Raw genomic sequence first — 56,284 nt, 5'->3', positions numbered from 1 at the left:
CGATGTGGCCGTAGACGGCAGACAGTTCCAGGAAATGCACGTGGACGGAGGCGTCATCACCCAGGTGTTTCTTTACCCTCCCAGCACGGTGATGGCGCTGAGCAAAGCCACCGGCGTGCCTTTGCGACTCGACCGGCGTTTCTATGTCATTCGAAACGGGACACTGGAGCCGCAATGGTCCGGGACCAAGCGACGTACATTGAACATCGGCGGTCGAGCCATCAGTGCCCTGATTCAGACCCAGGGCATCAGCGACCTGGAGCGTATCTACCGCATGGCGCAACAGGATCGAGCGGATTTCAATCTTGCCTACATCGGTTCCGACTTCGATTGTGCGCACGAGCGCAAATTCGATGGCGAGTACATGAGGCGTTTATTCGATTACGCCTTTCAACTCGGCGCCAAGGGCTATCCGTGGCATAAATCACCGTACCTGGAAAACACCAGGCGATAAAAGCCACGGCTGAAAGATCGAGGCAGTCGGGTGCAGTGATCGGTTGAGTCCACAGTCAATCAAATCATCATCGACAGTGATGCTCACCAACGGCCCCCTTGAACTCGAGCAATGGACATCGCTTGGATGAATGGCAGTTCCTTGGCCTGCGGGACGTTCGGAAATCAACTGTACTTAAAATTCGACATCGAGCTCCTGGAGATCGGATTATGAGAACGCACAGGACGTTTGCTTGGGTAGCCATGATTTTTCTTCTGCTGGCGAACGGGGCATCCTGGGCTGCCACCGAACGAGCTGAGACGCGTCGTGACGCGCGCGATGTCAGGCAGGAAACGCGCCAGGGTGCGCGTGAGACGAAACAGGATTGCCGAGCGGCCGATGCCCAAAGCAATCCCCGTTGTCGGCAGGACAAGCGGCAAACGAAACAGGAAGGACGTCAAAAAGCCCGGGATATCAAGTACTGAACGTGGACGCTCGAACGGCGGAAACTGTCTGTTCTCTGCCTGTCGTGAACAGCTGAAACCGACCCATAGCGACATCTAGGCCTGGCGGCGCAGACCCTCAAAACGTTGCATTGCCCACTGTGCATCGTCGAGAACTTGATCAAAAATGGCTTCCACCGACTGCACGGCATCGGCAAACACTACCGATGGGCCATAGTCGAGCATGCCAAGACTACTGTCGCCCGTCAGGTATGCCTGGGTGGTGAGTGCGCCCATTACATGTGGGCGGTAGTGTTCGAAGTCGCTGGTCCCTGTCGCATCCAAAGCTGCAACTGCTTTTGCGCTTTTGTTGCGCAGAACCCGGTGATGCTGCTGTAGGCCGGTCTTCACTACGACGCTATCAGTACCATCGCTCTGGACTAGTTGATCCTTGTATTGGCGGTGAATCCACAACTCCTCCGATACCAACATGCGGGAGCCCATCAAGACAGCGTCTGCCCCCATCATCAGGGTCGCAGCCAGCTGGCGGCCTGCTCCTATTCCTCCACCGATGACCAGTGGAATGGAAATCTCTTTTGCGGCGTGGGGCGCCTGAACCATGCTGCTGATGCCATAGGTTCCTGGATGACCTCCACAGTCATTGCCGACAACAATGACTGCATCCACGCCAAGCCGTTCAGCTGATCGAGCGTAACGGACAGCGGGGACCTTGTGCAGGACTTTGATACCCGCTTCCCGCAGCGCTGGAAGAATACTTTCGGGACTTGCACCAGACGTTTCGACGCACAGGACTTCTTCCTCGGCAAGAATTCTCACTTGCTCTTGCAGGCGCTCAGCCGCCTTGGTTTGACTCGAAATGTAGAGGTTCACGCCGAACCTCTTGCCGGAAGTCAGGTTACGGCACATCCGAAGTTGTTCACGAAACTCGTCCGGATCGGGGAAGCCGGCGGCAACGATAAACCCCATCCCGCCCGCGTTGACGACTGCCGCGACGTAGCTCGCGTCCGAGACACCCGGCCCCATTCCTCCGCAAAGGATGGGGTGACGAATGCCGAGCATTTCAGTAATGCGGGTTTTGAACAACGGGCTTCGCATGTGGCTCTCCAGTTCATTGACGGCATAAGGCGGACAAGGCGATCCGGGCGAAGGAAGTCGAATCCACACGACGGTGCCACACACAACCGGAAGGCTATCACCTTATAGCTGAACAATCGTTCAACAGTAAAGCTGTAGTAGATCGATCGAGCGCACTGGGTCTCAGGACGGCCTGCTACGGCAGTTTGTGGCATCGAGCGATTGAATCCACAGCCACTCGTGGACATTCCTGGTCCGCTCGCTCCCCCTCGTATTTGAAGCCTCGCTCTCGTATCCGCAACGTAGCCTTACCTGGATGTAATCTCCAGATCACCCGACCGACAGGACCCGCCTCCTAATATTGAATCACGCCTAATACGGAGTGATTCACATGAAGGCTTTTAAAGGTATTACAGCTTTACTGATGCTGATGGCTTCCTCGGTCGCACTGGCTGAGGGCGGATCTGACCGTTTGCACGGAAAGATGATTCAGGCGAATGAGCAAGCTATGCGCGCCTATGCAGCCGCCAATGGAAAAAATCCACCCCAGGTCACTCACTACCGCTACGGGATGCAACTCGACGTTGCGAAAGTGATCAGTGTGACCTCGAACCGGGGTACCTGTGACGCGATGCCGGCGCAAATGACCTTTGAAGACTCAACAGGAAAGTTGAACATCCTCGAGTACCGTACCGCCGGCATGGATTGCCGCGGTCAGAATTAAGCGATCAGCGCGGCCTGCCCACACGAAAGCGGCGCCTTGAAGGGCGCCGTTTTCGTTGGAAAAAAAATAGCGTTGATGGCCTGGATTTTGCCCACTTCCATTCCTGGCGAGCCCGCTGGCATCCCTGTGCACATCGACAGGGGAGGCGGCGCTGTTGCGTGAACGGGTGGCAGCGTTAGAAAGCAGCGAGGACGGCCAACCTGAGCGAGCGACTGTCAGCTTCCATGGGTGTGTTCCTTTCCATCTTTGTGTGTATGCGCCTTCACACCGGGCTTGGAGTGATGATCACTATCAGCGTCGCCCGCGTCATGGCCGCCATGATGGCCTGTGGAGGCCGCCTTGCTGTGATGATCAGGCTCATTCCCGCCGTGCTGGCCTTCATGATTGTGCATCTCGCTTTCCCCACCACCATGCTGATGACCACCACTGGTTGCTACCAGTGCTTGGTACTGCTCTGCGTTCATCTGCGGCAGTTGATCAAGGAACGCGACAATACCCCAGATGTACTGATCACCCATGCTCTTGCCCCAGGCAGGCATGCCGGTGGCCTTGATACCGTGTTTTATGGTCCAGAATGCAGCTGCGGGATCATTGCCTACACCCGTCCTGGTGAGATTGGGAGGCGCTGGATAAAGCGCTTGGCTGAGCTCGGTCTTATCCACCCCAGGGGCGAGGTGACAGCCAATACACATGGCATTGTAGTTTCCTGCGCCTGTGCGAATCAGCGCCTCATCTTTCAGGTCCGGTACGGCGATATCGCGTGCGCGAACCTCGATAGAGCGATCCCGCGCCATGGCGAGGAACGCATGGACTGCCGGAAAGTGAGGGTCATCAGCACCGACGTTCACCAGGCCGAAATACGCTCCACCTAACACGGCCGCACTCCCCACAGCGCCTGCTGCCACCAGTGTTGTTATTGTTTTTTTCATGTCAGGTTCTCAAAACCACATCCGAATGCCAGCAACAAAACGCGCTTCATCCACATCCCCATCGTCGTCGCGAATCAGGTCTGCGGTATTGCCGTAGGAGCGGCTCCAGGTCACGCCGATGTAAGGTGCGAACTGGCGAACGAGTTCATACCGCAAGCGCAGTCCGACCTCCGTATTGGCGAGGCCGGAACCCACTCCGCGCCCGGGGTCGTTTTTGCCATAGAAATTGGCTTCGGCAGTGGGCTGGAGGATTAGGCGATTGGTCAGGAGAATGTCGTATTCGCCTTCCAACCGCGCGGCAGTCTGGCCATTTTCACCAATAAACGCGGTGGCTTCAGCTTCAAATTCGTAAAGCGCCATGCCCTGGACACCAAACGCTGCCCAGGTCTGAGGTGACTCGGGTTTGAAATCCTGGCGAACGCCAGCCACCACATCCCACCAAGGACTGATGGAACGCCCATACAGAAGCTGTAGTTCCGCGTCCTCGGTAACGCCATTGGTGCGCTCGCCCTCGGAGCGGATCCACAGCCGGTTGATATCACCGCCGATCCACCCCGAGGCGTCCCAGGCCAGGGTGCTGCCTTCGTCTGCATCCTGATATTCGAGCTGATCCAGCAAGAAGAAGCTGTTGATGCCGCTGTCGTGAACCTCATGTCCAGCCAATGGGGGAAATGCGGCTTTTCGGTCTGCGTCCGTCAGCACAGGAATCGGGGTGCGACTGGTCATCGTGGGCGCATCGGCAGCGCCGTGGTCCATTTTCGAATGATCCATGGAGCCGTGATCCATCCCTTCCATGCTGCCATGGTTCATGCTGCCATGGTCCATCTTGCCATGGTCCATCGCAGCAGGCGTTGCCTTGGGTCGACCATGTCCCATCTTGCTGTGATCCATGGCGTCCATGCCTTCCTGCATGGACCCATGCCCCATCGCCGAATGGTCCATTTCTTCAGCCGCAAAGCTTGGCATTGCCCCCAGTGCGCTGAGGGCCACCGTCAATGCCAGGAGCGGTGGTCGTGTCAGCCTATTGACCATCTTTCCCTGCCTTAGCTTTGTCGCCGCCCTGCGAGTCCATCATTTTGCTGTGATCCATGCCTTGCATCGAGCCATGATCCATGCCCTTCATGGAGCCATGATCCATACCCTTCATGGAGCCATGATCCATGCCCTGCATAGCGCCATGGTCCATGCCTTCATGATTCATTCCTTGAGTTTGCTTGCCCTGGGAGCCCTTGACTGCGTCGCTGGATTTCGTCGCATCTGAAGACTTCTGCGTATGCTGCTCATGGTTTTCGCCGGACCATGAGGAAGGGGCATAAACAGCCATCAGACCTACCATGGCGGCAGAGAAGAAAAAGGCGCTGCGTTTCATTGGTTTGCTCATCTCGATTCTCCAGTTCATTCGTCCACACGGACTTCTCGGAACATGCCCATTTCCATGTGGAACAGCAGGTGGCAGTGATAGGCCCAACGACCCAAAGCATCTGCAGTGACGCGATAACTTCGTTTCGAGCCGGGTGGCATGTCGATGGTGTGTTTTCGGACCATGAAGTTACCGTCCTCATCCTCCAGGTCGCTCCACATGCCATGGAGATGGATGGGATGAGTCATCATGGTGTCATTGACCAAGGTGATGCGAAGGCGCTCACCATATTTGAGACGCAGGGGTTCGGCGTCCGAGAATTTGATACCGTCAAAGGACCAGGCGAACTTTTCCATGTGTCCAGTCAGATGAAGCTCGATGGTACGCCCCGGCGCCCGTCCGTCTGGATCAGGGAAGGTGCTTCGCAGATCTGCATAGGTAAGAACGCGACGCCCATTGTTGCGCAGCCCGATGCCCGGATCGCTCAACTTGGGCGTCGGGGTCATCGTCTGCATGTCGACCAAGGGGTTGTTGGTTTCTGAAGCAGGGTGAGTCTGCATGGCGCCGTCCGTACCGGCCATGCTGCCATGGTCCATGCCGGCCATGCTGCCATGGTCCATGCCGGCCATGCTGCCATGGACCATGCCGGCCATGCTGCCATGGTCCATGCCGGCCATGCTGCCATGGTCCATGCCAGCCATCTTGCTGTGGTCCGAACCGGCCATGCTGCCATGGTCCATCCCACTCATGCCGCCGTGATCCATGCCCATATCGCCCATCGAGATGACTGGGCGTGGATCAACTGCTGGTACCGGGGCTTGCATGCCTTCGCGCACGGCCAATGTGCCCCTGGAGTACCCGGTACGGTCCATGGATTGCGCGAAAATGGTGTAAGCCTGTGCGTCGTCCGGCTCGACGATGACATCGTAGGTTTCGGCGACGGCGATGCGCAATTCATCGACCTTCACGGGTTTGACATGCAGTCCGTCGGCTGCAACTACGGTCATTTTCAAACCAGGGATACGCACATCGAAGTACGTCATGGCCGAAGCGTTGATAAAACGCAGGCGGATTTTTTCACCCGGCTTGAAGATGCCGGTCCAGTTACCGTCCGGGGCCTGGCCATTCATGAGATAGGTGTAGGTATAGCCGCTCACGTCGGCAAGATCGGTTGGGCTCATTTTCATCTCGGCCCACATCTTCCGATCCGCCACCGCCGCCGACCATCCCATCTCGCTTACATCATTGACGAAGTCGCCAACCGTGCGCTTGTGGAAGTTGTAATAGTCCGACTGCTTCTTGAGCTTGGACAATACCCTGGCAGGATCCTCATCAGTCCAGTCGCTGAGCATGACCACGTAATCGCGATCGTAGGTGAACGGCTCGGGTTCCTTGGCATCGATGACCAATGCCCCGTACACCCCGACCTGCTCCTGCAGCCCGGAATGGCTGTGGTACCAATAGGTGCCATTCTGATGGACCTTGAACTTGTATTCATACATGCCATCGGGTGCGATGCCATGGAAGCTCAGGCCCGGTACTCCGTCCATGTTGGCCGGCAGGATGATGCCGTGCCAATGGATCGACGTGTCCTGCTTCAAGCGGTTGCGTACTCGGAGCGTGACAGTGTCACCTTCACGCCAACGAAGAATCGGTCCGGGGAGCGAGCCGTTGATTGCCATGGCCGTACGAGCCGCTCCGGTAATGTTGACCGGTAACTCACCGATGTGCAGATCGAATTCGGTGCCTGTCAGCACGTTAGGTTGGCCAGGGCTGGTCACGGCCCAGACCGGCGTGCGCCACATGCCCAGTCCACCCAGTACGCCAGTAGCGGCCAGGCCTTTGACGAAAGACCGTCTCGTGGTTTTGCTTTGCATGCCGTAGTGTCCAGTCATTCAGGTAATTCGCTGATATCCAGGGCTTTTCGATATCGCGTGCCCCGGTTTCCTTGGGATTCCCACAAGCCTTGTTGACTTCGCAAAGCACAGGCCGCGGCGGGAACGAGCAAGCTGAAACTGCCACAGAACAGATTGGGCAGTGATTACATTTCTGTAAGCCAGGCTCAGCAGCGCTCATGCTTGGGGGCACATTAGCCATGCTGCGCTTTCAGAAAGCTGAGCTCGACATTACAGTTGTGTCAGGTTTCGCGTTTGATTGACGATGCGCCTGCATGCTGCTGCGTACCCTCAGGTCCTGACAGCTGGCTGATGCCAACATTACTTTTGCGTCAGCTTCTGGTTGGCTGGCTTTTTTGCTGCAAACTGGACAGGTACACCTTTGGGGCGCAGCGCATGAAACTACTCGTAGCCGAGGATGAGCCTAAAACCGGAGCCTATTTGCAGCAGGGTCTTGCAGAGGCAGGCTTCACCGTCGATCGAGTCCTCACGGGTACCGATGCCCTTCAATATGCACTGAGCGAAAGCTACGACCTGTTGATTCTCGACGTAATGATGCCCGGGCTGGATGGCTGGGAAGTCCTGCGAATGGTTCGCGCGGCGGGCAAAGACGTCCCGGTCTTGTTTCTGACGGCGAGGGATGGCGTGGAGGATCGGGTGAAAGGCCTTGAGCTGGGAGCCGATGACTATCTGATCAAGCCCTTCGCCTTCTCGGAGCTACTGGCTCGGGTGCGAACCTTATTGCGGCGAGGCACCAGCTCACCCACTCAGACCATCCTGAAGATGGCCGACCTTGAGGTCGATCTTCTCAAGCGACGTGCTACACGAAATGGCAAACGAATCGACCTGACCGCGAAGGAATTTTCACTTCTGGAGCTTTTGATGCGCCGGCGTGGAGAGGTACTGCCCAAGTCCCTGATTGCCTCTCAGGTGTGGGACATGAATTTCGACAGCGACACCAATGTGATCGAGGTGGCGATACGACGGTTGCGGGCAAAGATTGATGACGACTTCGCTCCCAAGCTCATTCACACGGCCCGAGGCATGGGCTACATGATGGATGCACCGGAGTGATGCTCTCCAGGTCCTCACTCGTCAAGCGTCTGACCCTGATGATCATGTTCGCGGTCATCGCTGTACTGGTGGTCGCCGGCATGAGTTTCAACATGCTGAGCCAGCATCACTTTCGCATGCTTGATGAACAGGCGCTGTCCGAGAAACTGGAGTCGGCAAGACACATCCTTTCAATCCAGACGCCAGGGACAAGTCTGGAAGCGCTGCGCCTGCAACTGCGCGCATTGCTGGGCGCCCATCAGGACCTGACCGCGCAGATCCTTACCTCAAATGGCGATGTACTGTTTTCAGACCTCAAAGCCGTACCGATCCCCGATCACTACAAGCGTGCCGGCCAGGACGACATATGGGAATGGCAGGACCAATCCCATAATTTCCGCGGCGTCACCTCTCAAGTAGTGATCCAAGGCGAACAGGCCCCCGGTACCATCATGCTAATGCTGGATATCACCAGCCACGCGCATTTCTTTGAAACCCTGCAACGCTGGTTTGGCTTTGGCCTGGTTATCAGCGCATTGGTCAGTGCGGGCTTGGGATGGCTGGTCGCGAAAAGTGGGCTGCGCCCCGTCGAGCGGATCACGAAGGTTGCGACCTCAATGTCTGCCGGGTCACTCCAGGAGCGCATCCCCCTGGAGCCTGTGCCACTCGAGCTTCAAGCACTGATCTTGTCCTTCAATGGAATGCTCGCACGCTTGGAAGATGCCTTCATTCGCCTATCCAATTTCTCGGCCGATATCGCACACGAGCTACGAACCCCGGTTAGCAACCTGTTGACCCACACTGAGGTCGTGTTGACCAGAAAGCGTGATTTAGACGCGTATGAGGACAACTTGTACTCGAATCTGGAGGAACTGAAGCGAATGTCTCGAATGATCGATGACATGCTCTTCCTCGCGAATGCCGATAACGGGCTCATCATCCCTGAGCAGGTCGACATCGAACTTGACGGCCTCGTCTCCAAGCTCTTCGAGTTCTACCAATTGCTCGCTGAGGATCGGGATATACGCCTAACGCTGCAAGGGAAGGGGATTGTCTGTGGAGACAGACTCATGATCGACCGAGCTGTTTCCAACATCCTCTCAAATGCCCTGCGGTACACACCGCAGGGCAACGAAATCTCGGTGCAAATCCAGCAAACCGCAGACAATGTGACCCTCACTATCAGCAACAGCGGAGCCACCATTGACCCGCAGCACATCAACAGGATTTTCGATCGCTTCTACCGGGCCGACCCGGCGAGGCGCGAAGGAGGCCCCAGTAATGCGGGGCTCGGACTCGCCATAACCCGTTCCATCGTCCAAGCGCACCGAGGCAAGGTCTGGTGCACCTCGTCTGAACAAATGACCGCCTTCCACATTGCTTTTCCTGTTGGTAGGCAGCCGGTTAGCGATCGCTTGCACCGTTAAAGCTTTAACCTGCACTGGAAGTGAACCTCCAAGACAAGCGCGTCAGAAGGACACAGAGGCTATTGGCATGGCACCCTCCTGACAACGTGGCGCCGTACCCTCAGCGGATCGGCAAGGCCATCGGCCGCATCGGCGCGGCATCGGCGCCGCGCAACTTCAACGAGGCCCCGACAAAGGCGAATTGATAGACCCGGTCCCTGGACAAACCTTCCAGATTCACCAGTTCGATGATCGGCGTGCCCTGCATGGCCAACAGGTAGGTATGCACCGGCAGGTAGTTGCCCTCGACCTCCGAGGGGAAGGTCTCGAAGCTCAGGTTATCGGCACCGACCACCATCGCGCCGCTGTCCTTGACCAGGAATTTCGCCGCATCCAGGCTCAGGCCCGGCGGGTTGGCCATGTAGGTCTGGGCGTTTTCATAGTCACGCATGCGCCCGGTACGGATCAGCACCACGTCGCCTTTTTCCAGCACCACGCCTTGCTTGCTCAGCGCCTGCTGCAGATCGCTGCGGGTGACGCGGTAGTTGTCCGCCAATTGCTCCAGGCCCTTGGCCGCCGCGACATCGATCATGACCCCGCGGGCGATGATCGGTGGCAGTTTCTCGGCGCCGGTGACAGTCCAGCCACGATCACCCAGGTGCTCATCGGCACGAAAGCCGTTCCAGATCTTGCCGTTGAGGCCGAAGTGGTTGAGCGCGTCGATATGGGTGCCCATGTGGGCATACATGGACACCGCCGAGCCGCTGTAGCTGACGTACTGGTTCATCGGTTCGCCAACCTTCATCGGGTCGGCGATCACGTTGCCGTGGGGGGTGTGGGTCATCCACATCTGGTAGGGCGGGTCGCCCGCGGCTTGCCAGCTGGGCATGCCGACAAAGTACTCCACCGCCAGGTCATAGGCCTGGGCGCCATTGACCCGGGCCATGATCGCCGCCTGCGACTGCGGGGTCATCAGGTTCAGGCGCCCGATCTCGTCTTTCTCCCCCCAGGGGCTGATACCCACCTCGGGCTTGGCCAGCGCCCCGGCGCTGTACAGTGAGCCGAGCACCGACAACACGGCCAGCCCGGTAAAGTTTTTGATCCACGAACGCTGCTGCATGACATGACGCCTCAAAGGGGGGGAGTGGTCATGTTATTGGCTGCTGAATCATAGATAATCAGGCGTCTGGTTAATTGATATTCAACCCAGGAGAAAAAATATGGATGTGTTGCTGGCCATGCGTACCTTTCGCCGCGTGGTGGAGCGCGGCAGCTTCAGCCTGGCTGCTGTGGACCTGGGGCAATCCACGGCGGCGGTGAGCAAGCAGGTGCGCCAGCTCGAGGAACGCCTGGGCAGCCTGTTGCTGCTGCGCACCACCCGCCGCATGAGCCTGTCCGAGGCGGGCCAGGCCTACTTCAGCGAATGCTGCCACCTGCTGGATGAGCTGGACGCCCTGGAGCGTGCGACCCAAAGCGGCTCCAGCGAGCCCAGTGGCCGTCTGCGGGTCAACGCACCGTTGTCGTTCGGCCTCAAGGTGCTGTCGCCGATCCTGGTGGCGTTCATGCAGCGCTACCCGCAGCTCAAGGTCGAGCTCACCCTCGACGACCGCCTGCTGGATGTGGTCAGCGAGGGCTTCGATGTATCGCTGCGGATTCGCAGCCACTTGCCGGACTCTTCGCTGGTCGCCAGGCGCCTGGGTGAGATCGAGCAGGTCATCTGCGCTGCACCGGCCTACCTGCAGGCCCACGGCACGCCGCACAGCGTCGACGACCTGCGGGCGCACAGTTGTCTGGCCTATCGCCTGGCTGAGCATCCCGGCAGTTGGCATCTACAGGGCCCGCAAGGCAACAGTCGATTGGAGCTGCCAGTGCGCCTTGCGGTCGACAACAGCCTGATGCTGAGCGATATGCTCCTGGCCGGCCTTGGCATCGGCGCGCTGCCTTCGTTCATCGCCCAGCCCCTGCTCGACAGTGGCCAGTTGCTGCAACTGCTCCCCGGGCAGTCCATGCCTCGGCGCTCGATCTATGCCTTGTACGCGAGCCACAGGCATGTATCGCAGAAGGTCCGGGTGTTCGTGGACTTCCTCGCCAGTGCCCTGGAGACGCTACCGCCGGCAACGATGCCCACGCGCGCAACTCACGCCTGATCCATCGCCTCGGCCACGCCCCGATCCTCACCCAGGAACCCGCCACTCTGGTGGTGCCACAGCTGCGCATAGATGCCGTTTTTCGCCAGCAGTTCGTTGTGGGTACCTTGTTCGATGATGCGGCCCTCATCCATGACCACCAGCCGGTCCATGGCCGCAATCGTCGACAGCCGATGGGCGATGGCGATCACGGTCTTGCCCTTCATCATCTCGTCGAGGCTTTCCTGGATGGCCACTTCGACTTCGGAGTCCAGCGCGCTGGTGGCCTCGTCGAGCAGCAGGATCGGCGCGTTCTTGAGCATCACCCGGGCAATCGCGACGCGCTGGCGCTGGCCGCCGGAAAGCTTGATGCCGCGCTCGCCCACCAGGGTGTCGTAGCCGGTATGGCCTTGCCGGTCGCTGAGTTGGCTGATGAACTCATCGGCCTGGGCACTGGCCGCGGCGCTACGGATTTGCGCGTCGGTCGCATCGGGCCGGCCGTAGGCGATGTTGTCGCGGATGGAGCGGTGCAACAGTGAGGTATCCTGGGTAACCATGCCGATGGCGCTGCGCAGGCTGTCTTGCGTCACCTGCGAAATGTCCTGGCCGTCGATGCGAATCTGCCCGCTGTCGACATCATAGAAGCGCAGCAGCAAGTTGATCAGCGTGGACTTGCCCGCGCCGGAGCGGCCTACCAGGCCGATCTTTTCACCCGGGCGAATGCTCAGGCTCAGGCCATCGAGCACCTGGCGTTCGCCGTTGTAGTTGAAGCTCACCTTGTCGAAGGTGACTGCCCCGCCAGAGGTCACCAGGACACCCGCATCCGGCGCATCCTTGACCTTGGGACCGCGGGTGAGGGTGGCCATGCCGTCGTGCACGGTGCCGATGCTCTCGAACAGCGAGGTCATCTGCCACATGATCCAGTGCGACATGCCATTGATCCGCAGCGCCATGGCCGTGATGGCCGCCACGGCACCGGCGCCGACCTCGCCCTGGTGCCACAGCCACAGGGCATAACCCCCGGCGGCCATGATCAATGCCACCACCAGGGCCTGGTTGACGATCTCGAACTGGCTGACCAGGCGCATCTGGCGAAAGCCGGTGTGCTTGAAGTCCTCCATCGCGGCACGGGCGAAGTGCGCTTCACGATTGGAGTGGGAGAACAGCTTCACCGTCGTGATGTTGGTGTAGGCATCCGAGATCCGCCCGGTCATCATCGCCCGCGCATCGGCCTGTTCCTGGCCGACTTTCCCCAGTCGGGGCACGAAGTACAGCATGGCCAGGCCGAACAACACCACCCAGGCAATGAAAGGCAGCATCAGTTTCAGGGCGAAACCGCCGGCCAGGGCGATGATCGCAATGAAATACACCCCGATCCCGGGGACGATCTCGATCAGGGTGAACAGCAGGTCGCGCACCGCCAGCGCGGTCTGCATGACCTTGGTGGTGACCCGGCCGGAAAACTCATCGGAAAAGAACGACAGGCTTTGCCGCAGCATCAAGCGGTGGAAGTCCCAGCGCAGGCGCAAGGGCAGGTTGATCGCCAATATCTGGTGCTGCACCATGGTGCGCAATGCCACCAGCCCGATGCTGGCCAGCATGACGATACCCATGCCCCACAACACGCGACGCTCCTGCGCCGCCGCATCGCCCCCTGCCTGCCAGGTCGAGAGCAGGTCCACGACCTGGCCGAGGAAAGCAAACAGCCAGGCTTCGTAGATCGACACACCGGCACTGAGCAGCGCAAATGCAAGAATGTAGCCGCGGGCGCCCCGTGTGCAGGCCCACAGGAAGCGGAACAGGCCCTTGGGGGGTGGTGGCACCTCGTCGGGAGGGAAGGGGTCGAGCCTTCGTTCGAATGCACGAAGCATGGTGGTCTCCATAACCATCAGATTCAGGAGATTTTGCCACCGAACGGTTGCTTTGAGGGGCGACGAAGGTGCATGCAATCTTCCGGGCCTTGCCATGCCCCGAATCCACAGCCGATTTCTGCCGGCCGCGATTGCCCATGGATACCTGACTGATGGTGCGAGTCAGCTTCTATGCTGTGAATATAGCGCCCACTCCTGCCGGGCTCTTCCACGTTCGTTAGCGAGCCTCCAAACCCTTGTGCATGCGCATTGTAGTGCTGGCCCTGATCCTGACGCTGTTCAGTTGCACTACCGCGTCGGGCCCGCCAAGGGGCGAGGGGGGCGATGGGCGGTCCTTGTATGTAGTGAATCATGGCCTGCATACCGGATTGGTCATTGCGCGCCCCGATCTGCTTCAGGTGCTTCCCGCGCTGGCCGAAGCGTTCGGTGACGGCGACTTCATCGAGTTCGGCTGGGGTGACGAGGACTTTTACCGAGCCCCGCAGGCCACCTTGAGCCTCGCCCTGCGCGCCTTGTTCGGGTCGACGGCAGCTGTGCTGCATGCGGTCAGGATTGACGGCGACCCCAGGCGGCGTTTCGCCGCAAGCGAGGTCATCGAGGTGCGGGTGACGGAGGACGGCTACCGGCGACTGCTCGCATTCGTGGCCGGAACCTTCATCCACTCGGCGACGGGCTCCTTGGCGGTGCTCGGGCCTGGCTTGTATGGACAGAGCCGGTTCTACCAGGCCAAAGGTAGCTATTCGCTGTTTTATACCTGCAATACCTGGGTCGCAGAGGCGCTGGCTGCGAGCGGCTGCCCAATGTCGCCTGCAGCGGTGATTACGGCGGGGAGCGTCATGTCGTCGTTACGCCGGGCGACAGCGGTGGGTGCATCCTGCCTGGTTTCCCGCTAACCCAAGCTGACGATTGGGGGACTCAAGGGGAGGGGGCCGCCGAAAAGCGAGACGGTCTCTCCACCATCACCCGCCCTTGCATCGTCTCGAAGTCAGCCGTGGCAAGCACATAGGCACGCAGCTTCGAATCGGCAACCTGCTGCTCATCCAGCGCCGCAATCAGCGCGGGCAGGTGTTCGGAAGTCCACGCCGGATTGGTCACGCCAGGCACCTGATGCAGGTCGGGAGCAGGGCTCTGGAGCAGCTCAAGATAAACGGCATAGCGCGCATTGAGCTGTTGCATTTGCATCGTCCCGCCACTCACTAATCGCCGCACACGCGCCAGGTCGTTCTGCGCCAGCGCCTGCACAAAGCGCTCTTCCTTGTCCTTGAAAAATCGCACCAGAATCGCCGCAGCCACCGCCGGCTCTGCTGCCTTGTCGGGGCTCTCAACCAGGTCGATGTCCAACGCCTCCCCATAGCGCTGATAGTTCGCCCGCCCCGTAATCATGAGATAGCCGCGCCCGCGAAACTTCGCACCATCGCCCGGTTCGACGTTGCCGAGCGCGCTTCGTCCCTCATAACGCTCGAACCCCGAAGGCAACGGTGTACTTTCAATCAACGCCCTCTTCGTCGCCGGCGAAAACGGCACACCGGAATACTTGTTGAGCACATCCGTCGCCCAGTCACGCAAGCCGGCCGCCTGTTTGCTCGGTTCCTCGCGCAATATCTGAACCGCCAGTTCGACAAACCTGCCCTGGACTTCGCGTTCCTTCAGCGCCGTCGAGTAGCTGTTGCCCACCCAGGCGACCGCAAGCGGAATGACGACCGCGGCAATGACCGATGAGATCGCCTTGAGCTTTTCCCACGGGTCGATTCTGGCTGCGTGCGGTTCCTGTTCTGGCATGGTGCCTCCAGCGCTATTCCTCCATGGTAGGCCACGGCCGTGCGCTGCACGCGATCGCTGCGGGGCAGGGTGAATCTCATCGCTTTTTTGCTTATGCTTGAAATTCATCCCATCGGTAAAAGCGATACGCCATGCGCTATTCCCCCGAAGCTCTGCTGGCCTTTGTCGAAGCCGTTGCCCTGGGCTCGTTCTCGGCGGCCGCGCGCAAGTTGCGCAAGAGCCAGTCCACCGTCAGTGCCGCCATCGCCAACCTCGAAGCCGACCTCGGCGTTACCCTGTTCGATCGCCAGGCCCGTCACCCGGTGCTGACCGAGGCGGGGCGCAAGGTGCTCGGGCATGTGCAGGAGATCCTCGCCGCCAGCGAGCGGCTGGACGAGTTGAGCATCCGCCTGGCCGACAATGTCGAGCCGCGCCTGACCCTGGTGCTCTCGGACATGTACCAGCTCAGCCCCGACAACCAGGTGATGCGCCAGTTCGAGCAGCGTTTCCAGGACATCGAGCTCGAATGCATGATCGCCGAGGCCGGCGATGTGCTGAACCTGCTGCAAAGCGGGCGCGCGCACCTGGGGTTGCTGGCGGCGCAGGCCAAGTACCCGACCGATATCGCCGTGCGGCGTTTGCCCCATCAGGCGCAGATGGGGCTGTTCGTGGCCCGCGAGCATCCGCTGGCGAGTCAGCAGCCGCTGACCCAGGCGCACCTGGCCAGCCACCGGCAGCTGTACCTCAATACCTACACCGACAGCGAGAACAAACCCCAGGGTCGGGTCTGGTCGGCGCCGGACTATCTGTTGCTGCTGGAGATGACCGAACAGGGCTTCGGCTGGGCCGAGTTGCCCCATGGCCTGGTGCAGCAATATGGCCATGGCAGGCTGGTGGAGCTGAGCCTGGGCGGCTGGCCGCGACCGATTGCAGTGGATGCAGCCTGGTCGCGGATCAATCCGCCCGGGCCTGCGGGCTTGTGGCTGCTGGACTGGCTGGCCCGGGAGGGCTGAGCGGGGCGTACAACTGCACGCGGTTGCGGCCCTGGTCCTTGGCGGCATACAGCGCATGGTCGGCCAGCGACAGCAGGCGCGACAGGTCATGGCCGCAGGTAGCGCTGTCGACGATGCCGATGCTCACGCTCAGTTGGCCGGGCGCCAGCAATGGCAAGCCATGGAAGCCGGCGCAGATCCGCTGGGCCACCTGCTTTGCTGCTTGCGCGTCGGTACTCGATAACAGGCAGGCAAACTCTTCGCCGCCGATGCGGCCCAGCACATCCTCCTGGCGAATGTTCTGGCTGGCGACCTGGCTGAAGGCAATCAGGGCCCGGTCGCCGGTCTGGTGGCCATGGGCATCGTTGAGCCGCTTGAAGTGATCCAGGTCGCACAGCAGCAGGGCCACCGGCTCGCCGCGCCGGGCGCAGCCGGCCAGCAGGGCTTCGCCCCGGGACAGGAAGGCGCGGCGATTGCCGATGCCGGTCAGCGGGTCGGAGTAGGCGGCGGCCTTGAACTTCAGTTCGGCGCGCTCGCGGACCATGGCCAGGGTGACGTAGGCGATGCCGATGGCGTAGAGCATCGATTCGAACAGCATGAAGGCGAAGAAGCCGGTGCCGTTGCCGCTGGCGGAAATCGCCTGTTCGAAGGACACGCCATGATCGGTGAAGGTACGCACGGCATAGAAGACGGTGTGTGCCATGGTCAGGGCCAGGGCGGGCAGGTAGGCCGCTTCCAGGCGCCGGCGATTGCGCCACAGCTCGAACGTCGACAGTCCGCCGTAGCCTGCGGCCAGCAGCGAATACACGGTCACCCGCACACCCAGGTCGTCGTGGAAGCCGGGAAACAAGCTCCATACCAGCCAGAACAGGGCGCCGGCGACGATGCCCGGCAGGTGCGGCGTGCGTCCGGCGAACACGCGCATGGCGGTCCAGTTCATCGCCGCGCTGAGCAGCAGCACCATATTGCTCAGCACCAGGGCGACAAAGGCCGGTGCGATGCCGCGCACGCTGACCAGCGCGACACCGAGGGCGGCGAGCAGCAGCATGCAGGCCAAGTGGCCGAGGGTCTGTTCGCGGGTGCCGCGGCTCCAGGCATGCAGGGTCAGCAACCCCATCAGGCCAAGAATGAAAATGGCCACCAGCAACAGGGTCGGGATGCTCAACAGCACAGGTATCGTTCTCCATGTCCGGCCTTGCGGCCAACCGGGCGGGGCCGGTTTCCTGCGGGCATGCTAGCCGAGCAGCAGGCCCTTTGCCAGTAACCCTGCGGTCGGCTGGCCTGCCTGGATCAAGGCATTGCCGATACCTGTGTCGCCTCAGCAGATGTTGGCGTTCAACTGTCCGCGGCGGACCATCTGCCGCCGGGCAGGCACGGCGGCTACGGCGGCGGCCCCATTTGGGGCGTCGAGGATGATGAACGTGGCGTCATTGCCCACCTTCAGCCCGTAGTCGTGCTTGTGCATCACCGCCGCGCCCGCCGTGGTCGCCATCGCCAGGGCCACATTCAGGTCTTCGTCGCTGTAAAAGCCCGAGCGGTAGCCGATCAGCATGGCGCGCTGGAGCATGTCGGCATTGCCGTAGGGCCACCAGGCGTCGCGGATATTGTCGTTGCCGGCGAACACATTCACCCCGGCGGCGCGCAGGCGCAGCACAGGCGGGAAGGGGTGATCGCCCGGGGCATTGGTGAGGATCGAAATGCCGGCCCGGGCCAGCTCTACGGCAATGCGCTCGACCTCGTCCTCAGGCACCTGGCCCAGGGCGTAGGCATGGCTGACGCTGACGCGCCCCTGCAAGCCGGCGGCGCAGGTCCGCCCGGCGATCCGCCGCAGCTGTTCGATGCCTTGCAGGCCCGGCTCGTGCAGGTGGATGTCGACCTTCACGCCATGGCGCTCGGCAATTCCGAACACTACCTTCAACTGACCCTCGGCATCACCGTCGAGGGTGGTCGGGTCGATGCCGCCGATGACGTCGGCGCCGTCGCCGATCGCCGCTTCCAGCACATCGGCGGTACCGGGGCAGGACATCACCCCTGCCTGGGGGAAGGCCACCAGCTCGATATCGACGATGCCGCGCCATTTTTCCCGGGCTTGCATCACCGCGTGCAGGTTGGTCAGGCCGGTGGTGGCGTCGACATCGACATGGCTGCGCATGGCCACGGTACCGAAAGACACGGCCTGGCGGATCAGGGCGTCGGCGCGTTCGACGATCGGCGGCGCCAGGGCCAGTTCGCGCTTCTCCACCGCCAGGCGTTCACGCAGGCTGCCGGCAGCCTGGTGCGGGTGCCAGCGGTCACCGACAAAGCTCTTGTCCAGATGGATATGGCCGTCGACAAAGCCGGGCAGCAGCAACTGCCCGTCCAGGTCAACGCGCTCGACGCCCGTGAGCATGCCAAGGTCAGTACCCAGTGCGGCGATACGGCCTTCAGCGACGGCCAGGGACAGGGGACTGCCGTCGGCAGCGACGGCATTGACGAATACACGATCAAACATTTCACGACCTCGTTGGAGAGGTCGCCACCCTACAAAACGCGGGTAGCCATCGGCCAATTAAATATCGGGATCGATAGCAGTGGATTCGTGAATGCCGGCACCTCAGCCGCCGATCAGGTGTTTGAGCGGGTGATAGTCGGCCTTGAGGTTGTGGGTGGCCTTGAGGATCGCCTCTTCGATGCCGCTCAAGTGCGTGCACACCAGTTCGATGGCAGCGGACTGGTCACCGGCTTCGAGGGCTTCGATCAGGCGCAGGTGTTCATTGCCGCGGCAGGCCTCATGGCGCTCGTCGTCGAGGGTCGAGGCGTACAGCGAGCCGCGCTCGATCAGCTTGCGGAACCAGTCCAGCAGCACCGGGTTGTCCAGCACTTCGGCCAGGCGCAGGTGGAATTCGCCCAGCAGGTGGACGTAGCGGGCGTGGTCACCGGCATCGGCGGCGGCCTCTTCTTCGGCCACGTGCTGGCGCAGGGGCTGCAGCAGGCCCTTGTCGGCGCGCCGGCAGAGTTCGGTGACGATGCCGATTTCGATCAGGCGGCGGGTTTCGAACACCGAGCGGATGTCCTCGTCGCTGGGCAGCGAGACCCAGGCGCCCTTGTTCAGTTCGGTAGACACCAGGCCGTCGCCTTCGAGCTGCTTGAGCGCCGCGCGCACCGAGGTGCGGCTGACCTTGAACAGCTCGGCGAGCGAAGACTCGCCCAGTTTCATGCCGGGGCGCAGGGTGCGCTTCCTGATCGCCTCGTGGACCCCCAGGTAGACGCGTTCTACGGTCGATGCGGGGAGTTTTTCCGTCATTGCCAGCTCCGATGTTCCTTGACCGCACAAGCATGCCGTAAATGCGCGGTGACAAAAAGTTTCAGGGTGAAATTGATTGTGGGGTCATCGCGGGGCAAGCCCGCTCCTACACCCCCCCGGTAGGAGCGGGCTTGCCCCGCGAAGCGATTTTGTGCACATAAGTATCACTATGGTGTGTACATGTTTCTGTTATCCGTTACCCATGTTCACATTTTCGCTATCTGAGACGCTGACTGTTTGGTCAAGTAAATGACTCTCAACTCCGTCTTTCCAATTTTTTTTATCGATAAAAATCAAAAAGATAGGTGATCTCCTGGAATCCGGTCGCGATGCATTCGCTCCCCGTCTGGCACACATATTGTTCCTCGAAAATCGTAAGGCGAAAATTGCATACAATCTTTGTATGCATCGGCGCCCAGGCGCCCAATGGCGGTCCCAACTCTTCAAATCCAACAATAATGTGCTGGAGCACCACCGGTGCTGCAGCAGGAGCCCGGGGAACATGCAATTGGATACTTCCAAACAGCTCGATAGCGCGTACCTGCAGCCCGATGCTGCCGATTCAGCCCAGGGACCGGGGCACGGCGGCCTGAGCCCGCGACTGCACAATGCCGACCTCGCCCCGACCAAGGCCGCCGGCCGGCGCTGGGGCGGCTACAGCATCTTCGCCCTGTGGACCAACGATGTGCACAACATCGCCAACTACTCCTTCGCCATGGGCCTGTTCGCCCTCGGCCTGTCCGGCTGGCAGATGCTTGCCGCGCTGGCAGTGGGGGCGGCGCTGGTGTACTTCTTCATGAACCTGTCCGGCTACATGGGGCAGAAAACCGGGGTGCCGTTTCCGGTGATCAGCCGCATGAGCTTCGGCATCTATGGCGCGCAAGTGCCGGCGATCATCCGCGCGGTCATCGCCATCGCCTGGTTCGGCATCCAGACCTACCTGGCCTCGGTGGTGCTGCGGGTGCTGCTGGTGGCGATCTGGCCGAGCCTGGCCAGTTACGATCACGATGCCATCCTCGGGCTGTCGAGCCTGGGCTGGGCCAGCTTCGTCGCCATCTGGTTCGTGCAGCTGGTGATCCTGACCTTCGGCATGGAGATGGTGCGCAAGTACGAATCCTTCGCAGGCCCCGTGATCCTCTCGACGGTGCTGGTGCTGGCGGTGTGGATGTACCTGCGGGTGGACGGCAACCTGGCCTGGTCGGTGGGTGAGCCGCTGACCGGCGCCAAGGCCTGGACCCAGGTGTTCGCCGGCGGCGCACTGTGGCTGGCCATCTACGGCACGCTGATCCTCAACTTCTGCGATTTCGCCCGTTCCTCGCCATGCCGCCGGACCATCCGCGTCGGCAACTTCTGGGGCCTGCCGGTGAACATCCTGGTGTTCGCAGTGATCAGCTTCGTGCTGTCCGGGGCGCAGTTCAGCATCGATGGCACGGTGATCGACAGCCCGACCCAGATCATCGCCGCGATCCCCGACAAGACCTTCCTGGTACTGGGTTGCCTGGCCTTCTTGATCGTCACCGTGGCGGTGAACATCATGGCCAACTTCGTCGCCCCGGCCTTCGTGCTTTCCAGCCTTGCGCCCAGCCGCCTGAACTTCCGTCGCGCCGGCCTGATCAGCGCCACCCTGGCGGTGCTGATCCTGCCCTGGAACCTCTACAACAGCCCGCTGGTGATCGTCTATTTCCTGTCTGGCCTGGGCGCGCTGCTCGGCCCGCTGTACGGGATCATCATGGTCGACTACTGGCTGATCCGCAAAGCCCAGGTGCATGTGCCGGATCTCTACAGCGAGGCGGCCAGCGGCACCTATCACTACACCCGCGGGGTCAACTACAAGGCCATCGCCGCCCTGGTGCCCTCGGCCATCGCCGCCGTGGTACTGGCCCTGGTACCGGCCTTCAGCGAGCTGACGCCGTTCTCCTGGCTGTTCGGCGCGAGCATTGCCGGCGGCGTGTACTACCTGATCTCTGATCGTAAAAAACACTATGTGGACTGTTCCGGCGAGCACTTTGCCGTCGACAGCGCCCAGCACTGAGCGTCACGCACAAGGAATCGACCCATGAGAATACTGGTAGTCAACGTCAACACCACCGCATCCATCACCGAGGCGATTGCCCGCCAGGCGCGCAGCGTGGCCTCGCCGGGTACCGAGATCGTCGGCCTGACCCCGCGCTTTGGCGCCGAGTCGGTGGAAGGCAACTTCGAGAGCTACCTGGCCGCCATTGCGGTGATGGAGCGGGTGCTGAGCTACGACCAGCCCTATGATGCGGTGATCCAGGCCGGTTACGGCGAGCATGGCCGCGAAGGCCTGCAGGAACTGCTCAACGTACCGGTGGTGGACATCACCGAGGCCGCTGCCAGCGTCGCGATGTTGCTGGGCCACCGTTATTCGGTGGTCACCACCCTGGACCGCACCGTGCCGCTGATCGAAGACCGCCTGAAGCTGGCCGGCCTGGACAGCCGCTGCGCATCGGTACGGGCCAGTGGCATGGCCGTGCTGGAGCTGGAGGAAGAGCCGGAGCGGGCCATCGAGTCGGTGGTGCGCGAAGCGGAGGAAGCGGTGCGGGTCGACAAGGCCGAGGTGATCTGCCTCGGTTGCGGCGGCATGGCCGGGCTGGATGAGCGTATCCAGGCGCGTACCGGGGTGCCGGTGGTCGATGGCGTGACGGCGGCGGTGGCCCTGGCTGAATCCCTGGTGCGCCTGAAGCTGAGCACCTCGAAGGTGCGCACCTATGCGCAGCCACGGCCCAAGCAGATCCTCGGCTGGCCCCGCGCGTTGCTGGGGTGATCCATCGCCCATGAAAAAGGCCCGCTGATGCGGGCCTTTTTCATGGGTGTCAGTCGTGCTTGTGTTTGTGTTTATGCTTGTGTTTGTGCTTGTAGTCATTGCCACCGGAGTCGTGGCGATCCTTGTCGGCGATGTGGTTGCCCAGGGCACCACCGGCGGCGCCGCCCAGGCCCGCGCCGATGGTCGAGCCGGTCTTGCCGCCGATCTGGTTGCCGATCACCGAACCACCGGCCGAGCCCAGGCCACCGCCAATGGCCGCCTCGGTGCGGTTGCCCTTGCGCGCGCCGACGGCGCTGCCGGCCGCGCCGCCAACGCCGGCACCAATGGCCGCGCCGGTGCTGCCGCCGATCTGCTGGCCGACCGCGTTACCCAACGCGCCGCCCAGGCCACCGCCAACGGCAGAATTCAAATCGCTATCGGCCATGGCGGCCTGGGAAAGCAGGATACCCAACGTCAAAGCAGGAATGGTGATACGCATGGTGTGAACCTCAGGCAATACGGTAGTCGGTCAGAAGAGGGTGCGGCTGGCGATCAATCGTCATCGTCGTCGTCATCATCGTCACGGTCGCGACGATGGTCGTTGTCGTAGTAGCGATAGCGGTCGTCATCGCGGTAGCGCTTGCTGTACTTGCGGTGGTCGCGGTCATCACGGTCGTTATCCCAGTCGCGGGAATAGCGATGGTCGCGGTCGTAGCGGTAGTCGCCACGGTCGTAGTCGTGGTAGTAGCAACCGGCTGTGGACAGCACCGTGGCGAGCAGGGCAAAGCGGGTCAGGTGTTTCAGCACTGTGGATCCTTTATCCGCACAGCGGGGGAAGGTTACACGCTCTGACCACGAATTCAGAATTTTGTTTCCCGCAGCCCCGGGGGCGGGGGCGGACAGCCGGGCAAAAAAAGGCCCACACGAGGTGGGCCAAAGGACGTTTCTGAAGGGAGAGGAGCCCTACAGTATCGACGTGCAGTTAAGTGGGCGTTAACACTCAGTCGGTCACCCGCGGCAACTCGATGCGCGCCAGCAGGCCGCCACCTGACTGGTTGCGCAACGTCAGCTCGCCGCCCTGTTCGCGTATGGCTGTGCGGGCTGAAGGCAGGCCCAGGCCGACGCCACCGGTGTCGCGGTTGCGCGAACTTTCCAGGCGGAAGAAAGGCACGAACACCTCTTCCAGCGAAGCGTCGGGAATGCCCGGACCCTGGTCGCTGATCTCGATCAGCAGGGTATGGGCGGTGCTGCTCAGGCGGATTTTTGGCGCGCCGGCATACTTGACGGCGTTGTCGATCAAATTTGTAACCGCGCGTTTCAGGCCCAGTGGTCGACCCTGGTACACCAGATTTGCCGGCCCCGAGAACGCCACTTCGATCTGCTGGTCGCGGTAGTCGTCGACCAGGGTCCACAGCAGCTCGGCGAGGTCGAACGGTGTGGTGGTTTCCAGCCGGGTCTCGTCGCGGAAGAAACTCAGCGCGGCGTTGATCATGTGCTGCATTTCATCGACATCACGAAACAGCTTGCGCTGCTGCTCGGGGTCTTCAATGAATTCGCCGCGCAGGCGCATGCGGGTCAGGGGCGCGCGCAGGTCATGGGAAATCGCTGCGAGCATTTGCGTGCGTTCGGCGATGAAGTGCTGGATCTGCGCCTGCATGGTGTTGAAGGCGGTGATGGCCTGGCGCAGTTCGTGGGGGCCTTCCGGGCGAATGGGCGGTGCCCGCAGGTCGCTGCCAAAGCGCCGGGCGGCGCGGGCGAAGCGCTGCAAGGGGCCGGCCAGCTGGCGGGTGCCGACCCAGGCCACCAGCACGGCGGCGACCAGCGCCAGGAGGCCGATGATGGTCAGGCGCATGCCCGTGCTCAGGCCCCAGCTGCGGTACGGCGGGGTAAAGGCCAGCCAGCTGCCGTCGGCCATCTGCATCACCAGCTTGTAATGGGCATCGGGGCTGGATGCTGGCCAGTCGCCAGGTTGGAAGCCTTCGACCCTGAGCGGGCGCATGGCCAACAGCTCATGCAGTTCAGGCACCGCCCCGATATCGATCGGCTCGCCGGTGCCGGGCAGGGCCAGCGGTTCTCGCGCCGGGCTCCACTGCACCTGCAGTTGAGGGTTGCTCGCGGCATTGGCCAATAGCTCGCGCTGATCGCGGGGCGCCGCGTGGAGCATGCGCGCTGTGACGGCAATTTGTTCGAGCAGGCCGGTCTTGCTCAGGGGCGGGCGCGCCCAGACGCCGGCCACCTGCACGAAAAGAATGTTCAGCAGCACCGAAATCAGCATGGCGGCGATGATGGTCAGGGCGATGCGCCGGCTGATACCGTCACGGCGAAGGTCGAGGCGGATCATCAGCGGCTGACCTTGGCGTCGAACATATAGCCACCGTTGCGCACGGTACGGATCAGCGCCGGGCGCTTGCTGTCCGGCTCGATCTTGCGCCGCAGGCGGCTGACCTGCACGTCGATGCTGCGGTCGTAGGCCTCGTGGCCGTGGCCGCGGGCCAGGTCGATCAATTGCTCGCGGGTGAGGATGCGCTGCGGGTGTTCGAGGAACACCAGCAGCAGGTCGAACTCACCGGCCGACAGCGGCACCATGACGCCTTGCGGGGTGCGCAGTTCGCGGCGGGTGACATCCAGGTGCCAGTCGTCGAAGCGGATCAGTGGCCGGGTTTCTTCGACCTGCGCACGCAGTTGCTCGCCGGCGCGGCGCTGCACGGCGCGCAGGCGGGCCAGCAGTTCGCGGGCGTCGAAAGGCTTGCCCAGGTAGTCGTCGGCGCCCAGTTCCAGGCCGATGATGCGGTCGCTCAGCTCGTCCATGGCGGTGAGCATGATGATCGGGATGCCGGTGCTGCTGCGCAGCTTCTGGCACAGGGTCAGGCCGCTTTCGCCAGGCAGCATCAAGTCGAGGATGATGGTATCCGGGCGCTGCTGTTCGATCGCCGCCCACATGGCCGTGCCATTGGCGGCCAGGTCGACCTCGTAGCCGTGCATGACAAAGAACTTCTTCAGCAGGGCACAAATTTCCACGTCGTCATCGACGATCAGCAGTCTGCTCACGTTGGGGTCCAGTGGGGCCGGAAAAGTGCGTATCTAAAACCATTCTGGGCCGCCGGTCATATATTTCAATCGAGTAACAATCCTTCGGTCGCGACACAAAGCGGACATCTGCCAGCAAAGCGCCGAAGTCATCCTGTCGGCAGTCCAAACCAAGGGAATACCTCCATGCCGGCACAACCTCCAATCGACGGCCTCGACTGCAGCCAATCGCTGACCCTCGACCTGCGCACCCAGGACTTGTGGCGCAATGCGCTGCTCAGCTATCAGGATTCGCGCCTGGGACTGTGTGAGGACGGTACGCACGTAATGCTCAGCCACTACTTCGAGCGCTACAACCCCACCAGCAGCCAATGGATGGAATACAGCTACAAGGTGCCGCTGACCGAACTGGTGCACTGGATCATGGGCAACGGCCATCTGCACGTCGAACGCTCCGGCACGGCGCCAAAGCCGGCCAGGCAAAACGGCGGGAGTGCCTGTCATGCGTAAGCAGATGATCGCGCCGGTGCTGTGCCTGTCGCTGATGATGACCGGTTGCAGCCACAACCGGGTCACGCCCAAGGAGTATTCGGGCTTTCTGCGCAACTATGACCAGTTGAACGAGTACAAGACCGCCTCCGGTGACGCGGTGCTGCGCTGGATCAGCCCCGAGCTGCACATGGAGCGCTACACCCAGGTGTACATCGCGCCGAGCCAGTTCTACCCGGTGCCCCAGGCCAGTACGCGAATCCCCGAGTCGACCCTCAAGGCGGTGACCGGCTACTACGACGTGGCGCTCAAGCGTGAGCTGGGCAAGGTCCTGACCCTGGTCGAGCAGCCCGGGCCAAACACCCTGATCGTGCGTCCGGCGATCACCTCGGTCAGCGCCCATACCCAGGCGCTGCATTATTACGAATGGCTGCCGGTGACCCTGGTGGCCGCCGGGGTCAGCAGTGCCATCGGCATCCGCGACCTCGACAGTGTGATCGCCACCGAAGCGGCCTTCCTCGATGGCGGCAGCCGCGCCGTGGTCGCCGAAGTGGTGCGCAAGGGCACCGGCCTGCCGCTGGAGAACGACGAGCAGGTGATGACCGCCGACAACCTCAAGGTGGTGCTCGACGGCTGGGCGCAGGAATGGCGCCAGGCCGCCGAAACCTTCCAGGCGCAGAAGTTCAGCGCGCTCAAAGGGCAAAAATCCACGGCACCATGAACACGCTGACCACCATCACCAGCAAGGTGAAGGGCACCCCGACCTTGACGAAGTCGCCGAAGCGGTACTGACCCGGGCCCAGCACCAGGGTGTTCACCGGCGACGACACCGGCGTCATGAACGCTGCCGAGGCGGCCAGGGCGACGATCATCGCAAAGGGGTAGGGCGAGGCGCCCAGCTGCTCGGCGGTGCTGATCGCCACCGGCGCCATCAGCACGGCGGTGGCGGTGTTGGAGATGAACAGGCCGATGAGCGCGGTGATGACGAACAGGCTGGCCAGGATCATGTACGGCCCGGCGCTGCCCAGCACCTGCACCAGTGCGTTCACCGCCAGGGCGATGCCGCCGGTTTTCTGCAGGGCCAGGGCAAAGGGCAGCATGCCGACGATCAGCACCAGGCTCTGCCAGTGGATCGCGCGGTAGGCGCTGTTCATGTCGATGCAGCGCCCGGCGCCCATCAACAGGCACGCGATCAGGGCGGCGATGACATTGGGCACCACGCCGCTGATCATCAGGCCGACCATCACCGCCAGGCTGAGCAGGGCGTAAGGCGCCTGGTTCAGGGCCGGGGCGACATTGTCCACTTCCGCCGGCAGGCTCAGGACCAGGAAATCCCTGGGCTGGGCCTGCAACTGGCGCACCGCTTTCCACGGGCCGATCACCAGCAGGGTATCGCCGAGCTTGAGTTTCTCTTCCACCAACTGCTCTTCGATGGCGTTCTGGCCACGGCGCAGGCCGACCACGTTGAGGTCCCAGCGGCTGCGAAAATTCAGCTCCAGCACGCTTTTGCCGATCAGTTGCGAGCCGGGCACCACCGACACCTCGGCCATGCCCACGGCGTGGGACTGATCGATGAAATAGGCGGCCTTGAAGTGCAGCGGTTCGAGTTTCATGCTCTGGCACAGGCTGCGCAGGTCGTCGCGCGGGGCGAACAGGTCGAGCAGCAGCACGTCGCCCTCGTGCACCGTGGTGCTGGAGTCGGGGCTGATCACCCGGGTGGTGAACTTGTGCTGGCGCTCGATGCCGACCACGTTGGCGCCATGCACGGTGCGCAGCTTCAGCTCGCTCAGGCTGTGGCCGATCAGCGGCGAGTCCGGGCGCACCCGCAAGCGCCGTTCGCGGCCGGCCAGCTTGTAGTCGATGACCAGGTCGAGCAGGGTGCGGCGGGTTTGCGGGCTGCCATCCTTGCGCACCTCGCCGCTGAGCCAGTGGCGGGTCAGCAGCATATAGCCGACACCCAGGGCCAGGATCACCAGGCCAAAGGGGGTGAAGCTGAAAAAGCTGAAGCCACTTTCACCGTGGCGCACCAGCTCACTGTGCACCACCACGTTCGGTGGCGTGGCCACCAGGCTGAGCATGCCGCTGATCAGGCCGGCGAAGCTCAGCGGCATCATCAGCCGACTGGGCGAGACCTTCATGCGCGCGGCGATGCTGAGCACCACCGGGATAAAGATGGCGACCACACCGGTGGAGCTCATCACCGAGCCGAGCCCGGCCACGCAGACCATCAACAGCACCAGCAGGCGCACCTCGCTGTTGCCGGCGCGGTCGGCCATCCATTCACCGATGCGGTAGGCGATGCCGGTGCGCACCAGGCCTTCGCCGATGACGAACAACGCGGCGATCAGTACCACGTTGGGGTCGCTGAAGCCGGCCAGGGCTTCCTGGACGCTGAGAATGCCGGTCAGCGGCAGGGCCACGATCATCAGCAGGGCGACCACATCCATGCGTGGCCGGTTGATGATGAACAGGACAACGCTGGTCAACAGCAGGCCCAGCACCCAGAGCAATTCGTGGTTCATGCGATCTTCCTGATACGTACACGCCCGAGAGTCTGGCAGAAAGTGCAGGGTGGTTCATTGATTTGGGGCTGCTGCGCAGCCCATCGCAGGCTTCGCCAGCTCCCACAGGGGGGCGGACATTGAACTGGGGCAGTTCACATTGTGGGAGCTGGCGCAGCCTGCGATCGGCCGCGCTACAGGGCGGCCCTGATCAACCCGGCCCCCTGGTTGCGCACATTGCCCACCGCCTTGTCGACCCGGTACCAGTCGAACGCTTCGGCCGGCTCGCCAAGGTTCAGCAGCATCTGCTCGGCCTGGGCCTTGTCGCAGTCGGGATTGAGCCAGTCCCGGGCCAGCTCCGGCGCCAGGGCAACCGGTCGGCGGTCATGGATATCCACCATGCCACCGGCACTGTCGGCGGTAATGATGACAAAGCCGTCATCCTCCCCCACACCCCACTGCCCGATGCCGGCACAGAACACCGGCAGGCCGTCGCGGCGATGGATGTACCAGGGCTGCTTTTTCGGCCCGCCTTCGTCGACCCATTCGAACCAGCCATCCACCGGCACGATCAAGCGATGCCCCCAGATCGCCCGGAAGTAGGGCGAATGGGCGACCTTTTCCACCCGGGCATTGATCGGCGGCGCCCGGTCCCGGGCCCAGTGCGGGCGCCAGCCCCAGCGCAGCCAACGGGCTGCTTGCGCCGTGATCACGGCAACCTGGGTGCTCGGCGCCACGTTGTAGCGCTCAAGCGGCTGCTCGCCGACCTCGTTGGCCAGGGCGCCGGGCATGCTCAGGGCATCGACGAAATCATGGATGCCGTGGTACTGGCTGAGTCTTCCACACATGGGAGTAACCCCTATAGCCAAGGGTTATTGGCGTGGCGTTGAGGCTTCTCTGACTATAGCCCGCGAAGCGGTCAGGATTCGTTCGCAGGGAAGCGTACTCATGGCAAAGCATATTCTTATCGTGGGTGGTGGCGTCGGCGGCACCATGCTCGCCAATCAACTGGTCGGCAAGCTCTATCCGGAGATCCTGCGCGACCAGGTGCGTATCACGCTGCTGTCCAACTCACCCGATCACTACTACAAGCCGGCGTTCATGTATGTGGCCTTCGACCTGTTCTTCCAGGAAGAACTCAAGCGCCCCGAACGCAGCTTGCTGCGCCCGGAAATCGACTTCCAGGTGCAGGACGTCACCCGCTTCGACTTCGCCGCGCAGACGCTGCATACCCGCAGCGGCAAGCGCTTCGGCTATGACTTCCTGGTGATCGCCACCGGTTGTGTGCCGGCCCCCGAACGCATCGAAGGGCTCTCCCAGGGTGGTGATCATTTCTACCAGTATGAGCCGGCGCGCCAGCTGGCCCGGCGCCTGGCAAGCATCGAAAAGGGGCGGATCTTCATTACCGTGAGCTTTCCGCAAACGCCGAACGTGCCGCATCAATGCGGCATCGCGCCGGTGGAAACCACCCTGATGCTCGACGACTACCTGCGCCGCCGTGGGGTACGGGACAAGGTCGAGATCATCTACACCTACCCGACCACCGCCCAGCTGCTGCGCAACTGCCTGTTCCTGCAGCGGCCCACCGGCGAGATCCTGCCGGGTCTGTTCGCCCGCAAGAACATTCACTTTCAGCGCGGCTTCACCCTCGCCAAGGTCGATCCCGAGCAGCGCATCGCCTACTCCGAAGAGGGCGATGCGCAACCCTACGACATCCTCATGGCCACACCGCCCATCCGTGCGGTGGACGCGGTGCTGGCAAGCGGCGTGTCCCAGGCCGCGAACCAGGAAGGCTGGCTGCCGACCAACCATGAAACCTTGCAGGTCTATGGTCTGGAAGGGGTGTACGTGATCGGCGACACCGTCGACCTGCCGGTGAGCAAGGCCGGCGGCGCCTGTCACAACCAGGCGCCGGTGATCGCCGACAACATTGCTGGCGAGATTCGCCTGGGCAAAACGGTGGCGGTGTACGACGGCAAGGTCCAGGCCGCCGCACAGATGGGCCTGAACGCCGGCATGCCGCTGACCTACGACTACCGTCACGATGTGCTGCCCACGCCACCGACCAAGCTTGGCGGGCTGCTCAGGAATGGATTCAACCGTGGCCTGTACTGGGCCGTAGCCCGCGGCATGCTGTGACCCGACACCCGGGAGGAGCTGATGGAGATGGACGTGACCGATACCCTCGTCGTGCAGGGCGAGAACCCGGGCCTGGAAGCCTTGGTGCACAAGCTGCAACCCTTGCTCGATGGTGGGCGCCTGGACAACCTGGTCGACCTGGCATCATTGCTGTCCGACCTGGTCGATCTGCTCGATGCGGCCATGGTCGAAAAGCTCTCGGTGCAGTTCGAGCAGGCCACGGCCCTGAGCTGGAACCTGGGCAATGCCGTGCGCCTGGCCACGGCCCAGACCCGCAAGGACAGCGAACCCCCCAACCTGTACGGCCTGCTGACGCTGTTGCGTGAACCGGACACCCGCCGTGGCTGTGCCCTGGTGCTGCGCACGCTCAATGCCCTGGGGCGACAGCTGTGATCCCGCGCAAGGCGCGTTGACGACGCCAGGACGTGAGGCGCCGGCAATGCTACAGTCGGCGTTTTTTCCGACGAGGGTGTGTCATGCGGGTAGTAATGGCGGTGGTCGCTGCAGCGTTGTTGGCCGGTTGTGCGTCTTCGGCCATGGAGGCGGCCCGGGCCAAGGCGCCGAACAAGAGCTTCACCTCGAGCAAGCCGGCCGACCGTGTGGCCCAGTGCATCCAGTTCGGCTGGCAGGACGAAGACGTGTTCGGCGTCGATGCCAGCGGCTACCTGGAGCCGAACAAACAGGGCGGTTTCACCGTCTACACCCGCGAAGCCGAATCCTTCGCCGACATCCAGGGGCAAGGGGCGACCACGGCGGTCAGCTACTACGCGAAGAAGAACGACAGCGTCGCGCTGCGGCGCATGGCGGCACTGGCGACCTGCTTGTAAAGCGTCAGCGCGGCATGTAGCGCAGTTGCCAGCGCCGGGGGATCTTCACCGAGACCACCCCCAGCGCCAGGGCCAGCAGGGCGCTGAACAGCAGCGCGGCGAGGTCGAAGGCCTGTTCCAGCAGCACCCCGGCAATGGCGCCGGCGAACATCCCGGTCCAGGGAATCAGCTGCACCCGCCAACCGTGCCGGCGCTCGCCCAGCAGCGTCCGGCCAAGGCCGCGGCCGAAACGCGACAGGGCGCCGGTGACGTAGGTCAGGCCGATCGGCAGGCCGTTCACTTCTTCGACCACCACGTTGATCATGCCCATGGCGGTAACCGCCGCGATCAGCGCAGGCAGCTGCCAGGCACTCGGCAACAGGCCGGCCAGGGCCAGCAGGGCGGCAATGATGGTCAGCAGCGGCCAGGGCCGGCGGCCACTCTTGCGGGCGATCAACACGCCCAGGGCATTGCCTACCACGAAGGCCAGCAGCAGGGCGCCGATGCGCAGCACCAGGCCCAGTTCACCCTGGCCCAGCGACACCGCCAGGCGGGTGGTGTTGCCGCTCATGAACGAGACGAAATCACCGGTGGCCATGAAGCCGATGGCGTCGGTCATGCCGGCCAGCACCGACAGGGCGGCGACGAAGTACAGGCCGACCTTGCCGCGCAGGCGCTCGACCTGCAGGGCCCGGTCCGAACGCGTCGAAGTTGCCGGAAGCATCCGTGTTCCTCCGCAAAGGGTGAGGTGATTCTAGGCGTTCTGCCGGGCCAGGCGCGCTTCGAGCCCGGCGATGTGCGCTTCCAGGCGCTCATGTTCGCAGCGCTCGGCGCCGATGTCCTCGAACACGCTGATCAGGTGTTCCGGCTCACCGTCGTGGCGGCGCTGCAGGGCGGTGCGGGCACGAACCCAGATGTAGCGACCGTCCTTGTGGCGCACGCGCTTTTGCACCTCGTAACGGGCGATTTCCCCCGCCAGCAGGCGGTCGAGCAACTGCAGGTTGGGGCCCAGGTCGTCGGGATGGGTCAGTTGCTGGAAGGTCATGCCGTACAGTTCTTCGGCGCTGTAGCCCAGCAGCTCGCACAGGCTGCTGTTGACCCGCTGCCAGCTGCCATCGGGGTCGATATAGGCCAGGGCACCCCAGGCCAGTTCGAAGATGGCGCGAAAGCGCTCCTCGCTGTTGCGCAGCTCGGCTTCGGCGACCATGCGCTCGGTGTTGTCCATGCTGATGCCGACCATCTTCACCGGCCGCCCGACGCTGTCGCGCACCACCGTGGCGCGCGAGGCGATCCAGCGCTGCTGGCCATCGGGGCGGGTGATGCGAAAGTCGCATTCGCAACCGGTGCCTGAGGCGATGGCCTGGGCGTACAGCTGCTGCATGTGCTTGACGTCTTCTTCGGGCAGGTGCACCCAGAAGTCTTCGTTGCGGGCCACCGGCCAGCCGTAGACCTGCTCGACGTTGGGCGAGTAGGTGACCTCGTCGCTGATCAGGTTCCATTCCCAGGTGACGATGCGCGCGCCTTCCTGGGCCAGCTTCATGCGCGTTTCGCTTTCCATGATCTCGGCGGTGTAGCGCCGGCGCAGGTCGGTCATCGGCAGTTCGACCACCTGGTGCTGCTGGACGTTCTGCAGCGCCTCTTCGCCGTAGCGCAACCAGATCCAGTTGACCTTGAGGAACTCGGCCAGCTTGCGCAGGTTGTCGTAGTCGATCTCGCCGCCCCGGGTCCATTTGTGCACGGCCGTGCGCGAGATCCCCAAGGCCGTGCCGACGGCTTGCAGGGTCAGCTTGTGATGCTCGAGCAGTTCCTTGAGGCGAAAGGCGAAACTGTTTTCGGTCATGGGGCAGGGTGTCCTGATCGGGGCCAAGAGCCTGCCAGTATACATAACCCGTTAACTTTGGGTTGACGATCAATGTCATCGCGGTCAACCCCTGTAGGAGCGGGCTTGCCCCGCGATTGCATGCAGTCAGCCACATCGCATCGCGGGGCAAGCCCGCTCCCACAAGCTACAGGTCCAGCACCAGGCGCGCCGAACGCGCCCGCGATACACAGAGCATCATGCTCTGCTGCGCGGCTTTCTCGTCATCGCTCAGGTACTGGTCGAAGTGCTCGGCCTCGCCTTCGAGAATCGCCGTCTCGCAGGTGCCGCACACGCCTTCGCGGCACAGGCATTCGACCTTGGCGGCCTTGGACTTCTCGATGGCCTGGAGGATGGTCATGCCTTCTTCCACCTGCAGCTCGGTGCCGGAGCGCGCCAGGACCACGGTGAACGCAGCGCCGGTCACCGGGGCGGCGGCGAACTGTTCCCAGTGCACGCGCTGCTCGGCGATACCGGCCTGGGCGGCGGTGGCGATCACCGCGTCGATCAGCGGCTTGGGACCGCAGACATACAGGTGGGCATCGTCAGCCAGGCCGGCGCAGAGGGCGGCCAGGTCGAGCTTGCGGTCGAGGCTGTCGATGTAGAAACGGGTGTTGCCGGCATGCGGGCCGCTTTCCAGTTGATCCTGGAACGCACCGTGCTCCGGGGCGCGGAAGGCATAGTGCAGCTCGTAGTCGGCGCTGCCGCCTTCAAGCTCGTGCAGCTGGGCCATGAACGGGGTGATGCCGATGCCGCCGGCGATCAGCACATGGCGACCGGCGCTGGGGTCCAGGGCGAACAGGTTGTTCGGCGTCGAGATGGTCAGTTGCGTGCCCACGTCCACTTGCTGGTGCATGAACGCCGAGCCGCCCTTGGACTGCTCTTCCAGGCGCACGCCGATCTGGTAGCTGCGGGTATCACGCGGGTCGCTCATCAGCGAGTAGGCGTTGCTGAACTGGCTGCCGTCGGCGCCCTGCATCTGCACGATGACGTGGCTGCCGCCGGTGAAGGCGGGCATCGCGGCGCCATCTTCGCGGGCCAGGGTAAAGCGCTTGATCAGCGGCGTGGCCTGTTGCACGTCGGTGACGCGGACGTTGAACATTTCATATTTGTTGGCCATGTTTCACCTCGACTGCAAGGGCGCGCGGCAGGCCCTGCCGCGTCCCGGAACCTGGCGCTCGATCAGACGGCGAGGCACAGGTATTTGATTTCCAGATAATCCTCGATGCCGTACTTGGAGCCTTCACGGCCCAGGCCCGATTGCTTGATGCCACCGAACGGCGCGACCTCGTTGGAGATCAGCCCGGTGTTGATGCCGACCATGCCGTACTCCAGCTGCTCGGCGACCTTGAACACCCGGGCGATATCGCGGCTGTAGAAGTAGGCCGCCAGGCCGTACTGGGTGGCGTTGGCCAGGGCGATGACTTCTTCGTCGCGGCTGAAGCGCACCAGCGCCGCCACCGGGCCGAAGATTTCTTCGTCCAGCAGGTCCATGCCCGGGCCGACATTGGCCAGCACGGTCGGCTCGAAGAAGTTGCCGCCCAGGGCGTGGGCCTGGCCGCCCAGCACCAGTTCGGCGCCTTTGCCCACGGCGTCGTCGATCAGGCTGCGGACCTTGGCCACCGCCTTGTCGGTGATCAGCGGGCCGATCTGCGTGCCTTGTTCGCTGCCGTGACCGACGCCAAGCTCGCGCACGCGCTCGACGAAGCGTTCGCTGAACTGCGCGTAGACGCTGTCATGGATGTAGAAGCGGTTGACGCACACGCAGGTCTGGCCGGCGTTGCGGTACTTGGCGATCAGCGCGCCTTCCACGGCGGCATCGATGTCGGCATCGGCGAAGACAATGAACGGCGCGTTGCCGCCCAGTTCCAGGCTGACCTTCTTGATGGTGCTGGCGCACTGGCCCATGAGCAGGCGGCCCACCGGGGTGGAGCCGGTGAAGCTCAACTTGCGCACCGACGGGTGGCTGGTGAAGACCGCGCCGATGGCCGGCGCATCGCCGGTGACCACGCTGAACACGCCGGCCGGTACGCCGGCACGTTCGGCAAGCTCAGCCAGGGCCAGGGCGCAGAAGGGGGTTTCGTTGGCCGGCTTGACCACCATGGTGCAGCCTGCGGCCAACGCCGGGGCGACCTTGCGGGTGATCATCGCCGCCGGGAAGTTCCACGGGGTGATCGCGGTGCACACGCCGATGCCTTGCTTGATCACCAGCAGGCGCTTGTCGTTGGCCGGGCTTGGGATCACATCGCCGTAGACGCGCTTGCCTTCCTCGGCGAACCACTCGACGAAGGAGGCGGCATAGCGGATTTCGCCCAGGGCTTCGTGCAGCGGCTTGCCCTGTTCGAAGGTCATCAGGCGGGCCAGGTCCTGCTCGTGTTCGAGCAGCAGTTCGAACCAGCGGCGCAGGACTTGCGCGCGGTCCTTGGCGGTACGCCCGCGCCAGTCGGCCAGGGCCGCTTCGGCGGCTTCGATGGCGCGCTCGGCTTCGGCGCCGCCCATCAAGGGCACATGGCCCAGCAGCGTGCCGTTGGCCGGGTCGCTCACCGCCAGGCTGCGACCGTCGTCGGCATCGCACCAGCGCCCATCGATGTAGGCTTGCTGGCGCAGCAGGGTGTTGTCATTGAGTTGCATGCAAGGCACTCCGAAGACCGCCGCAGGCATGAGGGCCTGCGGCGGGGGTTATCAGTCGAGGTGGGCGACGGCGATCAGGTTGTGGAAGTGGGCGATGCCATGCTCGCTCATGCCGCTGCGCTGACGGTCGGCCATGATCCGGCCCTGGCCGCGGTAGCCGCGGGACTTGAGGCCCTTCTGCACGCTTTCGACCAGGCGCAGGTCTTCCGGGCGGAACACTTCGCGGTACCAGTCGATGAGCTTTTGCTGCTCCTCGGTGATGTCCTTGTTGAGGAAGTAGATGTCGTAGTGCTGCAGGGTGGTTTCGGCATCGACCGGGAACTCGTAGATCACGGTCATGAAGTTCGCTCCTGGCGGCACGTTGAACATGGTGCACGGCCAGGCCCAGAAACCGGCGAAGGAGGGGTCCTTGACGCTTTCATCGAACTTGAACGACTGCTCCGACGGCTTGGCCAGACCGTATTGCAGGGTCCAGTTGCCGTGGGTGCTGTGGCTGTACTGGCCGACGTCCACCGAGTCGGAGAAGCCCGGGTGGGCCGGCGCGCAGTGGTAGCACTCCAGGTAGTTGTCAACGATCGACTTCCAGTTGGCCGGGGTGTCGCTGACAAAGCGCGCGGCCAGGTGCAGGTCGTCGATCACCGCGCAGGCTTCGCGCATGCGTTTTTGCAGGCCTGGCAGCTGGTCTTCGACGGAGCCGGCATCCATGTCCATGTTGATGAAGATGAAGCCTGCGTACTCTTCGACGCGCAGTTGCACCAGCGAGGAGTTTTCCTTGTCGAAGTTCACCACGTTGTCGCAGTTACGGGCGTGGGCCAGGTCGCCGTCGAGCTTGAAGGTCCAGGCGTGGTACGGGCAAGTGATGACGTTCTTGGCCTTGCCGCTGCCTTCGAGCAGCTGGTGGCCACGGTGTGGGCAGACGTTGTAGAAGGCGCGCAGCACGCTGTCGCGGCCACGCACGACGATGATGCTTTCGCCGATCACTTCGCGGGTGATGTAGGCGTTGTTCTCGGCCACTTCGCTGCGGTGACCGACACAGATCCAGCTGCGGGCGAAGATGGCTTCCTTCTCGTGCTCGAACACCGCGGCCTGGGTGTAGAAGCTGGCCGGGATGGTGAACGCCTCGTCGGCGTTGGCGCAGAAGTCGGCGGGCAGGCGTTTGAAGTCATTCATGATCGGTTCTCTCACAAGCTCGGTTTTATTTATTGGTTAACGCGTATCTATCAGTTAACAAATCAGGCAAAAAAATTTGGCGCGTTCTCTGTAGGAGCGGCCTTGTGCCGCGATGAGGCCAGCAAGGTGGGCCTCATCGCGGGGCAAGCCCGCTCCTACCGTCTCATCAGTGCACGGCGGCGGCGCTGCGTGGTATCTGGTGTTGCGGTTCTTCACCGGCCAGGCGTGCCGCTTCTTCCTCGATTTTGTAGGCCGGCACCTGGCCGTAGTCCTGCACCATCCATTTGAAGAAGCCGTAGATCTTCACCAGCAGGATCACCATGAACGGGATGGCGGTCAGCACCACGGCGGTTTTCATGGTCGACAGCGAAGCCTTGGCGAACAGCATGGCCAGCGGCACCAGGGTCAGCACCACGCACCAGAACAGGCGGTGGGTCGGCGTCGGGTCGTCGCCTTCACTCAGGTTGCGGGTGCTGGTGGCGGCAACGGCATAGGCCGCGGCGTCCATGTGCGAGGCGCAGAAGATCGCCATGATGAACAGGTAGACGCCCAGGAACACCTGACCCCACGGCAGGGCCAGCAGCAGGTGGGTCACCGCCGATTCGCCGCCTTGCTCGCTGAGCATCTTCGGCACGTCCACGGCGCCGGTGATGAACTGGTGCATGCTGTAGCTTTCCAGGGCGCCGAAGAAGAACCAGCAACCGAAGCTGCCGCCCATCAGCAGGGCGAACACCACTTCCTTGATCTGCCGGCCGCGCGACACGCGGGTCACGAACATGGCCACGCCCGGGGCGTAGGACACCCACCACAGCCAGTAGAACACCGTCCAGTTGCGGGTGAAGGCACCGTCGCCGGCCGGGTCGGTGAACAGGCTCATGTGCACGTAGTTCTGGATCATCAGGCCAATGGAGTTGGCGGTGTTGTTGATGGTGAACTGGGTCGGGCCGACCAGCAGTACCACCGCGGCAAACACCAGGGCGCCGATGCAGACCATCTTGCTCAGGCGCTGCAGGCCGCCATCGATGCCGATGTAGGAGCTGAGCGAGAACATGATCGCCACCGCGCCGATCACCATCAGTTGCACGGTGAAGGTGTCAGGGGTGCCGGTGAGGTCATGCAGGCCGCGGGTCAGGGTCGAGGCGGTGAGGGCCAGGGAAACGGTCAGGGCGCCCATCATGGTCAGCAGGAAGATCAGGTCGACCGTACGGCCGACCGGGCCGGTGGCCTTGAAGCCGGTGACGGCCTCGACGATCGAGGCCAGGTTCAGGCCGCTCTTCTTGCGCACATGGAAGTGGTAGGCCATGGCCAGCGAGGCCAGGGCATAGATCGACCAGGCGCTGATGCCCCAGTGGAAGAACGAGTAGCCGACGCTGTACTCGAGCGCCTTGGGGGTGGCGGCGGCGATGTTCAGGCCCGGGGTCTGGTAGTAGTAGGCCCATTCCATCACGCCCCAGTAGAGGGTCGAGGAACCCATGCCGGCGCAGATGAACATGAACACCCAGGTGGCGGTGGCGTATTCGGGTTTGCCACTGCCCAGGCGGATGTTGCCGTATTTGCTGAACGCCAGGTACAGCACGGCCAGGGAGCTGCCGAACACCAGGACCTGGACACTGGTGCCGAAGGTGCGGGTGGACAGTTCGAACAACTGGTTGGCGGCGTTTTCGGCCTGGGCCGGGAACACTGCAAGGCCGATCACGGTGAGCAGCACGGCTATCAGGCTCACGGTGATCAAAAACACATCAATCTTTTTATTCTTGTGCGACATCATCGTCTCCTGGACGTTGGCGTACTTATCTATACCCGGCAGGCAAACCGGGGTGTTGCGGTACCGCTCCTTCCTTGGTTGTTAACTTATGGTTAACGTGAATCTTTGGGTTAACAGATTTTGCATACAATCCAACCCGCTCGCAAGAGGGACGGGGCCGATTTGTCAGACAATTCTGATAATCGGCCCCGTGCTATCAACCTTCGATCAGTGCGGTGATCGCCTGGCCCACCTGCTGGGTGGACTGCTGGCCGCCCATGTCGCGGGTGGTTTGCCCTGCGGCGATGACTTGCTCGATGGCCTTGAGGATGTCGTCGTGGGCGGCGCGGTAGCGTGGGTCGGCGCCGTCGTTGCCGAGGAACTCGAGCATCAGCGCGCCGGACCAGATCATCGCGATCGGGTTGGCGATGTTCTTGCCGTAGATGTCCGGGGCCGAACCGTGGACCGGTTCGAACAGCGACGGGAACTTGCGCTCCGGGTTGAGGTTGGCCGACGGCGCGATGCCGATGGTGCCGGCGCAAGCAGGGCCCAGGTCGGAGAGGATGTCGCCGAACAGGTTGGAAGCCACTACCACGTCGAAGCGCTCCGGCTGCAGCACGAAGCGGGCGCAGAGGATATCAATGTGCTGCTTGTCCCAGCTGATTTCCGGATAATTGGCCGCCATGGCGGCGGTGCGCTCGTCCCAGTAGGGCATGCTCACGGCCATGCCGTTGGACTTGGTCGCCGAGGTGACGTGCTTGCGCTCGCGGGTCTGGGCCACGTCGAAGGCGTACTTGAGGATGCGGTCGACACCACGGCGGGTGAACACCGATTCCTGCAGGACGAACTCGTTGTCGGTGCCTTCGAACATGCGACCGCCCAGGGACGAGTACTCGCCCTCGGTGTTCTCGCGGATCACCACGAAGTCGATGTCACCAGGCTGCTTGTTCGCCAGCGGGCAGGGTACGCCGGGGAACAGGCGCACCGGACGGATGTTCACGTACTGGTCGAAGTCGCGGCGGAACTTGAGCAGCGAGCCCCACAGGGAAATGTGGTCCGGGACCTTGTCCGGCCAGCCGACCGCGCCGAAGTACAGGGCGTCGAAGTCCTTGAGCTGCTCGAACCAGTCGTCGGGCATCATCTTGCCGTGGGCCAGGTAGTAGTCGCAGCTGGCCCACTCGAAGTATTCGATGTTGATGTCCAGGCCATGCTTGCGGGCGGCGGCCTCGACCACGCGGATACCTTCGGGAAGCACTTCGTTGCCGATGCCGTCACCGGGGATGGCGGCGATTCTGAAAGTCTTGCTCATGGGGGCGCACTCGTTGTCTAGGGAACAGGTGCGGACCATGCTATAAGGGCTTGATTCAGAGATAATCTCGCCATTCATAGATTCTTAGTGCACGAACCGTGAATAATCTACCGAGCCTCGACGACCTCAATATCTTTATCCAGGTGGCCAAGCGCGCCAGCTTTGCCGCCGTGGCCGACGAGCTGGGCATGTCGGCGGCCTTTATCAGCAAGCGCATCCGCGTACTGGAAGACACCCTCGAGGTGCGCCTGCTACACCGCACCACCCGGCGGGTGACGGTGAGCGAGGAGGGCGAGCGGGTCTATCAGTGGGCCCAGCAGATCTTCGATGCGGTGCAGCGCATGGGCGACGACATCAGCGCCCAGCACCGCGAGCCGGCCGGCCAGCTGCGCATTGCCAGCAGCCTGGGGCTGGGCCGGCGCTTCGTCGCCCCGGCGCTGTCGGAGCTGGCCGAGCGCTATCCGCGCCTGGACATCCGTCTGGACGTGCATGACCGGCTGGTGGACCTGATCGAGGAAGGCGTCGACCTCGACATCCGCGTCGGCAACGTCATCGCCCCCAACCTGATCGCCAAGCCCCTGGCCCGCAACCGCCGGGTGCTGTGCGCCGCACCGGCCTACCTGGCCCGGCGCGGCACGCCCAAGGTGCTGGCGGACCTGGCCAGCCACGATTGCCTGGTGATCAAGGAACGCGACCACCCCTTCGGCGTGTGGCAGCTGGAAGGGCCGGCGGGGGAGGAAAGCGTGCGGGTCACCGGCAGCCTGTCGAGCAACCACGGCGAAGTGGCGCACCAGTGGTGCCTGGACGGGCGGGGGATCTTGCTGCGTTCCTGGTGGGATGTGCACGACAGCCTGGCCGATGGGCGTCTGGTCCAGGTGCTGGGCGACTATCACCAGCCGGCGGATATCTGGGCGGTGTATACCTCGCCACTGGCCAGCTCGGCCAAGGTACGGGTGGCGGTGGAGTTTTTCCGCCAGTATTTTGCCGAGCGGTACAGCCTGCCGGAATTGGGGTGATGTTCTGGGCCTGATCGCGGGGCAAGCCCGCTCCCACAGGGTTTGTGTGATCCCTGTGGGAGCGGGCTTGCCCCGCGATTGCGCAGTCATTCAGAAACTGTAATCCAGCGTCGCAAAATACGACCGTGGCTGGCCCATGATCCACTGCTCGCCACTGTGCGCCGTCGCTGCATAACGACGGTCCAGCAGGTTGTTCAGCTGCAGTCCCAACCGCACATCCGGCAGCACCTGCCAGCCCAGGTTGGCATCGACCACGGTAAAGCCCGGCACCGTCTGGCTATTGGCGGTGTCGGCATAGCGCTTATCGACGTACCGCAGCCCCATGCCGGCCTCCACGCCGTGGCCCAGGCCCTTGTTCACCCACAGGTTGGCGGTGCGCCGTGGCACATTGCTCGGCCGGTTGCCGGCCCGGGAGACCGACTCACCGTCCACGGTCTGCTCGAAGTCGTCGTATCGGGCGCGTACCACCGAGGCGTTGGCCGAGACCTGCCACTGGTTGGCCAGGACCAGCTCCAGGGTCGCCTCCAGGCCGTCGGAGGTCTGTTGCCCGGCCTGTTCCTTCTGGTGGGTGATCGGGTTGTCGACCAACAGCTTCTTTTTGACGATGTGATAGGCCGCCAGGGTCCATTCGCCACGGCCGTCCCAGAACAGCTGCTTGAGGCCGAACTCGGTCTGCTTCGCTTCGGTGAGGTCGAATTGCTGCTGGGCGGGGCTCAGGGTGATCAGGTCGCTGACACCGTCCTCGCTGGTGGAATACTGGCCATACAACGACAGCTCGTCGGTCAGCGCGAACACCAGCCCGGCGCGCCAGTTGCCACCGCCCAGGCTTCGGTCGCTGCGGCTGTCGTCGATCAGGTTGGTGCGATCGATGTGGTTCTGGTCGCGGCGAATGCCGGTCACCAGCGACCAGCGTGCTGACAGCTGGGTGCGGTTCTCGGCGAACAGGGCGAAGGTGCGGGTGGTGCTGTGGCTTTGCGGGCGGGTCGGGTCCTGGCTGTGGAAGTCGCCAGGCGCCGGGTTCCACGGGTCGACGAAGTCACCGCCGATGTCGGTGTAGGGTGAGTTGCTGTCGATGCCGAAACGGATGCGGTTGTACTCGGCGCCCACCACGGTCTTGCTGGCAAGGCCGAACAGTGAGTGGTCGAAGGTGAAGCTCTGGCGGTCGCCGATCTGTTCCTGGTCGTGCTTGATTTCCAGGTAGCTGCCGCGCTGGAGCAGGCCCTGGTCTGGGCTCCAGGTGTAGTCCTCGGCATTGCGCCAGTGACGGCGGCTCTTGATGTAGTAGAGCTGGTTGCTGGCGCTGAGCGAATCGCTCAGGGTCCAGTCGCTGTTCAGCCGCGTCCATTCGTCATGGTAGCGCTGCACGTCGTTGCGCACGTTGTAGTTCTTCTTGCGCAGGCTGTCGCGGTAGTGGCCGTCGATCAAGGGCGTGCCGAAGTAGTTCATCGGCTCGGCATCACCGCGCTCGTGGGCCAGGGTGAAACTCAGGTCGTCGCTGGCATCGAAGCGCAGGGCGGCGCTCATGGCCAGGTTCTGCGACTCGCCATGGTCGACCCAGCCATTGGATTGCTGGCGGTCGAGGGTCAGCCGGTAGCTCAGCCGCTCGCCCAGCGAACCGCCGCTGTCCAGGCCCAGTTGCTGGCGGTCATCACTGCCGTAGCCCAGGCGCAGGTGGTTGCTGATCTCGCCGGCGAAGGGCTTTTTCGGGATCACGTTGACCACCGCACCGGTAGCGCCTTCACCGTAGAGCACCGAGGCAGGCCCGCGGATGATGTCGATGCGCTCGACCATCCATGGGGCCACCGGGAAGGTCTGGGTACCGGCGCCGGTGTACAAGCGCGAGCCATCGAACAGGGTCATCACCGCATCGTGCCCGGTAAAGCCCCGTGCCGACAGGGCGGTGTTGCCGTTGCCCGGGGTGGCGATCGAGGTGATGCCCGGCGAGCGGCTGACGGCATCCTGCACGCTGCGGTTGTTGCGCCCATCGATGACCTCGGCGCTGAGGCTGCTGGTGCTGGCCGGGGTGTCCAGGGCGCTGAGGTTCAGGCGCGAGCCGGCCGGCAGGGGCGTGGCCAGGCTGATCGGCGCGGTGTCGCTGCTGCTGGTGATGGCCGTCGAGGGCAGGGCCAGGGGAACAGGCTCGCGGTCTTCGGCGAAGGTCGGCAGGGAGAATGCCAGGCAGGGCGCCAGGGCATTGGCCGCCAGGGTGTGAAGCTTGGAAGTACGGGACATGTCGTTCCAAATCGAACAGGAAGAAATGAATCCCGGAGGGAACAACGCATGGAGGAATCGCGCGCGCAGGCGCACGCAAACCGGCCTGCGCCCGCCCACCGCGGGGTTGCCAAACGAAGCTTCAGGCCGGTCTCCGGGCTTGCGAGGGTCGTGAAGGCCTTCACCTTCCCATGCCGTGGCACAGTGGTGTTTCGAAGGCTTCGCTCGCTTACCGTTGCGGGGGCAGCGCCGGACTGATCACTTCATGTGACGCACCGGCTTCCCGTTTCACCCTGCGCGCGGCGGCGCAGGACACCTGAAACTGGCGCGCATCTGACCATCGAATGTCTTTGCAGTCAACGACTTGGCCGTGTGTTGCGGTGTAAGCCGGGGCTCAGAAAAGTGCCTGGGTCAGCACCTGCGGGCCTTCGCCGATCTGGTCCGGGATGATCTGTTGTACGCCATCGAGTTCGCGCAGCACCGCAAGCACCTTGGGACAATGCTCGGGCGTACAGAGCACATGGGCATTGGGGCCTGCATCGAAGGTCGTGCAGACATCCAGGCCGTTGCGCCGAAGTTGCTGCACCCGGTACAACACCGAGAGGGTTGCCGGCTGCCAATAGAACAGCGGCGGCACGGACGACATGGCGATCAAGTGAAGCTCGATGGCCTCGCACTCGACGATATCGGCAAAGCGGGAAAAATCACGGGTCAGGATGGCGTGCTGTAGATGCCTCAGGCGTTCCACCAACAGTTGTTGGCGGCGCTGGTAGAACGGGCTGCTCTGGGCGCGCAAATGACCGATCCGCGAGCTGGTTGTTTTCGCTGAACCGTCGACCACCACGATGATGTCGTGCAGCGGCCAATGGGCGGCGGTTGCCAGTTGCCGGGCCGGGCTTTGCGGGTCGTCGGCATCACCGGGCCATGTGACGAAACCGCCCAGTAGCGATCGGGCTGCGGAGCCCGAACCGGAAAGGCGCGCCAGGCCGCTGAGCTGGTCGGGTGACGACAGCTGGCCGAACAGCGCGGCAAACGCCAGCGCCAGGGCAGAGTACCCCGAGGCGGAAGAGGCGATACCCGCGCTGGTTGGAAAGGTATTGGTGGTGGCGATGCGCAGCGGCTGCCGGAAGTCGCTGCACTGGCGAAGTCGTCGCACATGCTGTTCGATGCCCAGGCGCATGATCGGGTCTGCGGCTTCGAGCGTGCCGTCTTCAGCACGCCAGTAGATTTCGTCAGGGCTCGAATCGTCCAGTGTTTCCAGGGTATAGAGGCTGACGCAGCGGCTCAGGGTCATCGACAGCGACCTGTTGGCAGGCAATGTGCGCTTGGCGTCGCTCATGCCCCAATACTTGATCAAGGCAATGTTGCTGGGCGATGAGACACTGATCTTGTTCATGGTCGTTGTACCCACAGGCCTTCGACCGCAAGGGGCGCCTCGATTGCGTCCAGGCCCTGGAGCAAGGGGGCGGCAGTGACGGGGGGGAGCACCAGCAGCAGACCAGCGCTGGATCCGGAGAGCGCACCGGCACCGGAAACCTTTGCCGCACCACCCGATTTTTCGATTTCCCGGATCAACGCCTGAACGGGGCCAGGCACGACACCCAGCGCTTCAAGGGCACGTTCATAGTCACGGATCAGCGCATACAAGCGGGCGCGATCGCAATGCGGGGATCGCAGCAGTGCGATGAATGCTTGGGTGGTCTGGCGCATCGATTGCAGCAGGGGGCTGTGCGCGTCTTGCAGGGTGTTGCGTACGGCAGTCACCACGGCTCCGGTACTTTCATTGGCGGTACCGGTGTTGTACAGGCGCAGCTCGTTCAACACGGCACCGGCATCGCGAAGGGGGCAGAGCTGCAGGTCATCACCCGCAGCGGGCATGAAGCTCGCGACACCGCCCTGGACAATGGTTCGATGATCGACGCCGGAGGGCAGGCCATGCTGGCGTTGCTCGATCTGGCGAGCCAGATGCTGCACCTGCGCAACTTCAGCCCTGCGCGTGAAGTGGCTGATGATCGCGGCCGGTATGCACACTGCCAGGGCGGCCGAGCTGCCCATGCCCGCGCCGATGGGAATCTGCGAGTGCACGCTGATCTTCAGACCCTGGTTGAACCCGTGCCCCAGGTGCAGCAGGGTTTCACCGACGGCGCATTTGGCCAGGTGGTCGCCCGCCTGGCCTCTCAAGGCGCGAAACCTGTGCGCATCAGGGTGGCACCGATAGGCTTGCCAGGCCTGGCGTGCCTGCAGGGCGTAATCGAGCACCGCTTGGCGTGAATAACACCGATGCATGCCCAGGTCCGGCAAGCACAGCTCGATCAACTGCGACGATTTCGGTAGCACCTGGACCTTGCAGTAAAGGCCGAGTGTGGCAACGACAGCGGGGCTGTGATGGGCCACGGCGTGCTCGCCCATCAGGATGATCTTCCCGGGAGCTACCGCGCTAATGCTGCCCTCGCTCATCGGGCTCAGCGCCCCAGGCGCTGGTGCGCCTGGGCCAGGTGGTGGGCGGCCTGGGCCGAGAGGATCGACAGTTCACCGGCCAGCACCAGGGCGCCAAGGATTTCAGCCAGGCGCAGGGTGTCGGCGCCGGGAGGGCGGGCCCCCGGACTGATCCCCATCAGCGCCAGCGCCTCGCGCTGCGTGGACAGCCCGGTGCCGCCGCCGACCGTGGCCAGCGGCACATCGGGCAGCGAGACGGAAATGTACACGGCGCCCTGGTCACGGGGCTCGATACAGGTGATGCCCATGCCACCCTCGGCGGTGTGGGCCAGGTCCTGGCCGGTGGCCAGGAAGAAGGCGGCCAGGATATTGGCGTGATGAGCGTTGCAGCCATACGCCCCGGCCATGATCGAACCCAGCAGGGTTTTTCGGTATTGTACCTCGCACAGGGCATCGGCCTGGGTCTTGAGGGTGCTGCGCAGTATGTCCGCGCTTAGACAGGCCTCGGCAAAAATTCGTTTGCCGCGGCCACTGATGAAATTGATGGCAGCAGGCTTTTTATCGACGCAGTAGTTGCCCGAGATGCTGACGCAGGCCACGTCGGTGCCAGGCACGATGACCTGGGTCACCGCCCGGTCGCAGGCCAGTGTCGCCATGTTCATGCCCATGGCATCGCCGCTGCTGAATCTGAAGCGCAGGTAAATGGTGGTGCCGACGACCGCCGGGGTGATGTCCAGCAGCACCAGGAAACGGCTATCGGCTTCGCAACTGCGCTTGATGTCCGGGTAGTGCTCGCTGATCCAGGCCAAAAAGGCCTGGGTCTGCACGATCCCCTCGGTGCGAAATACCGGTGCCCGGGTGATGCCGACCTCTTCGACCCGGACGATGGCGCCGGCGGCTTCGCGCAAGGCGCTGCAGCCCCGGGCGACGCTGGCGATCAGCGCGCCTTCGGTGGTTGCCAGCGGCGCGTAGACAGTTTCCCCGGCTTCGACCTGTTGGCCGTTGACGACAACAGGACCGACCACGCCGACAGGTACCTGGACGGCACCGATGAAGTTCTCGCATTTGGCGTTGTGCGGGTCGAAGGTGTAATCACCTGTGGCGCGCAGCGAGGCCTTGGTCAGCTGTTGCAAGGCCTCGCGGCGAATGTGGGCGACGTCGGCAAGCGGCAACTCCCCGGGCAACTGATGCAAGTGCAGTTCACCCTTGACCAGCGCCTTGACCAGTCCCTTTTTATCGGTTGCCGACGGTGCTTTCACCTCAATCGTCTCCATCGCTTGCAGGCATTGGATCTACGACGATGTTGGTGCAATTGGGCCAGACGCGATACTGGCAAAAATGCCAGGGGGTGACTGCACATCACCCACCAACCCACCCTGTGGGAGCGGGCTCGCCCCGCGATTGCGCTCGAAAAATCTCAACGCCCGCGCTTGCGCGACACCACCGCCTCGATGTTCTTGCGCCCGATCAGTTTGGGCTGCTGCGGCTCGGCAGGTTCGGCCAGCCACTTGTACATCACCAGGCAATCCACCAGCCCCAGGCGTGCATGACGATAGGCGCGCGGCAGGCGGCCGACGGTCTCGAAGCCGAGCTTGTGCCACAGGGTCACCGCCACTTCATTGCTCGCCACTACCGAGTTGAACTGCATGGCCAGAAAACCCTGTTCCCGCGCAAGGCGCTGGGAGTGCTCGCACATCAGGCGCGCCACGCCGCGGCCACGGGCGGCCTCGCTGACCATGTAGCCACAGTTGCACACATGGCTGCCGGGGCCGGCGGCATTGGCCTTGAGGTAGTAGGAGCCGAGCAGCACGCCGTCCTCTTCGGCCACCAGTGTGTGCAGCGGCGCCTCCAGCCACAGCTGACGTGCCTGCTCCTGGCTCAGGGCCGGATCGAAGGCATAGGTTTCGCGGGCACTGACAACGGCCTGGAAGGTGGGCCAGAAGTGCTCGAAGTCGGCGGCGGTCATGGGGCGGATGTGGATCATGGAAAGTCCTGGAAAGCGGTTCGGCCACTAGCTTATGCGAAAACGCAAAGCGGCGGGTGGCGCACTACGCTTTGAGCAGGAACGGAGGGCACGGTCATGAGGCGCGCTGCACTGTTGTTGGTTCTGATGCTGGCGGGGTGTGCGAAGGATCCGGTCGGCCTGGACCTGTGGGACATGCCCAAGCCGCCGCCGACACCGAGCTTGCAATGGCTGGGGGTGGGCGGCTTTCTGCTGCACTGGAAGGGCGAGGGCCTGTTGTTCGCGCCATCGTTCACCAACCCTGCGATGCCGCCGCTGCGGGTGGTGGCCGATCATGACAAGATCGACCGGCTGATGCCGCCGGCAGAGGACGTGACCATGGTGCTGATCGGTCATGGGCATTACGACCACCTGCTCGATGTGCCGTGGGTCATGCAGAAGCACGCGCCCAAGGCCAAGGCGTACGGCTCGCGGACCGTGGGCCACATTTTGCGCGCCGAATTGCCGGCCAGCCGGATCGTCAACGCCGAGGCCAGCATGGCCAGGATCAGCACCCCCGGTCAGCCGGGTAACTGGCTGTATTCCGCTGGCGGGCACCTGCGTGCCATGGCCCTCCAGAGCCTTCATTCACCGCATCTGGATCATGTCGTGCTGTTCGATGGCGAGGTCGGGCACGACCTCAAGCGCCTGCCCACGGCCGTGTGGAACTGGAAGACCGGACAGTCCCTGGCCTGGCTGGTCGACCTGCTCGACGATCAGGGGCGTGTGGTGTATCGCATTCACTACCAGGACTCGGCGAGTCGTCCACCCTACGGTTTTCCACCGGTGCTCGACGATAACAAGCGTATCGATGTGGAGATTCTGTGCGTGGGTAACTGGGACAAGGTCGACGACTATCCTGGCGCGTTGCTGCGTCTGAACAAGCCGCGAATGGTGGTGCTGGGGCATTGGGAAGATTTCTTCGGCAACGACATCAGCAAGCCGCAGGTGATCCGCCTGCTCGATGCCCAGGGCATGGTCGACATCACCAAGGCCAACCTGGCGGCCGATGCGGTGATGCGCATGCCCAGGCCGCTGGCCTATATCCCGTTGCCGGCACCCCAGGGAGAGTGATGCCGGCAGCGGGTGTTCAGCGCTTAGCCGCCGACCTTGCCCACGGCATCCATGGCCCGTGCCGAGTACACCAGCGCCGCCCCGGCATTCATGGCCACGGCCACGCCCAGGGCTTCGGCGATTTCCTCGCGGCTGGCGCCGTGCTTGACCGCTTCGGCCGAGTGCACGGCGATGCAGCCGTCGCAGCGGGTGGTGACCGCCACGGCCAGGGAGATCAGCTCGCGGGTCTTGGCGTCCAGGTGGTTGGTCTTGGCCCCGGCGCCGCTGGCGGTCATGTAGCCGTTGACCGTGTCGGGGGACAGGTTCTTGAGGTCGCCGATGCCGGCCATCAACTGCTTACGGTAGGCGTCCCAGTCCATCATGCTCATCGTCTTCACCTCTTGTGTGGTTGGCAACTAGAACAGTGAAGCTAGTTTTTTTGCCGCCGGGGCGCCGTTGGTCGATGGGTGGGGAAGGCTAGTACTTTGGAAGGGGGCGCCGCCCCCTGTGGGAGCGGGCTTGCCCCGCGATTGCGTTTGATCAGGATAATCGCAATCGCGGGGCAAGCCCGCTCCTACAGGGGTTACAACCATCGCGCCATAGGCTCAGATGTAGATGAACAGCAGCACCAACGCCGCCACCACCGCCCATTTCTCCAGGTAGTACAGGGTACGGTTACGTTTCTTCAGGGCCTTGCCGTGTTCGCGGATCTTGTAGACACGGGTGAACAGGCGGTTGATGCCGCCGGTCTTGTCCCCGGCATCGTTCGGCGCGGCCGCCGCGGCCATGACCTTGCGGCTGAACCAGCGGTTGAACGCGGTGGCCCAGCGGTACTTGAGCGGACGCTCGACGTCGCAGAACAGGATGATGCGGTTGTGTTCGGTCTGGTTGCTGGCGTAGTGGATGTAGGTCTCGTCGAAGATCACCCCTTCACCGTCGCGCCAGGCGTAGTTCTCGCCATCCACGCAGATGTAGCAGGCGTCGTCGTTCGGCGTGTCCAGGCCCAGATGATAGCGGTAGGAGCCGGCGTAAGGGTCGCGATGGCGAACCAGCTTGGAGCCCGGCGGCAGGGTGGCGAACATGGCCGCCTTGACCGTGCCGATGCCCTGCAGCAGTTCGGTGGTGCGCGGGCAGAGCTTCATCGCCGAAGGGTGGCTCTCGCCGTACCACTTGAGGTAGAAGCGCTTCCAGCCGCTCTTGAAAAAGGAGTTGAAGCCGACGTCGTCGTATTTCTCTGAACGCTTGATCTCGCCGACGTTCAGCAATTGCTGGGCTTCGGCGCGGATTTCCTGCCAGTTGTCCTGCAGCGGCTTGAGCTCGGGGAAGGACTCGACCGGCAGGTACGGCCTGGCGGGCAGTTTGGAGAACAGGTAGAGGAAGACGTTTACCGGGGCCAGGAAGCTGGAGTGGTCACCCAGTTGGCGGGAGATTTTGTGCCTGACCTTGCCACGTAAATGGACGTAGGCAATCGAGCAGGCAAACAGCAGAACTAGGAAGATTTTCATGGGCGAATACTTGTCTATGTGGCGTTGCGCCATGGCATAAGCAAGTCAGCATAAACAATCATGAGTGGGGTTTGAACAAAATGTTACCGGTTCGGGCCCCGACATTAGTCCCACACGCAAAGGTTTGCGCTCAGGCGTGCAGGAGCGGGCTTGTCCCGCGATTGCGGTTTGACTGTCACAGCGTTTCGCGGGGCAAGCCCGCACCTACCGGGAAGATTTGCCGCCCGGCACATGCAGGTAGGACATCACGCTCTCGGTCAGCTCGGTCGCCAGCTTCACCGCTTCCTTGTTGCGCGCCATGGCCGCCGCCACCAGCCCTTCGATCAACGCCAGCACGGCGATGTTGGAACTGGTCAGCACCGGGTGATCGGCCGGGGCGAACAGCACATGCCGGGCGATCGGCGCCAGGGGCGAGGCGGGCGAGTCGGTGATGGCCAGCACCAAAGCCCCTCGCTCATGGGCAAAGCGCGACAGTTGCAGGGTGTCCTGGGAATAACGCGGCAGGGCGATCGCCAGCAATACATCCTGGTCGGTGATCGCCGCCAGGCGGTAGGCGGCGTTCTCGTTGCCGCCTTCCATGCTGATGGCGTGGGCATCGGCGCAGAACGGCACCAGGGTCGAGGCGGCCAGGCCCGCCATATAGGCGCTGTTGCCAAAGCCCAGCACATACACCTTGCGTGCCGCGATCAGGCTGCTGACAAAAGCCTCGAAGGTTTCGGCCGGGTTGATGCTGGCGGTGGTCGCCAGGTTGCTGCTGGCGCTCTGGATCTGCTCATGCAGGCCGAAGTCGCCATCGGGGCGCAGGGCCAGTTCGTTGCGCAGCTTGTCCACGGGCGAGACCATCTGCTGCAGGGTCGCCACCAGCTCGGCCTTCATGCCGCTGTAGCCGCCCAGGTCCAGGGCCTTGGCCAGGCGGTTGACCGCCGCTGGCGAGGTGGCGGTGGCCTGGGCCATTTCTTCGATGGTCAGGGTCGCGGCCTTGAGCGGGTGACGCAGGATATAGTCGGCCACCTTGCGCAACGAGGGTTGCAGGTCGGCCAGCTGCTCCGACAGTTTGCGCATGACCGGCGAGGCGTAGACGGTGGTGTTCTTCGAATTGCTGGGCATGCGCACAAAGCTCCCTCTCTGGATGTAATGCTGTTCGCTGAAGGGTAGCGGGGCTGGGTAGGTGGGAGCGGGCTTGCCCCGCGATGCAATTTGCCTGATCAAACGCAATCGCGGGGCAAGCCCGCTCCTACCGGCCCAGCCAGGTGTACAGCCTTACCCTCTCTGGATGGGCCCTAGTGTATCCGAAGCCAGCTACTTGAGGCTGCCGGCGAGGAACTGGCGCAAGCGCTCGGACTGCGGCCGGGCCAGCACTTCACGGGGGTGGCCGCGTTCCTCGGCAATGCCCTGGTGGAGGAACAGCAACTGGTTGGACACCTCGCGGGCAAAACCCATCTCGTGGGTCACCACCACCATGGTGCGGCCTTCACTGGCCAGGTCCTGCATGACCTTGAGCACCTCGCCGACCAGCTCCGGGTCGAGCGCCGAGGTGGGCTCGTCGAACAGCATCACCTCCGGCTCCATGGCCAGGGCCCGGGCGATGGCCACCCGTTGCTGCTCGCCGCCGGACATGTGCGCCGGGTACGCGGCGCGGCGATGGCCGACGCCGACCTTGTCCAGGTAGTGCTCGGCCTTGTCGCGGGCTTCCTTGCGGTCCATGCCCAGCACATGCACCGGGGCTTCCATGACGTTGTCCAGGGCGCTCATGTGCGACCACAGGTTGAAATGCTGGAAAACCATGCTGAGGCGCGAGCGCATCCGTTGCAGTTGGCGCGGGTCGGCAGCCCGCAGCCCGCCACGGGGACAGGTGCGCAGTTTCAGTTGCTCGCCATTGACCAGGATCTGCCCGGCATTGGGTTGTTCGAGCAGGTTGATGCAGCGCAGGAAGGTGCTCTTGCCCGAGCCACTGGAGCCGATGATGCTGATTACATCGCCGGCGTTGGCGTGCAGCGAAACGCCCTTGAGCACCTGGTGGTCGCCGTAGCTTTTGTGCAGGTCCTGGATATCGAGTTTGTTCATCAAAGGGTACTCATGGGTGTCAGTCGCTGAGCAAGCGACCCTGGCGAATGGGAGTGCTGCCGGCAACCTTGGCCAGCCACAGGCCGGGCTGGGCGAAGCGCAGGCGCTCGCGGGCATAGAGGATGCCGTCGGTGGTGGCATGGACCACGCTGTGGCGATCGCTGAGCGGGTCGATGACCTCGAACAGCGGATCGCCGACCCGTACCCGGGCCCCCAGGGGTTGCAGGAAGCTGACCACGCCCGGGTGTTCGGCATAGGCGTACTGGGCGCCGGCAAAGGGCGTGGCCGGGCAGCACTGTTCCGGCGCGGCGGGCCAGTCGCCGCTGATCAGGCCCTGGTCGGCGAGGTAGCCGAGAATCTGCTCGGCGCTGGCCTGGCACAGTTCGCGCTCGGTGTCGGCCATGCCGCGCAGCTCGATGGTGGTGGCGATGCAGGCCAGGGGAATCTCGGCCTCGGGGAAGCGTTCGGCCAGCTGCACCCAGGGCACCGCGCAGGCTTCATCGAAGGCATTGCCACCGGCGTCCTCGGCCAGCAGGGCGGCGCCGGCACGCAGACGTGCGGCCAGCGAACGCAGGCGCGGCCAGTTCTGCGGCAGGGCGTAGAGCAGCATGATCGACTCGAAGTCGCAGTGCAGGTCCAGCACCACGTCGGCATCGCAGGCCTGGCGCAGGAGCAGGCGGCGCAAGCCGTCGAGCTCCGACTGGGCGGGCGGTAGTGCGTCGAGGCTGTCGAGCATGGCGCGGCGGATGGTGGCCACATTGGCTTCGCCGTCACTGCCCAGGCGTCCTTCCAAGCGCTCGGCCAGCGCCTCGGCCAACGCCGGGAAATCGCGGTTGAAGTTCTTGCCACTGTTGAACTCGAAACGGCCCTGGTGGGTGGCCTGGAACATCTGGCCGATGCCGATCGGGTTGGATAGCGGCACCAGTTCGATCACGCCGGCCAGGCGCCCCTGGCTTTCCAGCTCGGCCAGGCGCCGGCGCAGTTCAACCGCCACGCGCATGCCCGGCAGTTCGTCGGCGTGCAACGAGGCCTGGATATAGGCCTTGCGCGGGCCATGGCCGAAGCGCAGCACGCTCAGGGTGCGGCGGGTGCCGCAGGCACTCCAGGGCAATACATGGTCAATCTGTTGCATGACAGCTCCTTAGTGCTTGCGCGGGGCCAGGTAGTCCAGCCAGCGACGCTCGGCCAGTTTGAACAGGCGCACCAGCATGAAGGTCAGGACCAGGTAGATCAGTCCTGCGGTAATGAACGCCTCGAAGGGCAGGTAGTAACGGGCATTGAAGGTCTTCGCCGCACCGGTGATGTCCACCAGGGTGACGATCGAGGCCAGGCTGGTGGTCTGCAGCATCATCAGCACTTCGTTGCTGTATTGCGGCAGCGCCCGGCGCAGGGCCGACGGCAGGAGGATGCGCCGGTACAGGGTCAGGCGCGACATGCCCATGGCCCGGGCCGCCTCGATCTCGCCACGGGGCGTCGACCTGAGGCTGCCGGCCAGCAACTCGGCGCTGTAGGCGCTGGTGTTGATGGCAAAGGCCAGGCAGGTGCAGAAGGTCGCGCTGGACAGGTACGGCCACAACAGGCTCTCACGCACCACCGCGAACTGGGCCAGGCCGTAGTAGATCAAAAACAGCTGCACCAGCATCGGCGTGCCGCGGATCACGTAGGTGTACAGCCAGGCCGGGTAGCGCAGCAGGCAGGCGCGCGAAACCCGCATCAGCGCCAGTGGAATCGCCAGTGCCAGGCCGCAGGCCAGGGAAATCAGCAGCACTTTGAGTGTCAGCAGGATGCCACCGAGGTACAGCGGCAGGTTCTGCCAGATCAGGGAGTAGTCGAGCATCATCGCAAGGTTCCTTTCACAGTTCGACGGTTTTGAAACCGACCGAATAGCGTTTTTCCACACTGCGCAGGAGCAGCAGCGACAGGCTGGTCATCAGCAGGTACAGCGCCGCCACGGCGAGGAAAAAGGTGAAGGGCTGATGGGTCGCATCGGCGGCGTTCTTGGCCTTGAACATCATGTCCTGCAGGCCGATCACCGAAATCAGCGCGGTGGATTTGGTCAGTACCAGCCAGTTGTTGGTGAACCCCGGAATCGCCAGGCGCACCATCTGCGGCACACTGATCCGCCAGAACACCTGCAATCCGCTCATGCCATAGGCCGCACCGGCTTCGGCCTGGCCACGAGGAATGGCCAGGAAGGCCCCGCGAAAGGTCTCCGAGAGGTACGCGCCGAAGATGAAACCCATGGTGCAGACACCGGCGATGAAGGGGTTGATATCGATGTACTGCTGGTAACCCAACGCCAGCGCCAGGCGGTTGACCAGGTCCTGGCCGCCGTAGAACACCAGCAGGATCAGCACCAGGTCGGGAATGCCGCGCACCACCGTGGCGTAGACCTCGCCCAGGGTCGCCAGCCATTTCACCGGTGACAGTCGGCAGGCCGCGCCAACCAGCCCCAGGCTGATCGCCAGGAGCATGGCCAGCAGGGCCAGGGTGAGGGTCAGCCAGGCGCCATCGAGAATGCTCGATCCGTAGCCGTGAAGCATGATGAAAGTCCTCGCCCGCCGGGCTTATTGGCCGTAGATATCGAACGGAAAGTACTTGGCCTGCACCTGCTGGTAGGTGCCGTTGGCGCGGATCGCAGCGATGGCGGCGTTGAGCCTGGCGAGGTTGGCGCTGTCGCCCTTGCGCACGGCGATACCGGCGCCGCGGCCGAAGTACTGCGGGTCGTTGATGTCCGGGCCGACCAGGGCGAATCCCTGGCCTGCGGGCGTCTTGATGAAGCTTTCCTCGGTGTTGACGATGTCGGCCAGGGTGGCGTCCAGGCGACCGGAGGCAAGGTCGAGGAAGGCTTCGTTCTGCGAGGCGTAGCGCACCACCTCGACGCCGGCCTCTTGCAGCTGCTCGGTGGCGAAGCGGTCATAGGTGGAGGCGCGCTGCACGCCGAGTTTCTTGCCCTTGAGGTCGACGGCCGGGTCGCTGATCGTGCTGCCGGCCTTCATCGCGAACTTGCCGGGCGTATGGTAGTACTTGTCGCTGAAATCAACCGATTTCAGGCGATCAGCCGTGATCGACATCGATGACAGCACGGCGTCGATCTTGCGCACCTTGAGCGACGGAATCATGCCGTCGAACTCCTGGATCACCCACTCACACTTGACCTGCATCTGCGTGCACAGGGCGTTGCCGATGTCGAAGTCGAAGCCGGCGAGTTCGCCTTGCGGGGTGCGGTAGGAGAAGGGCGGGTAGGCCGCCTCGATGCCGATGCGCAGGCTGGCCTGGTCGGCCTGGGCGAATGCGCTGGCGGCACAGAGGGCCAGGGCGCCGAGAAGTCCGGTCTTGTTCATATTCTTGACTCCGGTGGGTGGGGTGCGCATAGAAATGACATGATTTATTTCAGAAATCAAATCTATGAAAATAAAAATATCAAGCAGGCGACTGACGGCGCCCTGGCCGAGGCGTTAGACTGGGTCAATCGTGGCTAGAGAGGGGCAGGGCATGGAGCAGGGCATTCGTGAAACGGGGGAGCCATTCAAGCGGCTGTTCTTCGCCCTCGACTGCGCGCCGACACAGCGCCGCGCGATCGCCCAATGGCGTCGCGACCTGGGTTCTGACATCGGGCGGCCGGTGCCTTCGGCGAATTTTCACCTGACGCTGATGTTCGTCGGCTCGGTGGATACGGTGCTGTTACCGGCCATCCTCGCCGCCGCTGACGGGGTCAAGGTGCCGGGTGAAGGCGTGACACTGGTGCTCGATCGCCTGGAGGTCTGGCGTTCGGCCAAGGCCCTGGTATTGGCACCGAGCCAGACGCCGCCGGCATTGCGCCAACTGGTCTACGCCTTGCAACAGGCGTTGTTGCCGCTGGGGTTCGTCGAGGCGCGCGACTATCGTCCGCACCTGACGCTGGCCCGCGACTATCGTGGTGCGGTGCCGGAGATGGCCAGCGAGGCGGAATTCGTCCTGAGGGCGCGGCAGTTCACCCTGTTCGAATCGCGCAAGGGCCAGTACTGGCCGCTGGCGCATTGGCCGTTGCTGGAGCAGGCCTGAGTGCCGGCCCCCACAAAGACAGTTGCTCCCACAGGAAAAAGGTTATGGCCTGTAGGAGCGGGGGGGGGCCCCCCGGGCCGGGTAAGTACCCCAAGTCAAAACAGGGGGGCCCCCCCCCCACCAAAAAAAAATGGACCCCACCCGCCC

At 63.2% G+C, this 56,284-nt stretch carries 54 protein-coding genes and 1 riboswitch (1 of these 55 cut by a window edge); of the genes, 17 read left to right on the top strand and 37 right to left on the bottom strand.

Translation table 11 applies throughout. The features are described from left to right. Positions 1-454, top strand: partial view of a patatin-like phospholipase family protein gene (locus tag M2D63_RS00270; protein ID WP_285860670.1) — the final stretch only. 743 nt of this gene lie to the left of the window's left edge; only the last 454 of its 1,197 coding nucleotides appear in the window; the start codon falls outside the window, past its left edge; it ends in the stop codon at positions 452-454. 539 nt (positions 455-993) lie between these two features. Here M2D63_RS00270 and M2D63_RS00265 read toward each other — a convergent pair. Further along, on the bottom strand, positions 994-1,992 hold the full coding sequence (locus M2D63_RS00265) for a nitronate monooxygenase family protein (RefSeq protein ID WP_285860669.1): 999 nt from the start codon (positions 1,990-1,992) through the stop codon (positions 994-996). Between the two features lie 370 nt (positions 1,993-2,362). Here M2D63_RS00265 and M2D63_RS00260 point away from each other — a divergent pair, with 370 nt between their 5' ends. Further along, complete coding sequence (locus tag M2D63_RS00260; RefSeq protein ID WP_285860668.1) at positions 2,363-2,695, top strand: DUF2790 domain-containing protein; 333 nt, start codon at positions 2,363-2,365, stop codon at positions 2,693-2,695. Between the two features lie 215 nt (positions 2,696-2,910). On the opposite strand, the gene M2D63_RS00255 is transcribed toward M2D63_RS00260, so the two are convergent. The 4 genes from M2D63_RS00255 to M2D63_RS00240 all read right to left on the bottom strand — a co-directional run bounded on the left by M2D63_RS00255 (position 2,911) and on the right by M2D63_RS00240 (position 6,861). Next, a complete protein-coding gene (locus tag M2D63_RS00255) occupies positions 2,911-3,624 on the bottom strand; it encodes a cytochrome c (protein ID WP_285860667.1) in 714 nt (237 codons plus the stop codon). A 9-nt stretch (positions 3,625-3,633) separates the two neighbouring features. Further along, positions 3,634-4,551 carry a copper resistance protein B gene (locus tag M2D63_RS00250; RefSeq protein ID WP_405308842.1) on the bottom strand — a complete coding sequence of 306 codons (918 nt, stop codon included), beginning with the start codon at positions 4,549-4,551 and terminating at the stop codon, positions 3,634-3,636. Positions 4,552-4,645: 94 nt separating this feature from the next. Beyond that, entirely contained in the window at positions 4,646-5,005 is a 360-nt protein-coding gene (locus M2D63_RS00245) for a hypothetical protein (protein ID WP_285860665.1), read from the bottom strand. Between the two features lie 14 nt (positions 5,006-5,019). Next, positions 5,020-6,861 carry a copper resistance system multicopper oxidase gene (locus tag M2D63_RS00240; protein WP_285860664.1) on the bottom strand — a complete coding sequence of 614 codons (1,842 nt, stop codon included), beginning with the start codon at positions 6,859-6,861 and terminating at the stop codon, positions 5,020-5,022. Between the two features lie 414 nt (positions 6,862-7,275). Here M2D63_RS00240 and M2D63_RS00235 point away from each other — a divergent pair, with 414 nt between their 5' ends. Beyond that, entirely contained in the window at positions 7,276-7,953 is a 678-nt protein-coding gene (locus M2D63_RS00235) for a heavy metal response regulator transcription factor (RefSeq protein ID WP_285860662.1), read from the top strand. Continuing rightward, entirely contained in the window at positions 7,953-9,359 is a 1,407-nt protein-coding gene (locus M2D63_RS00230; RefSeq protein WP_285860661.1) for a heavy metal sensor histidine kinase, read from the top strand. The genes M2D63_RS00235 and M2D63_RS00230 overlap by 1 nt, the downstream gene beginning before the upstream one ends. Positions 9,360-9,459: 100 nt before the next feature. Here M2D63_RS00230 and M2D63_RS00225 read toward each other — a convergent pair whose 3' ends face one another. Next, on the bottom strand, positions 9,460-10,458 hold the full coding sequence (locus M2D63_RS00225; protein ID WP_285860660.1) for a cyclase family protein: 999 nt from the start codon (positions 10,456-10,458) through the stop codon (positions 9,460-9,462). A gap of 100 nt (positions 10,459-10,558) precedes the next feature. On the opposite strand from M2D63_RS00225, the gene M2D63_RS00220 reads away from it, so the two are divergent. Then, positions 10,559-11,485 (top strand): LysR family transcriptional regulator, encoded by a 927-nt coding sequence (locus M2D63_RS00220; protein ID WP_285860659.1) that lies wholly within the window; start codon positions 10,559-10,561, stop codon positions 11,483-11,485. On the opposite strand, the gene M2D63_RS00215 is transcribed toward M2D63_RS00220, so the two are convergent. Beyond that, positions 11,476-13,335: an ABC transporter ATP-binding protein gene (locus M2D63_RS00215; protein WP_285860658.1), complete on the bottom strand. Its 1,860-nt coding sequence runs from the start codon at positions 13,333-13,335 to the stop codon at positions 11,476-11,478. The two genes, M2D63_RS00220 and M2D63_RS00215, sit on opposite strands and share 10 nt — an antisense overlap. Positions 13,336-13,589: 254 nt before the next feature. On the opposite strand from M2D63_RS00215, the gene M2D63_RS00210 reads away from it, so the two are divergent. Further along, positions 13,590-14,228, top strand: a complete 639-nt coding sequence (locus tag M2D63_RS00210; RefSeq protein ID WP_285860657.1) for a DUF2459 domain-containing protein — start codon at positions 13,590-13,592, stop codon at positions 14,226-14,228. Between the two features lie 22 nt (positions 14,229-14,250). Here the strand turns inward: M2D63_RS00210 and M2D63_RS00205 are convergent, their stop codons facing one another. Further along, positions 14,251-15,114: a hypothetical protein gene (locus tag M2D63_RS00205; RefSeq protein WP_285860656.1), complete on the bottom strand. Its 864-nt coding sequence runs from the start codon at positions 15,112-15,114 to the stop codon at positions 14,251-14,253. Between the two features lie 131 nt (positions 15,115-15,245). Between M2D63_RS00205 and M2D63_RS00200 the strand changes: the two genes are divergently transcribed. Next, the gene (locus M2D63_RS00200) at positions 15,246-16,106 is read left to right on the top strand and encodes a LysR family transcriptional regulator (RefSeq protein WP_285860655.1); all 861 of its coding nucleotides are present in this window, start codon (positions 15,246-15,248) and stop codon (positions 16,104-16,106) included. Here M2D63_RS00200 and M2D63_RS00195 read toward each other — a convergent pair. From M2D63_RS00195 to M2D63_RS00185, 3 genes are all read right to left on the bottom strand, one after another. Beyond that, the gene (locus M2D63_RS00195) at positions 16,048-17,256 is read right to left on the bottom strand and encodes a GGDEF domain-containing protein (protein ID WP_285860654.1); all 1,209 of its coding nucleotides are present in this window, start codon (positions 17,254-17,256) and stop codon (positions 16,048-16,050) included. The genes M2D63_RS00200 and M2D63_RS00195 overlap by 59 nt on opposite strands. Before the next feature lie 147 nt (positions 17,257-17,403). Next, on the bottom strand, positions 17,404-18,576 hold the full coding sequence (locus tag M2D63_RS00190) for an amidohydrolase family protein (RefSeq protein ID WP_285860653.1): 1,173 nt from the start codon (positions 18,574-18,576) through the stop codon (positions 17,404-17,406). A gap of 102 nt (positions 18,577-18,678) precedes the next feature. Next, positions 18,679-19,368, bottom strand: a complete 690-nt coding sequence (locus tag M2D63_RS00185) for a GntR family transcriptional regulator (protein ID WP_285860652.1) — start codon at positions 19,366-19,368, stop codon at positions 18,679-18,681. Between the two features lie 502 nt (positions 19,369-19,870). Here M2D63_RS00185 and M2D63_RS00180 point away from each other — a divergent pair. Then, complete coding sequence (locus M2D63_RS00180) at positions 19,871-21,400, top strand: NCS1 family nucleobase:cation symporter-1 (protein ID WP_285860651.1); 1,530 nt, start codon at positions 19,871-19,873, stop codon at positions 21,398-21,400. A 24-nt stretch (positions 21,401-21,424) separates the two neighbouring features. Next, positions 21,425-22,153, top strand: a complete 729-nt coding sequence (locus M2D63_RS00175; protein ID WP_285860650.1) for an aspartate/glutamate racemase family protein — start codon at positions 21,425-21,427, stop codon at positions 22,151-22,153. Between the two features lie 49 nt (positions 22,154-22,202). Here M2D63_RS00175 and M2D63_RS00170 read toward each other — a convergent pair whose 3' ends face one another. The 4 genes from M2D63_RS00170 to M2D63_RS00155 all read right to left on the bottom strand — a co-directional run bounded on the left by M2D63_RS00170 (position 22,203) and on the right by M2D63_RS00155 (position 25,180). Then, positions 22,203-22,631: a glycine zipper domain-containing protein gene (locus M2D63_RS00170; RefSeq protein WP_285860649.1), complete on the bottom strand. Its 429-nt coding sequence runs from the start codon at positions 22,629-22,631 to the stop codon at positions 22,203-22,205. 53 nt (positions 22,632-22,684) lie between these two features. Continuing rightward, positions 22,685-22,939, bottom strand: coding sequence for a hypothetical protein (locus tag M2D63_RS00165; RefSeq protein ID WP_285860648.1), 255 nt, complete (start codon positions 22,937-22,939; stop codon positions 22,685-22,687). Between the two features lie 193 nt (positions 22,940-23,132). Next, positions 23,133-24,473: an ATP-binding protein gene (locus M2D63_RS00160; protein WP_285860647.1), complete on the bottom strand. Its 1,341-nt coding sequence runs from the start codon at positions 24,471-24,473 to the stop codon at positions 23,133-23,135. Continuing rightward, positions 24,473-25,180, bottom strand: a complete 708-nt coding sequence (locus M2D63_RS00155) for a response regulator (RefSeq protein WP_285860646.1) — start codon at positions 25,178-25,180, stop codon at positions 24,473-24,475. The genes M2D63_RS00160 and M2D63_RS00155 overlap by 1 nt, the downstream gene beginning before the upstream one ends. A gap of 165 nt (positions 25,181-25,345) precedes the next feature. Here M2D63_RS00155 and M2D63_RS00150 point away from each other — a divergent pair, with 165 nt between their 5' ends. Continuing rightward, positions 25,346-25,669: a hypothetical protein gene (locus M2D63_RS00150; protein ID WP_285860645.1), complete on the top strand. Its 324-nt coding sequence runs from the start codon at positions 25,346-25,348 to the stop codon at positions 25,667-25,669. Continuing rightward, on the top strand, positions 25,662-26,369 hold the full coding sequence (locus tag M2D63_RS00145) for a DUF3313 domain-containing protein (RefSeq protein WP_285860644.1): 708 nt from the start codon (positions 25,662-25,664) through the stop codon (positions 26,367-26,369). Before M2D63_RS00150 ends, M2D63_RS00145 begins: the two co-directional genes overlap by 8 nt. On the opposite strand, the gene M2D63_RS00140 is transcribed toward M2D63_RS00145, so the two are convergent. Both M2D63_RS00140 and M2D63_RS00135 read right to left on the bottom strand, forming a co-directional pair. After that, positions 26,341-28,170, bottom strand: coding sequence for an SLC13 family permease (locus M2D63_RS00140; protein WP_285860643.1), 1,830 nt, complete (start codon positions 28,168-28,170; stop codon positions 26,341-26,343). The genes M2D63_RS00145 and M2D63_RS00140 overlap by 29 nt on opposite strands. Before the next feature lie 173 nt (positions 28,171-28,343). Then, on the bottom strand, positions 28,344-28,997 hold the full coding sequence (locus tag M2D63_RS00135; RefSeq protein WP_285860642.1) for an SOS response-associated peptidase: 654 nt from the start codon (positions 28,995-28,997) through the stop codon (positions 28,344-28,346). 100 nt (positions 28,998-29,097) lie between these two features. Here M2D63_RS00135 and M2D63_RS00130 point away from each other — a divergent pair, with 100 nt between their 5' ends. From M2D63_RS00130 to M2D63_RS00120, 3 genes are all read left to right on the top strand, one after another. Next, positions 29,098-30,288 carry an FAD/NAD(P)-binding oxidoreductase gene (locus tag M2D63_RS00130; protein WP_285860641.1) on the top strand — a complete coding sequence of 397 codons (1,191 nt, stop codon included), beginning with the start codon at positions 29,098-29,100 and terminating at the stop codon, positions 30,286-30,288. Positions 30,289-30,315: 27 nt separating this feature from the next. Then, entirely contained in the window at positions 30,316-30,681 is a 366-nt protein-coding gene (locus M2D63_RS00125) for a DUF1641 domain-containing protein (protein WP_285860639.1), read from the top strand. Positions 30,682-30,764: 83 nt separating this feature from the next. Then, complete coding sequence (locus tag M2D63_RS00120) at positions 30,765-31,115, top strand: hypothetical protein (RefSeq protein WP_285860638.1); 351 nt, start codon at positions 30,765-30,767, stop codon at positions 31,113-31,115. 4 nt (positions 31,116-31,119) lie between these two features. Here M2D63_RS00120 and M2D63_RS00115 read toward each other — a convergent pair whose 3' ends face one another. The 7 genes from M2D63_RS00115 to M2D63_RS00085 all read right to left on the bottom strand — a co-directional run bounded on the left by M2D63_RS00115 (position 31,120) and on the right by M2D63_RS00085 (position 39,806). Then, positions 31,120-31,818, bottom strand: a complete 699-nt coding sequence (locus M2D63_RS00115; RefSeq protein ID WP_285860637.1) for a YoaK family protein — start codon at positions 31,816-31,818, stop codon at positions 31,120-31,122. A 30-nt stretch (positions 31,819-31,848) separates the two neighbouring features. Next, positions 31,849-32,934 (bottom strand): PAS domain-containing protein, encoded by a 1,086-nt coding sequence (locus tag M2D63_RS00110; protein WP_285860636.1) that lies wholly within the window; start codon positions 32,932-32,934, stop codon positions 31,849-31,851. 166 nt (positions 32,935-33,100) lie between these two features. Continuing rightward, entirely contained in the window at positions 33,101-34,072 is a 972-nt protein-coding gene (locus tag M2D63_RS00105; protein WP_285860635.1) for a PDR/VanB family oxidoreductase, read from the bottom strand. 62 nt (positions 34,073-34,134) lie between these two features. Then, positions 34,135-35,583 carry an NAD-dependent succinate-semialdehyde dehydrogenase gene (locus M2D63_RS00100; protein ID WP_285860634.1) on the bottom strand — a complete coding sequence of 483 codons (1,449 nt, stop codon included), beginning with the start codon at positions 35,581-35,583 and terminating at the stop codon, positions 34,135-34,137. Between the two features lie 51 nt (positions 35,584-35,634). Further along, a complete protein-coding gene (locus M2D63_RS00095) occupies positions 35,635-36,753 on the bottom strand; it encodes an aromatic ring-hydroxylating dioxygenase subunit alpha (protein ID WP_285860633.1) in 1,119 nt (372 codons plus the stop codon). Between the two features lie 166 nt (positions 36,754-36,919). Further along, positions 36,920-38,518, bottom strand: a complete 1,599-nt coding sequence (locus tag M2D63_RS00090; RefSeq protein ID WP_285860632.1) for a BCCT family transporter — start codon at positions 38,516-38,518, stop codon at positions 36,920-36,922. Between the two features lie 196 nt (positions 38,519-38,714). Then, on the bottom strand, positions 38,715-39,806 hold the full coding sequence (locus M2D63_RS00085; RefSeq protein WP_285860631.1) for a tartrate dehydrogenase: 1,092 nt from the start codon (positions 39,804-39,806) through the stop codon (positions 38,715-38,717). A gap of 98 nt (positions 39,807-39,904) precedes the next feature. On the opposite strand from M2D63_RS00085, the gene M2D63_RS00080 reads away from it, so the two are divergent. After that, a complete protein-coding gene (locus M2D63_RS00080) occupies positions 39,905-40,822 on the top strand; it encodes a LysR substrate-binding domain-containing protein (RefSeq protein ID WP_285860630.1) in 918 nt (305 codons plus the stop codon). A 90-nt stretch (positions 40,823-40,912) separates the two neighbouring features. On the opposite strand, the gene M2D63_RS00075 is transcribed toward M2D63_RS00080, so the two are convergent. From M2D63_RS00075 to M2D63_RS00055, 5 genes are all read right to left on the bottom strand, one after another. Continuing rightward, entirely contained in the window at positions 40,913-43,054 is a 2,142-nt protein-coding gene (locus tag M2D63_RS00075) for a TonB-dependent siderophore receptor (RefSeq protein WP_285860628.1), read from the bottom strand. A 106-nt stretch (positions 43,055-43,160) separates the two neighbouring features. Continuing rightward, positions 43,161-43,368: riboswitch (cobalamin riboswitch) on the bottom strand. A gap of 59 nt (positions 43,369-43,427) precedes the next feature. After that, positions 43,428-44,429 carry a diphosphomevalonate decarboxylase gene (gene mvaD, locus M2D63_RS00070; protein WP_285860627.1) on the bottom strand — a complete coding sequence of 334 codons (1,002 nt, stop codon included), beginning with the start codon at positions 44,427-44,429 and terminating at the stop codon, positions 43,428-43,430. Continuing rightward, a complete protein-coding gene (locus tag M2D63_RS00065) occupies positions 44,426-45,490 on the bottom strand; it encodes a mevalonate kinase (RefSeq protein WP_285860626.1) in 1,065 nt (354 codons plus the stop codon). Before M2D63_RS00065 ends, mvaD begins: the two co-directional genes overlap by 4 nt. A 5-nt stretch (positions 45,491-45,495) precedes the next feature. Beyond that, on the bottom strand, positions 45,496-46,728 hold the full coding sequence (locus M2D63_RS00060) for a hydroxymethylglutaryl-CoA reductase (protein ID WP_285860625.1): 1,233 nt from the start codon (positions 46,726-46,728) through the stop codon (positions 45,496-45,498). Between the two features lie 158 nt (positions 46,729-46,886). After that, complete coding sequence (locus tag M2D63_RS00055; protein ID WP_285860624.1) at positions 46,887-47,453, bottom strand: GNAT family N-acetyltransferase; 567 nt, start codon at positions 47,451-47,453, stop codon at positions 46,887-46,889. Between the two features lie 96 nt (positions 47,454-47,549). Here M2D63_RS00055 and M2D63_RS00050 point away from each other — a divergent pair, with 96 nt between their 5' ends. Beyond that, positions 47,550-48,545, top strand: a complete 996-nt coding sequence (locus tag M2D63_RS00050; protein WP_285860623.1) for an MBL fold metallo-hydrolase — start codon at positions 47,550-47,552, stop codon at positions 48,543-48,545. A gap of 23 nt (positions 48,546-48,568) precedes the next feature. On the opposite strand, the gene M2D63_RS00045 is transcribed toward M2D63_RS00050, so the two are convergent. From M2D63_RS00045 to M2D63_RS00010, 8 genes are all read right to left on the bottom strand, one after another. Then, positions 48,569-48,913, bottom strand: coding sequence for a carboxymuconolactone decarboxylase family protein (locus tag M2D63_RS00045; RefSeq protein ID WP_285860622.1), 345 nt, complete (start codon positions 48,911-48,913; stop codon positions 48,569-48,571). Between the two features lie 216 nt (positions 48,914-49,129). Next, positions 49,130-50,029, bottom strand: coding sequence for a lipid A hydroxylase LpxO (gene lpxO, locus M2D63_RS00040; protein WP_285860621.1), 900 nt, complete (start codon positions 50,027-50,029; stop codon positions 49,130-49,132). A 204-nt stretch (positions 50,030-50,233) separates the two neighbouring features. Continuing rightward, entirely contained in the window at positions 50,234-51,136 is a 903-nt protein-coding gene (locus tag M2D63_RS00035; protein ID WP_285860620.1) for a MurR/RpiR family transcriptional regulator, read from the bottom strand. Positions 51,137-51,328: 192 nt separating this feature from the next. Continuing rightward, the gene (locus M2D63_RS00030; RefSeq protein WP_285860619.1) at positions 51,329-52,093 is read right to left on the bottom strand and encodes an ABC transporter ATP-binding protein; all 765 of its coding nucleotides are present in this window, start codon (positions 52,091-52,093) and stop codon (positions 51,329-51,331) included. A gap of 19 nt (positions 52,094-52,112) precedes the next feature. Beyond that, the gene (locus tag M2D63_RS00025) at positions 52,113-53,225 is read right to left on the bottom strand and encodes a succinylglutamate desuccinylase/aspartoacylase family protein (protein WP_285860618.1); all 1,113 of its coding nucleotides are present in this window, start codon (positions 53,223-53,225) and stop codon (positions 52,113-52,115) included. Positions 53,226-53,234: 9 nt separating this feature from the next. Continuing rightward, positions 53,235-53,933 carry an ABC transporter permease gene (locus tag M2D63_RS00020; protein WP_285860617.1) on the bottom strand — a complete coding sequence of 233 codons (699 nt, stop codon included), beginning with the start codon at positions 53,931-53,933 and terminating at the stop codon, positions 53,235-53,237. Between the two features lie 13 nt (positions 53,934-53,946). Further along, the gene (locus tag M2D63_RS00015; protein WP_285860615.1) at positions 53,947-54,636 is read right to left on the bottom strand and encodes an ABC transporter permease; all 690 of its coding nucleotides are present in this window, start codon (positions 54,634-54,636) and stop codon (positions 53,947-53,949) included. 24 nt (positions 54,637-54,660) lie between these two features. After that, positions 54,661-55,437: an ABC transporter substrate-binding protein gene (locus M2D63_RS00010; RefSeq protein ID WP_285860613.1), complete on the bottom strand. Its 777-nt coding sequence runs from the start codon at positions 55,435-55,437 to the stop codon at positions 54,661-54,663. 151 nt (positions 55,438-55,588) lie between these two features. Here M2D63_RS00010 and thpR point away from each other — a divergent pair, with 151 nt between their 5' ends. Further along, positions 55,589-56,137, top strand: a complete 549-nt coding sequence (gene thpR / locus M2D63_RS00005; RefSeq protein ID WP_285860611.1) for an RNA 2',3'-cyclic phosphodiesterase — start codon at positions 55,589-55,591, stop codon at positions 56,135-56,137. The last annotated feature ends 147 nt before the right edge of the window (positions 56,138-56,284 follow it).

Source organism: Pseudomonas sp. BJa5 (assembly GCF_030272875.2).
Lineage (GTDB): Bacteria > Pseudomonadota > Gammaproteobacteria > Pseudomonadales > Pseudomonadaceae > Aquipseudomonas.
The sequence above is the reverse complement of the archived record's forward strand: the minus strand, read 5'-3'. Positions and strand labels throughout refer to the sequence as shown.

Coding starts and splice junctions, on each gene's coding strand:
- M2D63_RS00045 (WP_285860622.1), bottom strand. CDS start 48,913: ATGAGCATGATGGACTGGGACGCCTACCGTAAGCAGTTGATGGCCGGC.
- M2D63_RS00180 (WP_285860651.1), top strand. CDS start 19,871: ATGCAATTGGATACTTCCAAACAGCTCGATAGCGCGTACCTGCAGCCC.
- M2D63_RS00220 (WP_285860659.1), top strand. CDS start 10,559: ATGGATGTGTTGCTGGCCATGCGTACCTTTCGCCGCGTGGTGGAGCGC.
- M2D63_RS00230 (WP_285860661.1), top strand. CDS start 7,953: ATGCTCTCCAGGTCCTCACTCGTCAAGCGTCTGACCCTGATGATCATG.
- M2D63_RS00135 (WP_285860642.1), bottom strand. CDS start 28,997: ATGTGTGGAAGACTCAGCCAGTACCACGGCATCCATGATTTCGTCGAT.
- M2D63_RS00065 (WP_285860626.1), bottom strand. CDS start 45,490: ATGAGCGAGGGCAGCATTAGCGCGGTAGCTCCCGGGAAGATCATCCTG.
- M2D63_RS00030 (WP_285860619.1), bottom strand. CDS start 52,093: ATGAACAAACTCGATATCCAGGACCTGCACAAAAGCTACGGCGACCAC.
- M2D63_RS00215 (WP_285860658.1), bottom strand. CDS start 13,335: ATGCTTCGTGCATTCGAACGAAGGCTCGACCCCTTCCCTCCCGACGAG.
- M2D63_RS00200 (WP_285860655.1), top strand. CDS start 15,246: ATGCGCTATTCCCCCGAAGCTCTGCTGGCCTTTGTCGAAGCCGTTGCC.
- M2D63_RS00125 (WP_285860639.1), top strand. CDS start 30,316: ATGGACGTGACCGATACCCTCGTCGTGCAGGGCGAGAACCCGGGCCTG.
- M2D63_RS00120 (WP_285860638.1), top strand. CDS start 30,765: ATGCGGGTAGTAATGGCGGTGGTCGCTGCAGCGTTGTTGGCCGGTTGT.
- M2D63_RS00035 (WP_285860620.1), bottom strand. CDS start 51,136: ATGCCCAGCAATTCGAAGAACACCACCGTCTACGCCTCGCCGGTCATG.
- M2D63_RS00245 (WP_285860665.1), bottom strand. CDS start 5,005: ATGAGCAAACCAATGAAACGCAGCGCCTTTTTCTTCTCTGCCGCCATG.
- M2D63_RS00110 (WP_285860636.1), bottom strand. CDS start 32,934: ATGACCGAAAACAGTTTCGCCTTTCGCCTCAAGGAACTGCTCGAGCAT.
- M2D63_RS00260 (WP_285860668.1), top strand. CDS start 2,363: ATGAAGGCTTTTAAAGGTATTACAGCTTTACTGATGCTGATGGCTTCC.
- M2D63_RS00185 (WP_285860652.1), bottom strand. CDS start 19,368: ATGACGGAAAAACTCCCCGCATCGACCGTAGAACGCGTCTACCTGGGG.
- M2D63_RS00095 (WP_285860633.1), bottom strand. CDS start 36,753: ATGAATGACTTCAAACGCCTGCCCGCCGACTTCTGCGCCAACGCCGAC.
- M2D63_RS00050 (WP_285860623.1), top strand. CDS start 47,550: ATGAGGCGCGCTGCACTGTTGTTGGTTCTGATGCTGGCGGGGTGTGCG.
- M2D63_RS00240 (WP_285860664.1), bottom strand. CDS start 6,861: ATGCAAAGCAAAACCACGAGACGGTCTTTCGTCAAAGGCCTGGCCGCT.
- M2D63_RS00150 (WP_285860645.1), top strand. CDS start 25,346: ATGCCGGCACAACCTCCAATCGACGGCCTCGACTGCAGCCAATCGCTG.
- M2D63_RS00100 (WP_285860634.1), bottom strand. CDS start 35,583: ATGCAACTCAATGACAACACCCTGCTGCGCCAGCAAGCCTACATCGAT.
- M2D63_RS00015 (WP_285860615.1), bottom strand. CDS start 54,636: ATGCTTCACGGCTACGGATCGAGCATTCTCGATGGCGCCTGGCTGACC.
- M2D63_RS00010 (WP_285860613.1), bottom strand. CDS start 55,437: ATGAACAAGACCGGACTTCTCGGCGCCCTGGCCCTCTGTGCCGCCAGC.
- M2D63_RS00105 (WP_285860635.1), bottom strand. CDS start 34,072: ATGGCCAACAAATATGAAATGTTCAACGTCCGCGTCACCGACGTGCAA.
- M2D63_RS00205 (WP_285860656.1), bottom strand. CDS start 15,114: ATGCCAGAACAGGAACCGCACGCAGCCAGAATCGACCCGTGGGAAAAG.
- M2D63_RS00160 (WP_285860647.1), bottom strand. CDS start 24,473: ATGATCCGCCTCGACCTTCGCCGTGACGGTATCAGCCGGCGCATCGCC.
- M2D63_RS00085 (WP_285860631.1), bottom strand. CDS start 39,806: ATGAGCAAGACTTTCAGAATCGCCGCCATCCCCGGTGACGGCATCGGC.
- thpR (WP_285860611.1), top strand. CDS start 55,589: ATGGAGCAGGGCATTCGTGAAACGGGGGAGCCATTCAAGCGGCTGTTC.
- M2D63_RS00025 (WP_285860618.1), bottom strand. CDS start 53,225: ATGCAACAGATTGACCATGTATTGCCCTGGAGTGCCTGCGGCACCCGC.
- M2D63_RS00175 (WP_285860650.1), top strand. CDS start 21,425: ATGAGAATACTGGTAGTCAACGTCAACACCACCGCATCCATCACCGAG.
- M2D63_RS00235 (WP_285860662.1), top strand. CDS start 7,276: ATGAAACTACTCGTAGCCGAGGATGAGCCTAAAACCGGAGCCTATTTG.
- M2D63_RS00075 (WP_285860628.1), bottom strand. CDS start 43,054: ATGTCCCGTACTTCCAAGCTTCACACCCTGGCGGCCAATGCCCTGGCG.
- mvaD (WP_285860627.1), bottom strand. CDS start 44,429: ATGAACAAGATCAGTGTCTCATCGCCCAGCAACATTGCCTTGATCAAG.
- M2D63_RS00145 (WP_285860644.1), top strand. CDS start 25,662: ATGCGTAAGCAGATGATCGCGCCGGTGCTGTGCCTGTCGCTGATGATG.
- M2D63_RS00255 (WP_285860667.1), bottom strand. CDS start 3,624: ATGAAAAAAACAATAACAACACTGGTGGCAGCAGGCGCTGTGGGGAGT.
- M2D63_RS00130 (WP_285860641.1), top strand. CDS start 29,098: ATGGCAAAGCATATTCTTATCGTGGGTGGTGGCGTCGGCGGCACCATG.
- M2D63_RS00090 (WP_285860632.1), bottom strand. CDS start 38,518: ATGTCGCACAAGAATAAAAAGATTGATGTGTTTTTGATCACCGTGAGC.
- M2D63_RS00265 (WP_285860669.1), bottom strand. CDS start 1,992: ATGCGAAGCCCGTTGTTCAAAACCCGCATTACTGAAATGCTCGGCATT.
- M2D63_RS00170 (WP_285860649.1), bottom strand. CDS start 22,631: ATGCGTATCACCATTCCTGCTTTGACGTTGGGTATCCTGCTTTCCCAG.
- M2D63_RS00225 (WP_285860660.1), bottom strand. CDS start 10,458: ATGCAGCAGCGTTCGTGGATCAAAAACTTTACCGGGCTGGCCGTGTTG.
- M2D63_RS00020 (WP_285860617.1), bottom strand. CDS start 53,933: ATGATGCTCGACTACTCCCTGATCTGGCAGAACCTGCCGCTGTACCTC.
- M2D63_RS00250 (WP_405308842.1), bottom strand. CDS start 4,551: ATGGGGCATGGGTCCATGCAGGAAGGCATGGACGCCATGGATCACAGC.
- lpxO (WP_285860621.1), bottom strand. CDS start 50,029: ATGAAAATCTTCCTAGTTCTGCTGTTTGCCTGCTCGATTGCCTACGTC.
- M2D63_RS00055 (WP_285860624.1), bottom strand. CDS start 47,453: ATGATCCACATCCGCCCCATGACCGCCGCCGACTTCGAGCACTTCTGG.
- M2D63_RS00140 (WP_285860643.1), bottom strand. CDS start 28,170: ATGAACCACGAATTGCTCTGGGTGCTGGGCCTGCTGTTGACCAGCGTT.
- M2D63_RS00115 (WP_285860637.1), bottom strand. CDS start 31,818: ATGCTTCCGGCAACTTCGACGCGTTCGGACCGGGCCCTGCAGGTCGAG.
- M2D63_RS00190 (WP_285860653.1), bottom strand. CDS start 18,576: ATGTTTGATCGTGTATTCGTCAATGCCGTCGCTGCCGACGGCAGTCCC.